The organism is Brevibacillus sp. IT-7CA2 (assembly GCF_949767855.1).
Taxonomy (GTDB): Bacteria; Bacillota; Bacilli; order Brevibacillales; family Brevibacillaceae; genus Brevibacillus.
Window position 1 is genome coordinate 345,152 of record NZ_CATKQT010000044.1, and the last position, 57,671, is coordinate 402,822.

General features: G+C 48.8%; 45 protein-coding genes and 4 pseudogenes (2 of these 49 running past the window's edge). 33 read left to right on the top strand and 16 right to left on the bottom strand.

Translation table 11 applies throughout. The annotated features are described in order from the left end of the window. Window positions 1–73, top strand: the end of a protein-coding gene (gene paaD, locus ACM6JA_RS21330; RefSeq protein WP_106656177.1) for a 1,2-phenylacetyl-CoA epoxidase subunit PaaD. It extends 431 nt beyond the left edge of the window; only the last 73 of its 504 coding nucleotides appear in the window; its start codon lies off the left edge, out of view; its stop codon occupies window positions 71–73. A 24-nt stretch (window positions 74–97) separates the two neighbouring features. Then, window positions 98–1,540, top strand: a complete 1,443-nt coding sequence (locus ACM6JA_RS21335; RefSeq protein WP_048034702.1) for an NAD-dependent succinate-semialdehyde dehydrogenase — start codon at window positions 98–100, stop codon at window positions 1,538–1,540. 136 nt (window positions 1,541–1,676) lie between these two features. Here ACM6JA_RS21335 and ACM6JA_RS21340 read toward each other — a convergent pair whose 3' ends face one another. Further along, complete coding sequence (locus ACM6JA_RS21340; protein ID WP_414853944.1) at window positions 1,677–1,928, bottom strand: hypothetical protein; 252 nt, start codon at window positions 1,926–1,928, stop codon at window positions 1,677–1,679. A gap of 169 nt (window positions 1,929–2,097) precedes the next feature. Here ACM6JA_RS21340 and ACM6JA_RS21345 point away from each other — a divergent pair, with 169 nt between their 5' ends. The 4 genes from ACM6JA_RS21345 to ACM6JA_RS21360 all read left to right on the top strand — a co-directional run bounded on the left by ACM6JA_RS21345 (window position 2,098) and on the right by ACM6JA_RS21360 (window position 5,541). Further along, on the top strand, window positions 2,098–2,970 hold the full coding sequence (locus ACM6JA_RS21345) for a cytochrome c oxidase assembly protein (protein WP_414853945.1): 873 nt from the start codon (window positions 2,098–2,100) through the stop codon (window positions 2,968–2,970). A 43-nt stretch (window positions 2,971–3,013) separates the two neighbouring features. Next, window positions 3,014–3,472 (top strand): DUF420 domain-containing protein, encoded by a 459-nt coding sequence (locus ACM6JA_RS21350; protein ID WP_414853946.1) that lies wholly within the window; start codon window positions 3,014–3,016, stop codon window positions 3,470–3,472. Window positions 3,473–3,568: 96 nt separating this feature from the next. Then, entirely contained in the window at window positions 3,569–4,504 is a 936-nt protein-coding gene (gene cyoE / locus ACM6JA_RS21355) for a heme o synthase (protein WP_007728155.1), read from the top strand. A gap of 122 nt (window positions 4,505–4,626) precedes the next feature. After that, window positions 4,627–5,541: a COX15/CtaA family protein gene (locus ACM6JA_RS21360; RefSeq protein ID WP_414853947.1), complete on the top strand. Its 915-nt coding sequence runs from the start codon at window positions 4,627–4,629 to the stop codon at window positions 5,539–5,541. Between the two features lie 356 nt (window positions 5,542–5,897). Here the strand turns inward: ACM6JA_RS21360 and ACM6JA_RS21365 are convergent, their stop codons facing one another. After that, window positions 5,898–6,647 (bottom strand): hypothetical protein, encoded by a 750-nt coding sequence (locus ACM6JA_RS21365; RefSeq protein ID WP_414853948.1) that lies wholly within the window; start codon window positions 6,645–6,647, stop codon window positions 5,898–5,900. A 172-nt stretch (window positions 6,648–6,819) separates the two neighbouring features. On the opposite strand from ACM6JA_RS21365, the gene ACM6JA_RS21370 reads away from it, so the two are divergent. The 8 genes from ACM6JA_RS21370 (at window position 6,820) to pyrH (ending at window position 23,126) form a co-directional block, all read left to right on the top strand. Then, window positions 6,820–8,061, top strand: coding sequence for an exonuclease SbcCD subunit D (locus ACM6JA_RS21370; RefSeq protein WP_414853949.1), 1,242 nt, complete (start codon window positions 6,820–6,822; stop codon window positions 8,059–8,061). Further along, window positions 8,058–11,708: an AAA family ATPase gene (locus tag ACM6JA_RS21375; RefSeq protein ID WP_414853950.1), complete on the top strand. Its 3,651-nt coding sequence runs from the start codon at window positions 8,058–8,060 to the stop codon at window positions 11,706–11,708. The genes ACM6JA_RS21370 and ACM6JA_RS21375 overlap by 4 nt, the downstream gene beginning before the upstream one ends. A 15-nt stretch (window positions 11,709–11,723) precedes the next feature. Then, window positions 11,724–15,221: a helicase-exonuclease AddAB subunit AddB gene (gene addB / locus ACM6JA_RS21380; RefSeq protein ID WP_414853951.1), complete on the top strand. Its 3,498-nt coding sequence runs from the start codon at window positions 11,724–11,726 to the stop codon at window positions 15,219–15,221. After that, window positions 15,190–19,017, top strand: coding sequence for a helicase-exonuclease AddAB subunit AddA (gene addA / locus ACM6JA_RS21385; protein WP_414853952.1), 3,828 nt, complete (start codon window positions 15,190–15,192; stop codon window positions 19,015–19,017). The genes addB and addA overlap by 32 nt, the downstream gene beginning before the upstream one ends. Before the next feature lie 560 nt (window positions 19,018–19,577). Then, a complete protein-coding gene (locus ACM6JA_RS21390) occupies window positions 19,578–20,045 on the top strand; it encodes a DinB family protein (RefSeq protein ID WP_414853953.1) in 468 nt (155 codons plus the stop codon). Window positions 20,046–20,160: 115 nt separating this feature from the next. Continuing rightward, complete coding sequence (locus tag ACM6JA_RS21395; protein ID WP_414854165.1) at window positions 20,161–21,582, top strand: amino acid permease; 1,422 nt, start codon at window positions 20,161–20,163, stop codon at window positions 21,580–21,582. A gap of 118 nt (window positions 21,583–21,700) precedes the next feature. Then, the gene (locus ACM6JA_RS21400) at window positions 21,701–22,219 is read left to right on the top strand and encodes a DUF402 domain-containing protein (protein WP_414853954.1); all 519 of its coding nucleotides are present in this window, start codon (window positions 21,701–21,703) and stop codon (window positions 22,217–22,219) included. A 172-nt stretch (window positions 22,220–22,391) separates the two neighbouring features. After that, on the top strand, window positions 22,392–23,126 hold the full coding sequence (pyrH, locus tag ACM6JA_RS21405; RefSeq protein ID WP_414853955.1) for a UMP kinase: 735 nt from the start codon (window positions 22,392–22,394) through the stop codon (window positions 23,124–23,126). A gap of 87 nt (window positions 23,127–23,213) precedes the next feature. On the opposite strand, the gene ACM6JA_RS21410 is transcribed toward pyrH, so the two are convergent. Genes ACM6JA_RS21410 through ACM6JA_RS21420 form a run of 3 tightly spaced genes read right to left on the bottom strand, consistent with a single transcriptional unit; the run spans window position 23,214 to window position 25,700 of the window. Beyond that, window positions 23,214–24,761, bottom strand: a complete 1,548-nt coding sequence (locus ACM6JA_RS21410; protein WP_414853956.1) for an MFS transporter — start codon at window positions 24,759–24,761, stop codon at window positions 23,214–23,216. Next, window positions 24,758–25,198 (bottom strand): SRPBCC family protein, encoded by a 441-nt coding sequence (locus ACM6JA_RS21415; protein WP_414853957.1) that lies wholly within the window; start codon window positions 25,196–25,198, stop codon window positions 24,758–24,760. Before ACM6JA_RS21415 ends, ACM6JA_RS21410 begins: the two co-directional genes overlap by 4 nt. 13 nt (window positions 25,199–25,211) lie before the next feature. Continuing rightward, window positions 25,212–25,700: a MerR family transcriptional regulator gene (locus tag ACM6JA_RS21420; protein ID WP_414853958.1), complete on the bottom strand. Its 489-nt coding sequence runs from the start codon at window positions 25,698–25,700 to the stop codon at window positions 25,212–25,214. Between the two features lie 272 nt (window positions 25,701–25,972). Between ACM6JA_RS21420 and ACM6JA_RS21425 the strand changes: the two genes are divergently transcribed. Further along, entirely contained in the window at window positions 25,973–28,171 is a 2,199-nt protein-coding gene (locus ACM6JA_RS21425) for a DNA topoisomerase III (protein ID WP_414853959.1), read from the top strand. 53 nt (window positions 28,172–28,224) lie between these two features. Here ACM6JA_RS21425 and ACM6JA_RS21430 read toward each other — a convergent pair whose 3' ends face one another. Continuing rightward, window positions 28,225–28,602 carry a VOC family protein gene (locus tag ACM6JA_RS21430; RefSeq protein ID WP_414854166.1) on the bottom strand — a complete coding sequence of 126 codons (378 nt, stop codon included), beginning with the start codon at window positions 28,600–28,602 and terminating at the stop codon, window positions 28,225–28,227. Between the two features lie 493 nt (window positions 28,603–29,095). Here ACM6JA_RS21430 and ACM6JA_RS21435 point away from each other — a divergent pair, with 493 nt between their 5' ends. The 6 genes and pseudogenes from ACM6JA_RS21435 (at window position 29,096) to ACM6JA_RS21460 (ending at window position 34,125) form a co-directional block, all read left to right on the top strand. Then, window positions 29,096–29,578, top strand: coding sequence for a hypothetical protein (locus ACM6JA_RS21435; RefSeq protein WP_414853960.1), 483 nt, complete (start codon window positions 29,096–29,098; stop codon window positions 29,576–29,578). A 99-nt stretch (window positions 29,579–29,677) separates the two neighbouring features. Then, window positions 29,678–30,334, top strand: coding sequence for a hypothetical protein (locus ACM6JA_RS21440; protein ID WP_414853961.1), 657 nt, complete (start codon window positions 29,678–29,680; stop codon window positions 30,332–30,334). 44 nt (window positions 30,335–30,378) lie between these two features. Beyond that, window positions 30,379–30,567, top strand: coding sequence for a hypothetical protein (locus ACM6JA_RS21445; RefSeq protein WP_414853962.1), 189 nt, complete (start codon window positions 30,379–30,381; stop codon window positions 30,565–30,567). 165 nt (window positions 30,568–30,732) lie between these two features. Beyond that, window positions 30,733–31,203 (top strand): DinB family protein, encoded by a 471-nt coding sequence (locus ACM6JA_RS21450; protein WP_414853963.1) that lies wholly within the window; start codon window positions 30,733–30,735, stop codon window positions 31,201–31,203. Between the two features lie 206 nt (window positions 31,204–31,409). Beyond that, window positions 31,410–32,867, top strand: a pseudogene (locus ACM6JA_RS21455) (IS1182 family transposase); the annotation flags it as partial. Between the two features lie 307 nt (window positions 32,868–33,174). After that, a complete protein-coding gene (locus ACM6JA_RS21460; protein ID WP_414853964.1) occupies window positions 33,175–34,125 on the top strand; it encodes a hypothetical protein in 951 nt (316 codons plus the stop codon). 445 nt (window positions 34,126–34,570) lie between these two features. Here ACM6JA_RS21460 and ACM6JA_RS21465 read toward each other — a convergent pair. From ACM6JA_RS21465 to ACM6JA_RS21475, 3 genes and pseudogenes are all read right to left on the bottom strand, one after another. Next, window positions 34,571–35,678, bottom strand: a pseudogene (locus ACM6JA_RS21465) (transposase); the annotation flags it as partial. Window positions 35,679–35,833: 155 nt separating this feature from the next. Beyond that, window positions 35,834–36,985 (bottom strand): serine hydrolase domain-containing protein, encoded by a 1,152-nt coding sequence (locus ACM6JA_RS21470; protein ID WP_409174219.1) that lies wholly within the window; start codon window positions 36,983–36,985, stop codon window positions 35,834–35,836. A 30-nt stretch (window positions 36,986–37,015) separates the two neighbouring features. Further along, complete coding sequence (locus ACM6JA_RS21475; protein ID WP_088909978.1) at window positions 37,016–38,371, bottom strand: erythromycin esterase family protein; 1,356 nt, start codon at window positions 38,369–38,371, stop codon at window positions 37,016–37,018. A gap of 253 nt (window positions 38,372–38,624) precedes the next feature. On the opposite strand from ACM6JA_RS21475, the pseudogene ACM6JA_RS21480 reads away from it, so the two are divergent. The 4 genes and pseudogenes from ACM6JA_RS21480 to purU form a co-directional block, all read left to right on the top strand. Continuing rightward, a pseudogene (locus tag ACM6JA_RS21480) lies at window positions 38,625–39,098 on the top strand (ABC transporter ATP-binding protein); the annotation flags it as partial. Beyond that, window positions 39,095–40,233: pseudogene (locus ACM6JA_RS21485) on the top strand (ABC transporter permease). The pseudogenes ACM6JA_RS21480 and ACM6JA_RS21485, both read left to right, overlap by 4 nt. 17 nt (window positions 40,234–40,250) lie before the next feature. Then, complete coding sequence (locus ACM6JA_RS21490; RefSeq protein WP_007728114.1) at window positions 40,251–40,931, top strand: TetR/AcrR family transcriptional regulator; 681 nt, start codon at window positions 40,251–40,253, stop codon at window positions 40,929–40,931. Between the two features lie 116 nt (window positions 40,932–41,047). Then, the gene (purU, locus tag ACM6JA_RS21495) at window positions 41,048–41,944 is read left to right on the top strand and encodes a formyltetrahydrofolate deformylase (protein WP_414853965.1); all 897 of its coding nucleotides are present in this window, start codon (window positions 41,048–41,050) and stop codon (window positions 41,942–41,944) included. Window positions 41,945–42,014: 70 nt separating this feature from the next. Here the strand turns inward: purU and ACM6JA_RS21500 are convergent, their stop codons facing one another. Then, the gene (locus tag ACM6JA_RS21500; protein WP_414853966.1) at window positions 42,015–42,908 is read right to left on the bottom strand and encodes a LysR family transcriptional regulator; all 894 of its coding nucleotides are present in this window, start codon (window positions 42,906–42,908) and stop codon (window positions 42,015–42,017) included. Window positions 42,909–43,032: 124 nt separating this feature from the next. Between ACM6JA_RS21500 and ACM6JA_RS21505 the strand changes: the two genes are divergently transcribed. Further along, window positions 43,033–44,247: an MFS transporter gene (locus ACM6JA_RS21505; protein ID WP_414853967.1), complete on the top strand. Its 1,215-nt coding sequence runs from the start codon at window positions 43,033–43,035 to the stop codon at window positions 44,245–44,247. On the opposite strand, the gene ACM6JA_RS21510 is transcribed toward ACM6JA_RS21505, so the two are convergent. From ACM6JA_RS21510 to ACM6JA_RS21520, 3 genes are all read right to left on the bottom strand, one after another. Beyond that, the gene (locus ACM6JA_RS21510) at window positions 44,225–44,989 is read right to left on the bottom strand and encodes an alpha/beta hydrolase (RefSeq protein ID WP_414853968.1); all 765 of its coding nucleotides are present in this window, start codon (window positions 44,987–44,989) and stop codon (window positions 44,225–44,227) included. The two genes, ACM6JA_RS21505 and ACM6JA_RS21510, sit on opposite strands and share 23 nt — an antisense overlap. 100 nt (window positions 44,990–45,089) lie before the next feature. Then, window positions 45,090–45,746, bottom strand: a complete 657-nt coding sequence (locus tag ACM6JA_RS21515) for a CoA transferase subunit B (RefSeq protein WP_007718547.1) — start codon at window positions 45,744–45,746, stop codon at window positions 45,090–45,092. A 46-nt stretch (window positions 45,747–45,792) separates the two neighbouring features. Beyond that, window positions 45,793–46,485: a CoA transferase subunit A gene (locus ACM6JA_RS21520; RefSeq protein WP_414853969.1), complete on the bottom strand. Its 693-nt coding sequence runs from the start codon at window positions 46,483–46,485 to the stop codon at window positions 45,793–45,795. Between the two features lie 265 nt (window positions 46,486–46,750). Here ACM6JA_RS21520 and ACM6JA_RS21525 point away from each other — a divergent pair, with 265 nt between their 5' ends. From ACM6JA_RS21525 to ACM6JA_RS21545, 5 genes are all read left to right on the top strand, one after another. Beyond that, on the top strand, window positions 46,751–47,998 hold the full coding sequence (locus tag ACM6JA_RS21525; RefSeq protein ID WP_414853970.1) for an efflux RND transporter periplasmic adaptor subunit: 1,248 nt from the start codon (window positions 46,751–46,753) through the stop codon (window positions 47,996–47,998). Beyond that, entirely contained in the window at window positions 47,991–51,239 is a 3,249-nt protein-coding gene (locus ACM6JA_RS21530; RefSeq protein ID WP_414853971.1) for an efflux RND transporter permease subunit, read from the top strand. Before ACM6JA_RS21525 ends, ACM6JA_RS21530 begins: the two co-directional genes overlap by 8 nt. 109 nt (window positions 51,240–51,348) lie before the next feature. Then, window positions 51,349–51,852: a VanZ family protein gene (locus ACM6JA_RS21535; RefSeq protein ID WP_414853972.1), complete on the top strand. Its 504-nt coding sequence runs from the start codon at window positions 51,349–51,351 to the stop codon at window positions 51,850–51,852. A 63-nt stretch (window positions 51,853–51,915) separates the two neighbouring features. Beyond that, window positions 51,916–53,034, top strand: coding sequence for an acetate/propionate family kinase (locus ACM6JA_RS21540; RefSeq protein WP_414853973.1), 1,119 nt, complete (start codon window positions 51,916–51,918; stop codon window positions 53,032–53,034). A 127-nt stretch (window positions 53,035–53,161) separates the two neighbouring features. Continuing rightward, a complete protein-coding gene (locus ACM6JA_RS21545) occupies window positions 53,162–53,575 on the top strand; it encodes a S1 RNA-binding domain-containing protein (protein WP_007718541.1) in 414 nt (137 codons plus the stop codon). 51 nt (window positions 53,576–53,626) lie between these two features. Here ACM6JA_RS21545 and ACM6JA_RS21550 read toward each other — a convergent pair whose 3' ends face one another. Continuing rightward, window positions 53,627–54,016, bottom strand: coding sequence for a rhodanese-like domain-containing protein (locus ACM6JA_RS21550; protein ID WP_414853974.1), 390 nt, complete (start codon window positions 54,014–54,016; stop codon window positions 53,627–53,629). Between the two features lie 119 nt (window positions 54,017–54,135). On the opposite strand from ACM6JA_RS21550, the gene ACM6JA_RS21555 reads away from it, so the two are divergent. Both ACM6JA_RS21555 and ACM6JA_RS21560 read left to right on the top strand, forming a co-directional pair. Next, the gene (locus tag ACM6JA_RS21555) at window positions 54,136–55,023 is read left to right on the top strand and encodes a LysR family transcriptional regulator (protein WP_414853975.1); all 888 of its coding nucleotides are present in this window, start codon (window positions 54,136–54,138) and stop codon (window positions 55,021–55,023) included. A 5-nt stretch (window positions 55,024–55,028) separates the two neighbouring features. Then, a complete protein-coding gene (locus ACM6JA_RS21560; RefSeq protein WP_414854167.1) occupies window positions 55,029–55,829 on the top strand; it encodes an alpha/beta hydrolase family protein in 801 nt (266 codons plus the stop codon). Here the strand turns inward: ACM6JA_RS21560 and ACM6JA_RS21565 are convergent. Together ACM6JA_RS21565 and ACM6JA_RS21570 are read right to left on the bottom strand one after the other, a co-directional pair. Further along, entirely contained in the window at window positions 55,826–57,646 is a 1,821-nt protein-coding gene (locus ACM6JA_RS21565; RefSeq protein WP_414853976.1) for an ATP-binding protein, read from the bottom strand. The genes ACM6JA_RS21560 and ACM6JA_RS21565 overlap by 4 nt on opposite strands. A 5-nt stretch (window positions 57,647–57,651) precedes the next feature. Beyond that, on the bottom strand, window positions 57,652–57,671 hold the end of the coding sequence (locus ACM6JA_RS21570) for a BMP family ABC transporter substrate-binding protein (protein WP_007718536.1). 991 nt of this gene lie beyond the right edge of the window; 20 of the gene's 1,011 nt are visible here — the last part of the coding sequence; the start codon falls outside the window, past its right edge; the stop codon is at window positions 57,652–57,654.

Sequence of the window (57,671 nt, forward strand, 5' to 3'; positions counted from 1 at the left end):
TGCTGCTTGTCGAAGTATTTTGTATTGCCGGCACTGTAAAAATCCGTTTGAGGCCCTAAAACCAATTTATTGAGAGAGATTGAGAGGAGCGAATGTCATGGGAGAGTACAAGCAAATGTTTATTAATGGAGAATGGGTGACTGCCGAGAGTGGCGAGTCTATTCAGATTACGAATCCTGCTACAGGTGAAACAGTTGGAACAGTAACCTTCGGCGATGGGCGTGATGCCAACAAGGCCATCGACGCTGCTCATCAGGCATTTGCAAGCTGGTCTCGACTGACTGCTCGCGAGCGCGCCAAATATTTGTACAACTTGTCCGAGCTGGTGAAAAACAATCGGGATGAACTGGCGGGCATCATTTCTGCAGAAATGGGTAAGCCTTTGGGCGAGGCAAAAGGCGAAGTGCTGGGTGCCGCTGATAACTTTGTCTGGTACGCAGAAGAAGCCAAGCGTGTCAACGGAGAAACGATCCCATCCTCGGTTGCGAACAAGCGCATCATGGTGCTGCGTCAGCCTGTAGGAGTGGTAGGGGCGATTACCCCGTGGAACTTCCCAGTGAACATGGTTGCACGTAAGATCGCTCCGGCTTTGGCTGCGGGCTGCACGGTGGTTTTAAAGCCAGCAGAAAGCACGCCGCTGTCTGCGATTCGCATGTTTGAGCTGATTGAGCAGGCTGGCTTTCCAAAAGGTGTCGTAAACCTCGTCATTGGAAATCCTGAGTCAATTGGGAAGGAGTTCATCGACAATCCGAAGCTCTCCAAAATCGGATTTACAGGCTCCACTCGTGTCGGCAAGCTGCTGATGGAGGGCGCGGCAAAGCAAGTGAAGCGCGTCAGCATGGAGCTTGGCGGTCACGCACCGTTCATCGTATTCCCGGATGCCGATCTGGATGCAGCTGTAAAAGGTCTGTTTGAGAGCAAGTTCCGCAACTCCGGTCAAATGTGCATTTGCACGAACCGTCTGTACGTTCATGAGGATGTCGCAGATGCGTTCACAGAAAAGCTGGTAGAGCGTCTGAAGCGTGCGAAGGTAGGCGATGGACGCCAGAAAGAGACGGAGATCGGTCCACTGGTGAACGAGCGTGCCTTGAACAAGGTGCTCGAGCATATCGAGGACGCCAAGGACAAAGGCGGGCAAGTGGTATACGGCGGAAATCGTTTGGTTGAAGGTGATTATGCGAAGGGCTTCTATTGCGAACCGACCTTGCTTGCTGGCGTTACATCGGATATGAAAATCTCTTTTGAGGAAACGTTCGGTCCTGTCGTTCCACTCGTGCGTTTTACAGAGGAAGCGGATGTCGTACAGATGGCAAACGACACACGTTACGGCTTGGCTGCTTATGTGTACACTCGCGATAATCAGCGTTGCTTCCGTATGGCTGAGCTCCTTGAATACGGAATTGTTGGGATCAATGACGGATCGCCAACCCAGACACAAGCGCCGTTTGGCGGTTTCAAGGAAAGTGGTATCGGTCGCGAGGGTGGCCGCTACGGAATGGATGAGTATTTGGAAACCAAGTTCGTTTCCTTTGGACTGTAAAATAAGAAGAGAAGAAGAGTTCAGACAAGATCTGGACTCTTCTTTGTTTTCATATAGGAAAGGTTTTAAAAGGTACTGATGAACCAATAACGCTGGTGAGAAGAAAAAGCACAGGGCTCGAAGACCTTGACAACGCCTACTCAGTCGGAACTTCCAAAAGGGGACCACGCTTGTCGAACACTTCTTCCTTGAGAAACTTCCGCCCGTAGGGTGGCTTTGGCTCGACGGTGCCCTTTTGGAAGTGGAGACGGACAGTCAATCCCCCATGCTGGCGTGTCAGAGTCGAAGAGAACTGTGCTTTTTCTTCTCCTCCACTATGTTGACTCCACTCATAAGGAGCTTGTTTTGTGTAAATTTTGTGAATTGTATTGTTCAACACTTTGTTCATTTTTGTCTACAAAGAAAAAGGGAATCAACGGTATAATGGAGATTGGATCAAGGGCAACATTTAATAGATAAAAATTGGTATTTCATATTGACACAAAACGTACATATGACGACGCCCAGCGAGCGGGGTATCGTCCAAGATTTTACATTTTGGAAGGGAGGATATAAAGATGGGAAATGAACATCAAATGCACGAGATGTCACCGGCTACCGGATCAGCAACCTTTTCGGATTTATGGAGTCCGGATGTGATGCTTTTGTCGTTGCTTGTGACTACTGTCTACTTTCTCGTAACAGGTCCTATGCACAAACGTTTTGAAAACGCTACACCGGCGACTGGCAAGCAAAGATTACTTTTTGTGTTGGCAATCGTGTTGTTTTACGCTGCACAAGGAAGCCCTATCAGTTATTACGGCCATCATTACATGTTTAGTTTGCACATGCTTCAACAATCGATCTTGTACTTTGCCCTGCCACCGCTTATGCTCCTGGCAATGCCTGAATGGCTTTTGGCCAAGATTTTCCGTCCGAAAGCGCTGAGGTTCATCCTAAACTCTTTGACACATCCGTTAGTAGCAGCGCTGTTGTTCAACTCACTGTTTTCGTTTTACCATGTTCCGTTTATTTTTGATGCCGTCGCGATCAACCATGAGTGGATGACGTTTTATCATGTCATTCTCGTGATTGCGGCATTTGCGATGTGGTGGCCAATTGTGAGTCCGTTGTCTGATAACAAGCGACAACTGGCCGGATTGAAAAAGCTGTCGTACGTTTTTGCAAACGGTGTCTTGATTACGCCAGCCTGTGCGCTGATTATTTTTGCCTCGGAACCGCTGTACGCTACGTATATAGCTGCTCCACAGCTATTCGAGAGTCTCGACGCGTTTAACGACCAGCGTCTTGGCGGAATCATTATGAAGCTGGTACAGGAGCTTGTTTACGGCTGTGTGCTGGCCTATGTCTTCTACCATTGGTACAAGGCAGAGAAGCAGGACGACATGCCGATGGATCAATCTTTCGGTGCTGAAAAACCGACTTTTTAAATACGCGCGAACAGCAGAAACGTTTCTAGAATGAGGTGAAAAAATGGGGCTCTTATTGCCTACGGTAAGTACGGCTTTTATCGTCATTAGCGGAATTCTCGTTGCGATTGGTTGGTATGCCATTGCGAAAAAGCAAGTAGAAAAGCATATGAAGATTATGAAATGGGCTGCGATCTGTGCCACGATCTTCTTTATCACGTATGTTTCCAGAACGGCGTTTATCGGAAACACGCATTTTGGCGGACCAGACAGTATCAAGCCAATCTATCAGACATTCTTGTTCTTCCACATCGTTCTGGCAACAGTCGGTGGTGTGATGGGTCTGATTACACTCAGATACGCTTACACGAAAAACTATGCTTCGCATCGTAAAATCGGTCCTTGGACGTCCATTGTGTGGTTTGTCACTTCCATTACAGGAGCTACGGTTTATCTGTTGCTGTACTGGGTTTATCCAGGTGGCGAGACGTCTGGCGTGCTGGATGTAATTTTTGGTAAGTAATCGTTTTAGTAGTTTTTTGGGCATTGGATACAATGTAGTTAGTTTATCCAGTCATGATTCGGATGTTCAGATAGAAGGAAACAGGAGGTACAAAACGTGGACCAGCAAATGACCGTGCAGGAATCGCTTGATGCCGATGCTTCTTTGCAGACACAGCCGGTAGGGCCAGCTACCTTAGGGGATTACGTCCAACTAACGAAGCCTGGCATTACCCTGTCAAACTTGATGACCACTTTTGCTGCTTTATGGTTAGCGTCCTACGGTTATCCGAACTGGAAACTGGCTCTATTTACCATGCTAGGAACCGCTTTGGTCATTATGTCGGGTGCGGCTTTAAATAATTTCTACGACCGTGATCTGGACAAAAAAATGAAGCGGACGCAAAATCGTGCAGTAGCGACCGGAAGAATTTCTGCACGTAACGCGATCCTCTTAGGAATTGGCCTGCTGTTGGCAGGGGTTACTGTGTTGGCTGTATATGCGAATCCCTTGGCGGCGGTTTGGGGATTGATCGGTCACATTTTTTACGTGCTGATTTACACGCCGCTGAAACGAGTGACAACTCTCAATACGGTGATTGGCGGTATTTCAGGTGCAGCTCCTCCGGTGATTGGGTGGGTAGCGGTAACAGGCACCATGGACATGACTGCTTGGCTGTTGTTCCTGGTCTTGTTCTTGTGGCAGCCCCCCCATTTTTTGGCGTTGGCCATGCTCAAAACAGAAGAATACCGTGCAGGTAATCTGCCGATGCTACCGGTAGTAAAAGGCTTTGCCGAGACGAAGCGACAAATGGTGCTGTGGGGTTCGGTGTTGTTCCCAGCTTCTTTGCTGCTGTTTGTCCATGCTAGCCTAGGCTATGTGTATTTGCTCGTCATGGGCGTGATGGGGATTGTGTACATGGTTCTGCTTTTACAAGGGTTCAAAACCAAGGATGATCTTGCTTGGGCACGTAAACTGTTCGGCTTTTCCATCCTTTATTTGACCGTATTTTGTGCAGCGATCGTCATTAGTACCATGGTCAACTATTATTGACACGAAACACTCACTAAATGTTCACGGAACATCCCTTGCTTAGCAGGGGATGTTTCATTATCGTAAGAGAGGACATAGAACGAGGTGTTGTTTGATCCTCACAAGAAACAGGGTGAATTACTATGGAAAAATGGCTAAAGCCGTTAGCTTTTCTTGCTACCTTGATCATGTTTATCGTGATGGTAGCCGGTTCGCTTGTTACAAAGACAGATTCAGCACTCGGCTGTGGAAATGACTGGCCGCTGTGCAACGGTAAATGGGTTCCGGAATATACGTTGGCATCCATTATTGAATATTCTCATCGCCTGATTACAGGTGTTGCCGGTATTGTTGTTGCGATTTTCTCTGTACTTAGCTGGCGCTATTACAAAGGCAACCAAGAAGTTCGCAATCTCGCTATTTTTGGTTTGTTTTTCATCGTAGTGGAGTCCATTCTCGGCGCTTCTGCCGTTATTTGGCCACAGTCCTCATCTGTTTTGGCTCTGCACTTCGGATTCTCCTTGCTTGCTTATTCAGGCGTGTTCTTGTTGAGTGTGTTCGTTTATCAGCGAGAAAAAACGCAAAGCTTGGTGAAAACGACCGTCTCAAAAGGCTTCCGCAACTGGATGTGGTTCGTCGCTATTTATACGTACGCTGTCGTTTATCTCGGAGCGTATGTCAGACATACGGGTTCAAGTATGGCATGCAGTGACTGGCCGCTGTGTCAGGGACAGGTCATCCCAGAGTTGTACGGACAGACCGGTATTCATTTTGCCCACAGAATCGCTGCGTTGGTGTTGGGATTCTTGTTGTTGGGGACAATGATTTACTGCATACGTCATTTCAAGGAAAAACGGCGTGACTTGTACGGTGCAAGTATCCTGAGCTTTATTCTTTGCATCGCACAGGTGTTCAGCGGCGGCTTCGTAATTATCTACAAGCTTCACCTGTACGCTACGCTGACTCACTCCATGATTATCACGATTTTGTTCGGGATCATCTGCTACATGTGCTTGCAGACGTTGAAGTCACCGACAAATGAAAAGCTGCACTCCTGATTCGTGGAGGGCAGCTTTTTTATTATATAGCTGTAGTGGTGGGGAAGAAGCGCATTTCCAGTCTACGCTTCGGCCTACGCCCCGCAAGGGGTAATCACTGTCCACTCCGAAATGAATGCACTTCTTCCTACGTGACCTTTATTAAATATCTTGCGAGTAAATTCAAGAAGCTATCTGTCCCTACTTTCACAATGATGTAAAAGCATCGGATCAGATACACAGCTGTTGGGAAATCCTGTCACATGTTCGGAAGGAGACCGCCCGAACGCAGAGAGGAAAAAGGCGAGTGGAGAACATGTGGCAGGTCTTCGTCCCCACCCCAACCGATAGAGGACAGCGAATTACGAACCGTCAGGCTATTGCCCTGGCGGTTTTCCTGCATTCAAAGGAACAAAAACACCATTTTCCCAACGATACATTTGCAAAGCAGTCTCAGGCTTGCCCGGCAGTAGTTCACCTGTATCCGGGTTTAGCTCCTGCTTCGTTTGCCAGTGGTAGAGCAGTGGTTTTGCTTCGTCATCATGTACGATTTGATAGCTGCCGACAGTCCGAAAAAGTTGACCACCCGGCACGGAAACCGTTTCCCGCAGCAGTCCTTCCCATGCTTTGACCAACCGACCTTTGTCCAAATACCATAGATTCGCCTCGTAGACCGATACGCCTGATCCGCCAGTATGCTGGACTGTTTCAAAAACCCGTTTTCCTGCGAGCAGACGCGGTTCATCTTCCGCGTTCTTATCAATCGCGGGGAAATTCACTTCACGTGTATAGTCCCAATGGTCCAATTGCAGGCGCGGTGGATTCCATTCCTCTTCTGCAATGAGGGCATACGTACGATCTGGCCTTTGATCCAAAATGTAAAAGTTACCGATATGTACGCTGCCGTTATGCTTGGCGACAATTTCAGGTTCCGGGTCATCATCGAGATTGACGAGCTGAAAATCAAAGTTGTCGGTCTCAATTGAATGTTTGGCTTGTTTGTTAATCCATTCCATCACTTGTGATGTGGTAGGCTCCTTGGACGCAAGGGGCGCAGGGGTGGCTTGGACGAGATAAGGGGCGGCAAGTACAGCTGTTAAGCTGATTAGCAGGCGGGAATTACGCAACGGTAACGAGCTCCTTTCCGGGATGAGATCGATCAATCACGACCCTTTCAGTTGGAAGACGAGCAGTCAGGAGCAAAAGTTACGGGGAAGTGGAGTAAATTTCAACCGCGAACAGCGCTGTCTTTTGTTACAATGAAAAGCAAACACATGATCGTGGAGAGTGATAGGAGTTATGCGGATATTACATACAGCCGACTGGCATTTCGGGCGGCAGCTGGAAGGGCGGGACCGCCGGACTGAGCAAGCAGCATTTGTGGACGAGCTCTGTCACATAGCTGATGAGCGGGAAGTAGATTTGGTACTCATTGCTGGGGATGTGTATGATTCGGTCAATCCGCCTGCTTGGGCGGAAGAGCTTTTTTATGATGCATTGGAGCGCTTGTCTTCGGAAGGCAGGCGAGGTGTTGTCGTGATCGCGGGGAACCATGACCAGCCTGAGCGGGTGCGAGCAGCAGCGCCACTTGCTACAAAGCACGGGATCGTTTTGTTGGGCTTGCCGAAGGAAGCACCATTGCTAACACAGGAAGTATCATCTGATCGCGTGCAAATTGTGCAGGGAGGCCCTTCTTGGCTGGAAATGAAGATTCCCGGCTGTGCTGCGAATGCAGTAATTTTGGCCTTGCCTTATCCTTCTGAATCGCGATTAAAGGAGCTGTTGAGCGAAAGCTTTACTCAGGAGCAGATGCAGCTTGCTTTTTCCGAGCGCATTGCGCAATTGCTCGCTGATCTGTCTGTTCATTTTCGCGAGGATACGGTCAACCTGGTCACGAGTCACTTGTTTGTCATGGGCGGTAAGGAAACAGATTCCGAGCGACCGATTCAAATTGGGGGAGCGTTGACTGTACCGCCGCAGGCTTTTCCAAAGGACGCTGATTATGTGGCGCTCGGCCATCTCCATCGACTGCAAAAGCTCAGTGACAAGCCGTTGGTGCGTTACAGCGGCTCACCGATTTCGTACAGCTTTTCCGAAGCAGGTCAGAGCAAGGCAGTCGTACTGGTCGAGGTGGAGCCAGGGCAAGAAGTGCGTGAGGAGATCATTTATTTGACGAGCGCACGGCCATTGGCACGGTGGAAAGCAACGGAGGGAATCGAACAAGTAGAGCGCTGGTTGGCAGAGGGACGCGATGCAGGGGCGTGGATTGACTTGGAGCTGCATGTATCTGGCGTGATCGACCCGGCAGAATTTCAGCGTGTCCGCAAGCTTTCGGATGATTTCTTGAAAATACAGCGTGTTGTCGTGAGGGAAGAGCGTGAGGAGGAAGAGGAACAGCGGGTCGAACTGACAGAGCTTTCGTCCGATCAATTGTTCAAGCGCTTCTATGAACGGAGACGGGGAGCAGAGCCGGATGAGCAGCTGGTGGCCTTGTTCCAGCGTCTATTGGCAGAAACCGGAGGAGAGGGGGAAGAAGAGTGAGACCGATACGATTGAAGCTGGCAGGGATGCACAGCTATCGAGAAATGCAAGAGGTCGATTTCGAAATGCTATGTCAGGCGGGATTGTTTGGGATATTCGGCCCGACTGGAAGCGGGAAATCGACGATCTTGGACGCGATCACGCTAGCGTTGTACGGGCAGGTCGTCCGGTTGGGCGGGGGTAACCACCCGAAAGAAGTGCTGAACCAGCTGGAGCAGCGCATATTCGTTTCTTTTACCTTTGAGCTGGGGACTGGCGATGAGCGCAAGCAATATACGGTGGAACGAGAATTTGGTCTGGATAAAAAGGGGAACAAGCGACAGCCGGAAGTGAGGCTGATTCAGTCGGGAGCCTTGACGGGAGAGCCGGATGTCGTATTGGAGTCCAAAGCCACGTCTGCGACAGCCGCGATTGAGGCATTGATTGGTCTCACTTTGCAGGATTTTACCCGGGCGGTCGTTTTGCCACAGGGTCAATTTTCCCGCTTCTTGACGCTGAAGGGCAGTGAACGCAATGAAATGCTGCAACGGATGTTCCGCCTACATATTTATGGGGAAAAGCTGAGTGAGCGCGTACGGCATGCTCTGGAGCAGGTCAAGGAACAGATGCATCGTTTGCAACTGGCGAGTGCAGCTCTGGGTGACGCAGGTCCGGAAGCCTTGGAGCTGGCGAGACAAACGTGGGAGGAAGCTGCGCAAAAAGAGCAGGAATTCACCCAGCAAAAACAGGAGCTGGCCGGGAAGCTAAAGGAGCTGGAGCAGCTGAACCAGTGGCATCAGGAGCTATTGCATGTCCAGGCGCAACTACAGCAGCAGGAAGCAAATGAAGCGGAAATGGCATCCCTAACGGCGAAGATTCGTGAATGGGAGTCGAGTATTCGACTGTGGCCAATAGTCCAGCAATATGAGCGTTTGGATCAGGAATGGCACGCGACCGGTGCGGCATTGGAACGCAGCCGCGAACAGCAGGAGAGTGCTCGTTTGGCCGTAGATGAGGCAGAGCAAGCGTATCAGAAGGTTCATGCCGAGTTGGCTGTACAGGAGCCGTTACTGATTCAGCAAAAGGGTAGGCTGGTACAGGCGCAGGAGTGGGAAGAGGAGCTAAAGGCGATCCGGGAAGAGTGGACAGGTCTGGAGCGAGAGTGGAATGAAGTGTCAGTCGCCTTGACCAACATAGAACAACAGCTGGAAAAGGATGAAGCCGACTTAAAAAACTGGGAGCTTGCGTGGGCGGATCTGCAAGAACAGATGAAGCAGGTCACGGTCTCTCCTGAATGGCGTGCACAAATAGCAGCAGCCAGAGAAGCGAAGCAGCAGTGGGAGCGGGACCATGCCAAGGTACGTGAGCTGGAAAAAGAACAACTCGCAGCACAGGAGCACATTCAGGCGGCAACCCATACTGCCGATGAGCACAAGCGCAGCTGGGAAGCGTGTGCGAATCGCTTGGTACAAAAAAGAGAAGCGCTGGCAGCACCAGCTGACTCGGCTTTGATGAGCGAAGCAGAATGGGAGAAAGCAAGGAATGTACTGGCAGACATGAAGCAGGTAGGTCGCCAGTGGCGGGAAGTATTACAGGCTTTCTCATCCTGGCAGGAGAAGTCGCAACACATCGTCCAGGAGCGTAAGCAGTTGGATGAGCGCAATCAAGAGCTGACTCGGGCAGTAGAGGCAAGCGAAGCACTTGTGAAGAGTCAGTTGGCCCAACGAGATGAGCTGCGTCAGGAATGGGAACGCTGGCAGCAGGAAAACATGGCGCGATTTTTGCGCGAACGTTTAGAGGAAGGCAAGGAGTGTCCGGTATGTGGTTCCGAACACCACCCACACGGCCACCAGAACGATACAAAAGCGTCTGAAGTGGGGACGGAGGGTGATGCGCTGCGTGCCCGAATCAAAGCGTCAGAAGAGGCTTTGCGTGCGGCTGAACAAGAAGCAGGCAAGACCAAGGAAGCTTGGTTGGCAGCAAAGGGAGCGCTTGCTGCTTTTGATGAGCGCCTAGCAAGCGTAAAGGCTGAACAGGAACAGCTGGAAGCGCGCTTGGAAACGATTAAGGCAGAGTGTCGCGGGTACGGACAGCTTTGGATCGTGGATTCTTTTGAAGAGCTTCTCGCTGTCTATCAGCGCGAGGAAAAAGAACTGATCGCCAAGCAAGCGGAAAGAGAGCAACTAAAAGCAGAGCGTGAGCAATTGCAGCAGCAGCTGGAGACCTTGCGTGAGGAAGAAGCGGAAAAGAAACGCTTGATGGAGCGGAGCACGCTGTTGCTCGAGCAGGCACAGAAGGCAATCGATGAGAATAAAGCGCGTATGGACGCTGCTTTCACGCAAGAAAAGCATTCCAGAGAAGAGCTGGACGCGAAGCGCAATGAGCTTCCCATCGAGGAAATCGAACAGCGGTACGAGGAAATCGGAAAATCAGATCGCCGTTTGGCAGAACTGCAGCAGGTACGATCAGAGAAAGAAACACTGCGTGGAAAGCTGACGATGCAAGTAGAAGCCGCCAAGTCGCGCAAGATAGAGGGCAAATCACGGGAAGCGGCGCTGAAGGAAAAGCTTGAAGATAGAAAGCGTATGTGGGAACAAAAGCATGCCCAATGGCTGGAGCGCACAGGGGGACTTACTGCGCAGGAGTGTTTGATGCGGGTAGAGGATTCTCTCCTCGGTTTGCGTCAAGCAGTCACGCTGGCAGAGACAAAGCGCAAAGAAACAGCCGAAGCGCGGGAAACGGTGCAAAACAATCTGGTCAAGTATTCGGAGACGCTAGCCATCCTCACACGGCAACGCACGGAAGCTCACGAGACATTGTACCAGGGCTTGCAGGAAACAGGTCTCGGTACTGTTGAGTATGTACGGGAGCGGTACGCAGAGCGCGAGCAATTGCCACAGGCACAGGAACAAGTCGAGGCTTACACGCGAATCGCAGGGCAGCTTCGTTACGAGGAAGAAAGGCTACAGCAAGCAGTAGCAGGACGTTCGTTTACACAGGAAGAGCTCACCATCGCAAAAGAGGCGTGGGATCAATGGGAGCAAGCCTTCCAGGAGGCGCAAAAGCAAGTCGCTGTCGCTAAAGAGCACGTGGATCGCATGGAAAAAAATCATGACAAATGGCAAGAGCTTCATAAAGAGATGGTACAGCAGCAGGATGAGCAGAGCCGCTTGGAAGAGTTGAAAAAGTTATTCGAAGCCAAGGCGTTTGTCCAGTTCATTGCGGAGGAAAAACTGGTAACAATCGCAAGAGACGCTTCCTATCACCTAAAGCGGATGACCGCCAACCGTTACGGGCTGGAAATCGGGGACGAGGGCGAATTTGTTTTGCGGGATGAGGGAGCTGGAGGAATGCGCCGTCCAGTAAGCACATTATCTGGAGGGGAAACATTCCTGACCTCCTTATCGCTGGCTCTTGCCCTGTCGATGGAGATTCAAATGCGTGGCGGGCGTCTGGAGTTTTTCTTCTTGGACGAAGGCTTTGGGACACTCGATCCGGAGCTTTTGGAAGTCGTTATGGATGCGCTTGAGCGACTGCGCATGGACGATTTCACCATCGGGGTCATTAGCCACGTCCCGGAAATACGTGTGCGCATGCCGCGTCGTCTAATCGTGACACCTGCAGAACCGATGGGAAAAGGCAGCATGCTGCATCTGGAAATGGAGTAGGGAAGGGGAAAAATCATGGCAGTCCAATTTATACTGGGACGGGCAGGAACGGGGAAGACAGAATCGATTCATCAGCAGATGCAAGCCCGGCTGCGGGAAAAGCCGTTGGGTTCGCCTATGATTCTGCTCGTACCGGAACAGGCCACCTTTCAGGAAGAGTATGCGCTCGCTACACTGCCAGAGCTAGGCGGTGTGATGGGGACACAAGTGCTCAGCTTCGGTCGATTGGCTCACAGGCTCATGCAGGAGCTGGGCGATCTGACTACCGTGCCTGTTGACGATCTGGGTAAGCATATGGTTTTGCGCATGCTTTTGGAGCGGCACAAGGAAGAGCTGAACTTATTCGGGCGCTCGGCGACACAGCCTGGGTTTGCTTCTCAGCTCGGTCGGTTGATTAGCGAGTGCAAATCGTACGGGGTATCCTTCTCCCATTCCGAGAATCTGGAGTGGGGAGGAGCCAATCTCAATCAAAAAATACATGACCTTCGCTTGATTATGAATGCGTACGAGGCTTACTTGTCAGAGGGGTATTGTGATGCGGACGACATCCTGAACCGAGTGGCCACGATGGTGCGTGATTCCATGTACATCAAGCAGGCTGAAATATTTATCGATGGCTTTACCGGGTTTACGAATCAAGAGCTGCGCTTGATCGAGCAGTTGATGCAGCACGCCAAGCAGGTGACGATTGCGCTGACGCTTGACCCGAATGAACGTGACGCCTCTGTTGATGAACTGGGGCTGTTCCACCCTACACTGCGAACGTATCAAGCCTTAACACTGATGGCTCGTGAATCGGGTGTTTCAATCGCCAAGCCGCTTTTATTGACCGAGGCACAGCGATTCAAGAGCAGTCCGTGGCTGCGTCAAGTCGAACAAGTGTATTTCCAATGGGGAGACCCGCCGCTCCCGGATCAACCTGGACGAGCGGACGAAGTGACGATGCTCTCAGCAGTGAACAGACGGGCAGAGGTAGAGGCTGTGGCGCTGAAGCTCCTGACTCTATCGAGAGAAGAAGGGTATCGCTGGAAGGACATGGCGATTTTGCTTCGGGAAATTGGGACTTACGCTGATGAGATTTCCGCTGTGTTTACCGAATACGGCATCCCGCACTTCTTGGACCAGAAGCGCTCCGTCATGCACCATCCCTTGGTGGAGCTGGTGCGATCGGCATTGGAGGTCATTGTTACAAGGTGGCGATACGACGCTGTATTCCGCTGCTTGAAAACAGACCTGCTCCTGCTGGATATCACCGATGAGCATACAGCCCGGAAGGAAATCGACCGACTCGAAAACTACGTGCTGGCTCATGGTGTCTTTGGCTATCAATGGGCAGAAGAATCCGCGTGGCATTTCCGTGGACAGGCAGGCGCTGAGGAAGACGCGAAAATCGATGAGTTGAGACGCAAATACGCAGCGCCGCTCCTGTCATTTGAAAAAGAGATGAAGCAAGCAACGGGCAAAAACGTACAAGAAATGACCCTTGCCCTGTACAACCTTCTGATCGCGCTGGATGTGCCTAACAAGCTGGAGCATTGGCAGCGAAAGGCAGAAAATGACGCTGATCTCGATGCAGCACAGGTGCATGGACAAGTATGGACGGGATTGATCGAGCTGATGGATCAGGTCGTGGAAGTCATGGGCGACGAGAGCATGGACCTGGCAACATTTGCTCGTGTGCTTGACAGCGGTCTGGAGACGATTGAATTGGGACTCGTTCCGCCGGCACTGGATCAGGTGCTGATCGGGGCCATGGAACGCTCCCGTCAACCGGATGTCAAAGCTCTGTTTTTGCTTGGCGTAAACGAGGGCATTATTCCGTTGCGTCCAAAAGAAGAAGGGATTCTGGATGAGACGGAACGTGAGCGACTGGCTGAAATGGGCATGTCTCTGGCACCGAGTGCGAAGCAACGGCTGATGGCAGAGCCTTACCTGCTGTACCAGGCGATGACGAGACCGTCGGAGAGGCTGATCCTGAGCTGTGCGTTGGCGGATGAAGAGGGCAAGGCACTGCTGCCCTCCTCCGTGTTTACCCGCATCCGGGAAGTGCTGCCGGATATCCCGCATCAGGTGTTTTATAACGAACCGACGGGGCAGCATGAGACAGATGCATTCTTGCTTGGACATCCGAGACGTGTGTTCCGCCATCTTTTGACGCTATTGCGATCTATGAAGAAAACGGGTGAGCTGCCAGACTTCTGGTGGGAGGTATACGACTGGTATATTCGCGCTTCTCCCGATGTCAAACGGGAGCAGTGGCTGTTGTCCGGCTTGCGCTACTTTAATCGGCCGCAGGAGCTAGACTTGGAAACAAGCACGACCTTGTACGGCAAACAACTAAAAATGAGCGTGTCTCGTCTGGAGCGGTTCCAGTCATGTCCGTTCTCGCATTTCTCTTCCCACGGCCTCAGATTGGCGGAGAGAACGATGTACAAGCTGGAGCGTTTCGATGTGGGGGAGCTGTTCCACGCTTCACTCAAGCGAGCCGTTGAAAAAATGAACGAAGACAATCTGGAGTGGAGCAAGCTGACGGAAGACAATAGCATGCAGCTTGCAAACGTGGTTGTTGAAGAACTGGTTCCAGCGACTCGCAGCAGCATTTTGACGCGGACAGCCCGGTATCGTTATTTGTCCGGCAAGCTGAAGCGAGCAGTTGGACGCGCGATTTACGTACTCGGGGAGCATGCGAAGCGCAGCCGTTTTGCCCCAGTAGGACTGGAGGTTTCGTTTGGGCCGAATTCAGATTTGCCGGGATTGGCTTTAACGCTTGAAAATGGCGTGGAGCTTCAGTTAATCGGACGGATTGACCGCGTTGACCAATCACTGGATAGTGAGGTCCCGTATTTGCGCGTGATTGACTACAAGTCCAGTCCCAAGCAGTTGTCTCTCTCCGACGTTTGGAATGGCCTGAATTTGCAACTGCTCGTCTATCTTGATGTCGTCGTGGCAAATGCGGAGGAATGGCTGGGGAAAAAAGCCGAAATGGGAGGCGTATTCTACTATCAGGTAGCCGATCCTTTTGTGACGGCAAAACGCTTGCTAACGGCTGACGAAGCAGCAAAGGAGCGGGCAAAGCGCTTGCGCATGAAAGGCTTGATGCTCGCAGACCCAGAGCTGGCACGAATGATGGATGGCTATGTAGAGCAAGGGGCGTCAGAGCTGGTGCCATTTGAAATCAAAAAGGACGGAACGCTTTCGTCGCGATCATCCGTGGCAACAGCCGAGCAGTTCCGAGCCTTGACCTCCTATGTTCGCGATACCGTGAAGCAAATCAGTACGCGCATGACCAACGGGGAAATCCAAATCGAACCGTACACAAACGGAACGATGACCGCCTGCGATTACTGTTCGTACAAGCCAGTATGCAAGTTCGATGGAGATGCAGGCGGGAATGAGCACCGACAGCTTGCCAAGTGGAACAACAAGCAAATATGGAGCATGCTGGCCGAGCAGCAGATGGCAGGAGAAGGAGGAATGACCGATGGCGGATCAACAATTGCAGGCCAAGCCTGAACAATGGACGGACGAGCAATGGCAAGCGATTATCCAGCGCGGGAATAATCTCCTGGTGGCAGCGGCAGCAGGCTCTGGGAAAACCTCAGTCCTGGTTGAGCGGATTATCCGACGCATCATGGACGAGAAGGATCCGGTTGGAGTCGATAAGCTGTTGGTGGTGACCTTTACCAATGCGGCAGCCGCTGAGATGCGTCACCGGATTGGCGATGCCTTGCGAAAGGCATTGAAAGATGACCCGCACTCTTCTCATCTACGTCGACAACTGGCACTGCTCCAGCGGGCAACGATTACGACACTTCACTCGTTTTGCTTGGGGATTTTGCGCCAGTATTACTATCTGATTGAACTCGATCCTGATTTTCGCATTGCCGATCAGATGGAAGGGGAGCTTTTGCGGCAGGATGTCTTGGAAGAACAGCTGGAGAGCTGGTATGAGAATGACGTGGATTTTCATGCATTAGCTGATGTGATGCTGGATGGTCAGGACGATCATGCTCTCACCCTATTGCTGCTCAGGCTGTATGAGTTTTCGCGCAGTCATCCGGCACCAGAACAATGGCTCGGGGAAGCGGCTGGAATGTTTGCAGTTCACGATAAAAACGGTCTGGACGAGCTGGAGTGGACCAGAAGTGTGCTGCGTTCTGTGGAGCTGGCACTTGGTGGAATGATGGCTAAGATGCGCAGGGCCGTTCTGTTGGCAGGCTCTCCGGAAGGGCCTGCTGGCTATTTGCCATTGCTTGAGGCGGAAGCAGCTGCCCTTCAGCGTGCCGGAGCGGCTTGCAGAGATGGCTGGGAAGCGACCGCCGAAGCGGTTCGAGGTGTTGTATTTGCCAAGCTACCTCCAGTGAAAGGCACAGATCCGCTCGTGAAGGAACAGGTGCAAGACCTGCGTAACAGCGTGAAAAAGGAACTGGCCGAGCAAATCGAGCAATACTTTTCTACGACAGCCGAGCAGTACGTCGCGGATTTGCAGCGGATTGCTCCTCACATGCAGACATTGGCAAGGCTGGTGACAGCATTTTCGGATGCTTTTCAATTGGAGAAGCGCTCGCGTGGCTTGGTCGACTTTGGCGACTTGGAGCATCTTGCTCTGCGCGTTCTAACCGAAACGAATGAGTCCGGGGAGACTGTTCCATCTTCTATCTCCACTCAATTGCGCGAACAGTTCGCTGAAGTGCTGGTAGACGAATATCAGGATATCAACCTCGTGCAGGAGACAATTTTGCAAATGGTTTCCCGAGACGGAGCGAATGGTCAGCCAGCGAATCGCTTCATGGTAGGGGATGTGAAGCAGAGTATTTATCGGTTCCGCTTGGCAGAGCCGAAGCTGTTTCTTGAAAAATATGTGACCTATCAAAAAGATGGTGGTGCTAACGAAGCGTGCATCGGTCGGCGTATCGATCTGGCGGCGAACTTTCGCAGTAGAAGGGAAGTCGTAGATGCCGTTAACTTTTTGTTTCGTCAGATCATGTCTCAGGGGGTTGGTGAGATTGGTTATGATCCATCGGCTGAGCTGATCAACCGTGCGTCTTATCCTGAAGCACAGCCGAACCGTTTGCAGGCAGAGATGCATTTGATTGACCGGAATACAGCGATAGCAGAAGAAGGTCAGGTGGTAGTTGCAGAGGCAACAGATGAGGGAGAAGCAGGTATTCCCGAGGGAGAGTCCGCAGAAGAAGCGAGTGTTGCACAGCTGGAAGCACGCCTGATTGCCAGCCGCATTCGCCGCTGGATGGAGCCGGGCGAGGGAGAAGAGCCACTGCTCGTTTTCGATAAAAAGGCTGGAGGAATGCGCCCGCTGGCCTATCGCGATATCGTTATTTTGCTTCGTGCGACCTCAGGCTGGGGGCAGACGATGCAAGAGGAGCTGCACGCGGCAGGAATTCCTGTGTACGCGGAGCAGACTGCGGGTTATTTCGCCGCGACTGAGGTAGAAACGATGCTCTCCTTGCTGCGTGTCATTGACAACCCACTCCAAGACATTCCATTGGCTGCTGTATTGCGGTCTCCCATCGTCGGCTTGCGGGAGGAGCAACTTGCTCAAATCCGCATTCACTACGCAACAGGGCCGTTTCACCAAGCCGTACTCCAATATGCAGAGGAACGCCCGGCCCAAGAGTCGTGGGAGAAAAGGCTGCGACAGTTTTTGGGCCGATTGGATCTATGGCGGACAGAGGCTCGCAGAGGTGCTTTAGCGGAGCTGCTGACGATGCTGTACCGGGAGACGGGCTATCTCGATTATGTGGCGGCTCTGGAAAACGGTCAGCAGCGACAGGCCAACTTGCGTGCGCTCTATGATCGTGCGAGACAATACGAAGCTGGCTCCTATCGTGGTTTGTTCCGCTTTTTGCGCTTTGTCGACCGCCTGCAAGAAGCGGGCAATGATATGGGCGAAGCAAGAACCATCGGGGAAAACGAGGATGTCGTACGTATCATGACGATCCACAAAAGTAAGGGACTGGAGTTCCCCGTTGTATTTGTGGCGGGCATGGGCAAGCAGTTTAATACGATGGATTTGAAAAGCCAGTTTTTGCTGCATAAAGATCTGGGCTTTGGCCCGATGGCTGTTGAGCACTCCATGCAGCTGCGCTATCCGAGTCTGGCTGCGCTAGGCATCCGGCAAAAGCTGCGCCGGGATATGCTGGCAGAGGAAATGCGTGTGCTTTATGTGGCTTTGACGCGTGCCCGCGAGAAGCTCATTCTTGTCGGTTCATCCAAGGATCTCGCAAAAAGTGTGATGGACTGGGGCAGACAGGATGACAGCGAGCGGCTCAGTGACGAAGACTTGATTCAGGCAAAGGGATACCTGGACTGGGTGGGGCGTGCGATGCTGCGCCATCCTGGTGCAGGATTGCTACGGGCATATCCAGAGCAACAAGGCTCGGGAGAAGTCGTGAGAGTCAGAAGTGTGCCGGATGATTCGGTTTGGTCGTTTCACTTCTATCAGGCCGATGAGCTCCGTGCCCAAGGAGAGTCAACCAACGACGAGGCGTCTCTGTGGGAGCGCATGACCAGACGAGAGGCGATCGAGGAACGACCGTCTGATAACACTTTGCGAGAGATTGTCGACAAGAGATTAGGATGGCAGGACCCGCATCCAATTGCGCCACGCGTAGCTGCGAAATGGAGTGTCAGCGAGCTAAAGCGACATGCCAAAGTCAGCAAAGGCGGACAGCCACTCACACTACCGTCGATTACGGAAAAGCCAAAGTTTTTGTCTGAGCAAAAATCCAATCAACTGACAGCAGCAGAAAAAGGGACAATCACGCACTTAGTGTTCCAGCATCTCGATTTGAAGCGTCCGCTGGATGAAGCGGATATTCGGAAGCAGGTGACAGCACTCGCCGCTCACCGCTTTTTGACTGACGAGCAGGTACAAGCAGTAGATGTTCCCCAGATCGCCCGATTCTTCGCTGATCCTTTGGGGCAGCGAATGAAGGCGGCGGCGGTCGTGCATCGTGAACTGCCATTTACCCTCGTGCTTCCTGCTTATGAAGTAGAAGCGGAGTTAAGTGAAGAGAGCGACGAACAGGTTGTCGTCCAAGGGGTCATTGATTGCCTGTTGGAGGAGCAGGATGGAAGCCTCGTCCTGATCGATTTCAAGACAGATTGGATGGCAAAAGAGGCGACTGCCGTAGCCATCGAAGAGATGAAGAGAAGATACGAAGGCCAGATCAAGCTATACGTCCGGGCGATCAAGCAGATCATCAAGCCAAAAGGGAACGTGTCTAGTTATCTTTATTTACTCTCAGGTGGATTCTCTCTTTCGTTTTCGGATGAAAGCATGGATTAGTATGTTGGACCGTCAGGGTTAATAGCTCTGGGGGTCTTTTTGTTTATTAGAGCTGCTGTGGTGTGGGAAGAAGCGCATTTCCAGTCTACGCTTCGGCCTACGCCCCGCAAGGGGAGATTGACTGTCCGCTTCGAAATGAATGGCGGGAGCGCTTCAAACGTAGAAGTTTCGATGGAGTATTCCATAAGTGAAGCTGAAATTCCCCGCCATTCATTTCGAAGCTAGGATGGGCTCCAGAGGCGCTTGGACTGGAAATGAGCTTCTTCCTACGCGGCTTTGGCTAACTGCTTGAAAATAGATTCAAGGAAGCTGCTCTGAACTGTCCCTCATTAATGTTTTAAGAGCCGGAAGAGATAAAAGCCATACGAAAGCACTGTCACATGTTTGGAAGGAGACCGCCCGAACGAAGAGAGGATACAGGCGACTGGAAAACATGTGGCAGGGCTTCTCCACTATTGTTAGAAGACCACCACTAAAAATTTCACATAATAAGAACATATGTGCTATTATTAGCTGGAATTTTCCTAATCATCTACTCAAATAGATAAGGAGTGAACTCGATGAAGATGTTTTTCCAGTATAACTGGCAGGTACGGGACGAGTGGATGGAATGGTGTAAGCAGCTTACACCAGAAGAATTGCTACGCGAGCGTACAGGTGGGGCTGGCACGATTTTGTATACCTTGTTTCACATTGCTGACGTCGAGTATAGCTGGCTTCGGGGCGTACAGGGAAAGCCGGATATTCAGGTGGCATACGAAGCGTACAAGACGCTGGAAAAAGTAAAAGAGCTATCAGATGCCTGGCGCATAGAATTGCGTGATTTCATCGAGAATTGGTCAGACGAGAGGGAGAACGAATCCGTAAAGGTCGCCTGGGATGATGAACTGTACACGAAGGGGGAGCTGCTTCGCCATGTCATCGCCCACGAGATTCATCACATGGGGCAGTTGTCTGTTTGGGCAAGAGAGCTCGGGATTGCGCCAGTTTCTGCCAATGTCATTGGGCGCGGGTTAGTGCGCAGGTAACCCTGAAAATCCGATCCAAGCTGGGCCTGTGCATAATTTTCCTCCAATGAGATCATACTCCAACTGTTTTCAATCACGGTTGGAAGTGAATGACCCGCTTGGGAGGTCGCACATGATGTCATGGAAAAATCAATTGCTGAGGAAAAAGTCAGTTACGCAAATGCTGGAGCAGGTGGATAAAAACGAAAGCTCTCTCAAAAAGTCATTAGGTGCTTTTGACCTGACGATGCTGGGCATCGGCGCGATCATGGGAACAGGGATTTTTGTGTTAACGGGCGTTGCTGCTGCCTTGCACGCTGGACCGGCACTTGTTTTGTCTTTTGTTATTGCGGCACTTGCCTGTGTGTTTGCCGCACTCTGCTATGCAGAATTTGCTTCGACTGTTCCGGTGTCGGGAAGCGCTTATACATACAGCTATGCGGCATTTGGCGAATTTGTCGCGTGGATGATCGGGTGGGACTTGATTCTCGAATATGGAGTGGCTTGTGCTGCGGTGGCAAGCGGATGGTCGGGGTATGCCCAGGGATTGCTAGCCGGGTTTAACATCCACTTGCCGAATGCGCTCACGAGTGCGTTTGATGCATCAAAAGGAACGATCATCGATCTACCTGCGGTCCTCATCATTGTCATCATTACAGCTTTGTTGATGAAGGGAACGAGAGAGTCAGCCAGCTTGAATACCATCATGGTGTTGATTAAAATAGCGGTAGTTGCCCTGTTCCTCGTCGTTGGAGTCATGTATGTCAAACCGGAAAACTGGAGTCCATTCATGCCGTTTGGTTTTGCGGGAGTAGCGACTGGTGCCGCCACGGTGTTTTTTGCTTTTATTGGATTTGATGCGGTGTCTAGTGCGGCCGAAGAAGTCCGCAATCCCCAACGCGACATGCCAATCGGGATCATCTCGTCCTTACTCGTCTGCACGATTTTGTATATTGCAGTCTCACTGACATTGACAGGGATTGTTCCGTACAAATTGTTGAATGTCAAAAATCCGGTCGCGTTTGCGCTCACCTATGTCAATCAGGACTGGGTAGCAGGCTTCATTTCGTTGGGAGCCATTGTCGGGATCACGACAGTGTTGTTAGTCATGATGTATGGACAAGCCCGGATGTTTTTTGCGATGAGTCGAGATGGCTTGCTCCCTGAGCTCTTTTCGCACGTTCATCCCCGCACACAGGTACCACAAAAGAGCACGCTCGTCGTGGCAGTATTAGTAGCAACCTTCGGTGGATTATTGCCCCTCTCTAGCTTGGCCCAGCTCACCAACATCGGAACGCTGTTTGCTTTTATTTTGGTCTCGATTGGGCTAGTAGTATTGCGTCGCACTCATCCGCAATTACCGCGGGCTTTTCGCGTCCCATTTGTTCCGCTTGTTCCCTTGCTCGCGGTTCTCTTTTGTGGATATCTCGTTTTCAACCTGCCTACGCTGACAAAGTTCGGTTTTCTCGGTTGGCTGTCGGTCGGAGCAATCGTCTATTTCCTATATGGGCGCAAACACAGTCGATTGGCAACAAAAGACGACTCCTCCCAAACATAAATGGCAGGTTAATCCGTTTAGGCATGTTCTTCGTGAGCATGTCTTTGTTTGCTATCTGACAAAGCGATCCCATTCATGGTAGAGTAAAAGCAACCAAAACGACGAGGGAGAGCAGGCTATGAAGCGAAAACGAGCAGATCGACCTGGTTGGAGACGCGTAAAGCGATTGGGCTACCAGCAAAAATGGGTAGAATCTTTATCTTTCTCTGGGTACACTGTCCGCCTTTCTCTGGACGAAGTAAGTGAGCCTGCCTACATGCCTGTCGGGGATAAAACACTGTGTGTGGGCGATAGAGGATATGTGTACTTGCAGTATTTTCCTCATGGTCAAGCGTATGCCGTTACAAAAATGATGGATGAGTTAGGGAATACAGTGCAATGGTATATCGATATTTGCCGGGGACATGGCAAGGATGAGAACGGGCATATCTGGTATGACGATTTGTACCTCGACATCGTGGTACTGCCGACAGGAGAAGTATACCTGCTTGATCAGGATGAGCTCGATGAGGCATTGAAAAAAGGCGTTATCACGAGCGAGGATCACCAGTTTGCCACAAAGACGGCTGATAGCATGCTACATGATATTTTAGCGGGAAAACGCGATGCCTTTGACTTTCCCAATTTCTTTGCATAGAATGGTGAGGAGTTTTCCATAGTGAAAAAAAGGAGAGGATGGGAATGAATAACAAGAACAGAAAGTTCCCAATCTACTCTTTTTGCTTCGAAGAACGAAGGCGAGGTTTGCTTTCGTTCTTTTTTTGTTGAACGTCATCTATTCCAAAGAAAAGAACGTAGGGGGAGGCGCCATGCGGTATAAACGAGTCTTGGTCAAGTTAAGCGGTGGAGCGGTAGCCAAGGAAAACGGGTTTGGCTTTAATCCTGTGCAGCTGGAGCATATCGCGGGGGAGATTCTGGCTTTGCTGGATATGGGCGTAGAAGTAGCTATCGTGATCGGCGGGGGCAATATTTTTCGTGGAAACATGGCCGATCAATGGGGAATCGAGCGAGTGGAAGCAGACAACATCGGTACATTGGCCACCGTCATCAACAGCTTGATGTTACGCGGAGTTTTGAAGGCCCGCGTAAACAGGGAAGTCCGAGTCATGACTGCCGTTCCAATTAATGCAGTCGCCGAGCCTTACATTCGTCTGCGGGCCGTTCATCATTTGGAAAAGGGGCATGTGGTCATCTTCGCTGGGGGAAATGGTCAACCGTATGTGACCACTGACTATCCGGCTGTCCAGCGGGCGCTCGAGGTAGGCGCGAACGCCCTTCTGGTCGCGAAGCACGGTGTAGATGGCGTGTACACTGCCGATCCACGCAAGGATTCTACCGCGAAGCAGTATGTGGAGGTTTCTTTTGACGAGGTGGTCAGAAGAGATTTGCGTGTCATGGATCAGGCCGCAATGATTTTGGCCAGAGACCACCAATTGCCTCTGCACGTGTTTAACTTTGACCAGCTGGGAGCCATGGCGCGGATTTGTCGAGGGGAGCAGGTAGGTACGTACATTAGCACAGAGCTTGCGGCACTGTATAAGTAGTCGGCAAAGGTTGGTGTGTTTGCGTTTGTAAAGCGAGACAGCGGTAGCCTAGGACAAGAAAATAAAGTCCTAGACTGCCGCGGATCATTACATCTCACCTGGCGTTTTCTGCCCGATGGGGGGGATATGCCGAAGCTTGATCACGGTGAGTATGGCGATAGCGATCATGAGCCCGCCGCTAACAGCCACAACAGCATGCATGCCGTCGGTAAATGCTATCTGGGCGCCATGGAGAAGTGTTGAACCAATAGGTTCGGGTAAAACTTTAGCTGCCGAGACTGCCCCAGCCAGACTTTCGCGGGAGGCTTCGGATGTTAACGTCGTAACATCTCTCGGTATGAAGCCGGCAATTTGAGTGCGGTACACGTATGTTCCGATGCTGCCTAATACAGCAATACCAAGTGCGAATGCGAATTCACCGCTCGTTTGCAGCAAGGACGCCGCCGAACCCGCTTTCGCAGGCGGGGCCGATCCGATAATTAGATCGCTGGACAAGCTCGCAAACGGGGCTACCCCCACATTAAAGAAGATATAACCGACGATCAGGGTAGAGAGTCCGGATCCCGCTCCTACTTGGGACAGTAGAATACAACCAGTCGCCGAGACGGCAAGGCCTGCCCCGATAAGGAGCGACGGTCGGACCCGCCGAGCGATGAGCGGCGACAACAACATGCCTGCCATCGACGCAACCACTCCTGGAAGCATGCACATCGCTGCCGCAAGCGGCGATAGTCCTTCTACGAATTGAAGGTGCTGTGCGATGAAGAGCATGGAAGCGCCTGTCAAAGTGATGCCGAACAAGCCGCCCAGTGCTGTGCTGAAGGCAGGGTTTGCGAATAGGCGCAAGTCCATTAGCGGACTGTCCAACCGTTGCTGCCGTCTTACGAATAACGTCCCGAAAACAACGCCAGCCGCGATGGCAATGAGTGGCAAGATCTGTAGACCTTGCTTAGCGATTTCCTTTAGGCCGTATATGGCCGGTAGAATGGTGCACATCGACAGCAAGACGCTAGTCATATCCAAATGACCAGGTGCGGGATCCCGATATTCGGGCAGAAGATGGGATGCAGTCAACAACAGCAGCGCCATGACTGGAACGCCGAGTAGAAAAATCGAACCCCATGAAAAATGCTCCAGCATCATCCCGCCGACTACTGGGCCAAGCGCCATGCCTCCCATCGAGCACATGAACCATATGCCTATGGCGAGGGAGCGCTGCTTATGATCGCGGAACATATTGCTGATTAAAGCCAGGGACGAAGGCGATACCGTCGCCCCGGCTATGCCGAGCAGCGCCCGTGCTGTAATTAGCATTCCAGAGGTGCTGGAATAAGCGGCCAACACCGAAGCCGAACCGAATGCCGCTGCGCCGAACATCAGCAGCTTACGGCGACCGAGCCGATCTCCGAGCGAGCCCATCGTGATCAGAAACCCTGAGAGCATGAAGCCGTATATGTCCATGATCCAGAGCTGTTCTGTACTGTCAGCGCCGATAGAGATGCTTATGTGAGGAAGTGCGAGAATCATTACGGACAAGTCTATCGAAACGAGCAGTGCAGGCAATGAAAGCACGGCAAGTCCAATCCATTCGTTCAAACCGGCCTGGTGACTCGATTCAAGCGCAGCATCTTTCATTGGCCGTCCAGAGCCTCACCGAGCCGATCCAACATCACCTTTGTTCCGTGCTCACGTTGTTCAGGCGTATCGAGACCGTCCAGAAAAACGCCCTGCTCGGTATAGATCAAGCGCGTGCCGCCGTCCACGGAATCGAATTCCACCGTCGTCACGGAAACAGACATCCGCTTGTCCTCCATGTCCAGCGTGTATGAGTATACAATTCGCTTATTCTGAACGATTTCCTGATAGCAGGCATCGAATGTGTAAACGGGTCCCCCAGGCAGACCACCGCGATTGAATTCGCGGCCACCTACGCGGAAGTCGAACTCGTCGGCTTTAGGAAACCAACTGGCTTTCGCTGCTTGACCCGCCCATGCAGCGAATACATGGGCAGGGGAATGCTTATAGTTCCTTTCAATGACAAATGTGGAATGCTTAGCTGATTTTTCACTCACAGTCGAAACCTCCTTATCCGGGTTCTTCCGGATGCTCATCTAAATATTCACCAAGTCGGTCGAGGTGGCGATCCATACTCGATTTTCTCTCGGCGAAAAATTTCTCATGCTTCATTCTCATCGTCCGTATGATGTTCATGAAATGCTCAACGGTAAACGGTTCGTTCCTTTGCATCCGACTCGATACATTCTCAAGCTCATGCAAGAGTTTCTGCTGCATGCGGATACTTTCTTTCAGGGTGTCTATTTGAATGGTAACAATGTCTGACAGGCTGAGTTGGTCTCCGGCCATAACGGCTTTAATCTGCTCCAGCGATAGCCCCAGCTCCTTTAAGGACAAAATTTGCTGTAGGCGTGAAATGTCCTTTTCGGTGTAGAGTCTGTATCCGGATGGCGAATAGCCAGATGGCGAAAACAAGCCTATCTGATCGTAAAAACGTAAAGTCCGTATCGTAATTCCCGCCATTTTCGCAAGTTCTCCGACTTTCCAATGTCGTTTCATGATCAGCCCCTTTCTTGATCGCTAGCGTTTCACCGGTAATTTCACTATAAACCGTTACGTTACGTAATGGTCAAGGAGACTTTTGAAGTTTTTTCCAATGCGAAATAACTTACTTCCCAAACAACCAACACATCGCGTGAGCTTGCCCGTTAGCGTTTCATAACCCTAAGATTCTAAAACTTTTTTTCTCGAAATATTTCTAAGCCCCTTCTTCCTGCTTTTTTGTTTACAATGGATACAGATTGTTGAATTGGTTTGAAAGGATGTCGTACATGAGTAAAACAGTTGTACTGGCAGAAAAGCCTTCGGTTGGACGTGACATTGCCAAAGTATTGCAGTGTCACAAAAAAGGAAACGGCTTTTTTGAAGGAGATAAATATATTGTAACGTGGGCACTCGGGCATTTGGTCACTCTCGCTGATCCTGAAGCGTACGGGCAGCAATTCAGCTCGTGGAGAATCGAGGATTTGCCGATTATGCCGTCCCCATTACGCTTGGTCGTGATCAGGGAAAGCAACAGGCAATTTCAGGTCGTCAAACAACAAATGAGACGCAACGATGTCGGGCAGATCGTCATTGCGACGGATGCAGGGCGTGAAGGAGAGCTCGTTGCCCGCTGGATTCTTGAGCTGGTTCACGTGAATAAACCAATCAAGCGTCTGTGGATTTCCTCGGTGACAGATAAGGCGATCCGCGAAGGCTTCCGCAATCTGAAAGACGGCAAAAACTACGAAAACTTGTTTGCCTCCGCCGCTGCTCGTGCAGAAGCAGACTGGCTCGTAGGAATCAATGCCACGCGCGCCTTGACATGCAAGCATAACGCCCAGCTCTCGTGTGGTCGTGTCCAGACGCCAACACTCGCCATTGTGGCATCGCGAGAAGAAGAGATTCGTCGCTTTACACCCAAGCCATTTTACGGGCTGTCTGCGGTGGCCCAAGGTCCGATTCAGCTCCAATGGCAAGATCAGCAAACGAAGGATTTCAAAACATTTTCCAAGGAAAAGGCTGATCAGCTAATAGCCGCTCTCAAACAGGAAAAAAACGCAGAAGTCATCGAGATTACTCGTGCGCACAAAAAGACATATGCACCACAGCTGTATGATTTGACGGAGCTGCAACGGGATGCCAACCGGATGTTTGGCTACTCACCAAAGCAGACGCTGTCCATCATGCAGGGGCTATATGAGCATCACAAGGCAGTGACGTACCCACGAACGGACTCTCGCTATCTCTCTGCTGATATCGTCGAGACGCTAGCGGATCGAATCAAGGCTGTCCAAATGAAGCCATATGCGCCCCTCGCCGCCAGAATCCTGCGTGCGCCGATCAAAGCGAACAAATCGTTCGTGGATGACAGCAAAGTTTCGGACCACCATGCGATTATCCCGACGGAGCAAGCTGTTTTTCTCGGTGATTTGAGCGATAAGGAACGCAAGATTTTTGACCTCATCGTGAAGCGCTTCCTGGCCGTTCTGCTGCCTGCCTTCGAATACGAGCAAACGACCATCCAGGCGAAAATCGGGAATGAAACGTTCCTGGCAAAAGGAAAAACCGTGCTCTCCCAAGGCTGGAGAGAGGCGTATGACCACGATGTAGAAGAAGACGATGCGAAGGATGGCGTAAAGGAACAAATCCTGCCTACTCTTGCAAAAGGAGATCGTTTGCACATCCAGTCAGTATCCCAGACCAAGGGCGAGACGAAGCCGCCAGAGCCATTTACGGAAGCGAGTCTGCTGACAGCGATGGAAAACCCGGCGAAATACATGGCGAACGAGAGCAAGGATTTGATCAAAACGATAGGGGAAACAGGCGGACTAGGTACGGTAGCAACTCGCGCGGATGTGATCGAGAAGCTGTTCAACAGCTTTTTGCTAGAGAAGCGCGGCAAGCATATTTTTGTCACCGCAAAAGCCAAGCAATTGCTAGAGCTCGTTCCAGATGAAATGCAGTCGCCGACCTTGACCGCCCAATGGGAGCAAAAGCTCGGTGCCATCGCTAAGGGAAGCTTGAACAAGCGAGCGTTTATCGAAGAGATGAAATCGTACGCCAAAGAAGTCGTCCAACAGATCAAGAACAGCGATCAGACTTTCCGGCACGACAACTTGACCAGAAGCAGGTGCCCGGAGTGCAATAAGTTTTTGCTGGAGGTAAACGGAAAGCGTGGCAAAATGCAGGTGTGCCAAGATCGGGAATGCGGTTATCGCAAAAGCATTGCCAAGCAGACCAATGCCAGATGTCCAAAATGCCACAAAAGATTGGAGCTGCGGGGGGAAGGGGAAGGACAAACCTTTGTCTGCGCGTGTGGGCACAAGGAAAAACTGAAGACCTTCCAGGAGCGTCGCGACAAGGAAAAGGGCAGCAAGGTTTCGAAGAAAGAAGTATCCAAGTATTTGAAGGGGCAAGACAAGGAGCAGGACGAAGGAATCAACTCAGCGTTGAAAGACGCACTGTCCAAATTAAAGTTCGACTAACGAGGCATGAAACAAAAGGCGGCCGACCATTCCTGTCAGCCGCCTCTTTCTGTTTACTTTTTCTCCAGCACAGCAAAGTAATTTTCTTCATCGTCTGCGAAGTTAAAGACGCAGCCCGAAGGCATCGTAACAATGTCTCCAACCTTCACATTTTTATTGATGAGGTCGTTACGCAATTCCTCGATATTTTCCGAAAAGAGCAGGAGCGAAGGAGTGCCAAGATTCATTCCGGGCGACATTTTCGCAACGAATTCCTTATTGTGGAGAACGATGCTTGTTTCAGCGCCTTGTGCGGGAGCAATTTCAATCCATCTCATTTCACCGTTTTTCTCTTCTGAAACAACACGGAACCCTAGCTTTTCCGTCCAAAAGCTCACTGCTTGATCCTGGTTATTGACATACAGCATGATTTGACCGACTTTGCTAATCATCATAGACATTATCCACTCCCTACATGGTAGTTAAAAACCCGACGCTCCTAATCCTTTCCATCCTGACGGTATCTGATACAAGATGCCAACGGACGTGGTCTAGCTTGTCTTCATCATAGCATGAATAATCAGACAGGATTTCTTTTCGATTGCGTATTTTAGAAAAAGGAATTGCATTTCGTAAAAGAGGAGCATTTTTTGCTTATTTAAATTTAGTGTTGAGAAATTGCATTTCTCATAAGATACCCCGCTTAGGTAGTTTATATATGGAGACTGAGGGATTGGTAAGCTAACAGCATCGTTGCTGACACCACCCCCACAAAGACCAATATTTTTAAAATCTCGCATTGAGAACAGTTAGACTGAGTAAAAAGCCCTATATAAAACATTCGTTTTCCAATTAAGGTATTTTATACCTATTTTGATTTCGGTTTTACTAGAGTATCTTAATTGGTAGTTTGAAAATTTTGAATTCGAAGAGAGAAGTACGAAAATGAAAAAGTTTATCTCGCTAATGTTGGTAACTCTTTTGGTCATGTTATCTAGTAGTTTTGCATTAGCCAAAACTCCAAGTCAGTCAGAAGGAAGCACTATATATACGCCTGAAAATGCATCTCTATCAAGTGAAGTATCGCCTACAGCGACCGCTTTAGGCGTTATTCTATGCGACGATATTGATGGAGATACGGCATATTGCAACTGGAATATTAAAGTATCGGATGATTATATTAGTTATTCAGCTGTTTGGGTTATTTATGAACTATGGAATTCAAGCACGGGAAAATGGACGACTGTAGACACGGATAGATTTGAATACCCAGTGAATCCTGCGGTCCCAATTATTGAAAATCAAAGCGTTTTTATTGCAGATGAACCTGGTTATTACCGAGCTAAATTAGGCGGAACCTTTACCACCGTTAAAAATGGTGTTTATGTAGCAGGAGCGAATAACCCATCGAATTTTACAATAGAATAATCTTTAAAATGTAGCCGGATTAAGCTCCGGCTACATTTTTAGATTTATAATCTATGTAATTTACTTGGAGCATACAAGAAGAAAAGGAGAGGTATTCAATTGAATTGGATTAAAAAAAATGAAAGCACAAATTTATTTACAAGTAAAGAAGAAAATAAGATCCAAAATAGAAAGATAAGAAAGATTGCACCTTTTGAATCCCCTATTCCAATAACAACACTTTCACAATTTTTCTTATCACTTTCTGCGGTGAACGGACCCGACAACGTATTGCATATACCTACTCTGTCTGATGAAAGTCTATTTCAGAAGGCACTAACAGAAATTGGTGGATATTTTGTAGACATTAAAGCTGCTTTTGTAGATGATAAACCCCAGCAGTTAATTTTAAAGGAGATTCAAAAAAAAGCCATAGAGGAATTGCAAAATTTGGAGTTTGAGGGAAAATTAAATCCTATTGTCGCCAACCTGTTTAACACACAATTAAAAGTGCTATATTCACACAGAGAGAAAAAAACAATATTTAGAGTCATCCCTTCAGAAGTGATAGTAGCGGATGTCCCAGATTTTGACGAAACTATGGAATTTCTCTGCAAAAGCTATGATGATTTGTTGATTACGCCATCAAATTGGTACCTGACAAATGAATTGAAAGATAGTATAGCTATCAGATACTTTGCACATCGCTGCAAAAATCTCTATTTATGGGTAGATGATTTAAATTCTGAAATCATATATATCCATTTAGAAACCTGAGATGTGGAATTAGGACAAGTTGGTTTTGGGTCCCGATAATAGGTATGTTAACATCCGTCCGAATGTCCAAATTCGGGCGTTTTCCGTCATTTGCGGGGGATTATTCCTTTTCCGATTGCCTTGAAATGTCTTCCGGAAACTCCAGCCGTAGTAGCAGTATGGACGGATTCAAACCATTCATCATCTTTGGTGCAGCAGCGCTGCATGAATGGCATATGGGCAGTTTTGCTTAATTTCTAAAGTCCCAATAGTGGAATAAACATTTAGGGACTTTCCGAAGAAATCACTTCAAGGTGACTTATTATTGGCTCAAACCAACAAGGCGTTTGTTCTATAACGAAGAATAATATTATCGAATGCTCCCTGCAACACGAATAATGCTAAAGGAGAGGGATCGGATGGAAAAGTTGATCGAGGAGTACAGCCAAGGCTATGCGCTGTTGCGAGAAGCCGTCGAAGGATTGTCTGAGGAAGAGCTGCGTTTCCAACCTGCACCGGACAAATGGAGCATCCATCAGATTGTGATCCATGTGACGGATAGCGAAATCCTGTCGACACATCGGATGAGAAAAGTCTTGGCTGAGGAAGAACCGCTTCTGCTATCATTTGATCAGGAAGCCTGGGCGGATAACCTGGGATATGAACGGTTGGACCGCGAGCAGCATCTGCTCCTGTTCCAAATGCTGCGGGCCAGCATGCAGCCGCATCTGGAAAATCTGACTCCCGAGCAGCTTGATCGGGTCGGGGAATATCCCGATGGAGCGCGGTACACGTTCAAAGAGCTGCTGGAATCGCGCGTCCAGCATGTCCGTGACCACCTTGCCCACATCGAGAGGGTAAGGCAGGCATATCGAAAGGATAGGGTATAGCACTATATGGTAGTTGTTATTAAACTAACGGGTGTCGGCACCAATACAAAAAGAAAGTTAAAAATAAGCCCACAAACTGAGAGCCGTGCAAAACGACTCCTATAATATGTAAAAAGACTGATCCAGTACCGTTAGGTACTGGGTCTCGTTGTATAATAAACATAAAACGAAAGAAGCTGGGACTAGTGCTACAGCCTGCCAAACAATTGACGGCGTCCTTCCATGCCGAATTATACAAACTCATTCCAGAAGATCATCCATTGTGTAAAATAAATGAAGTCGTCGACTTCACGTTCATTCATGATCTGGTTCGTTCTTCGTACTGTGAATATTACGGTAGACCTGCCAACGAGCCAGAGCTTCTGTTTCGTTTGTTATTCTTGCAAGTTCTGTACAATCTTTCGGATGAGCGCATGATTCAAGAAGCTCAGGTGAATCTTGCTTACAAGTGGTTTATTGGCCTTAATCCAGAAGACACGCTACCAGCCCCTTCTCAATTATCCCGATTTCGTAACCATCGATTGGGAGCAGCGGGTGTGGATGAGGTGCTTCGATCAGTTGTGCGCCAGTGCATCGAGAAAGGACTCGTCAAGTCGAAGACGATTATCATGGATTCTACTCATACATTGGCAGCTTCGCAAAAACAAAAGCCACTTGGCGTTTTACGAGATGCGGCAAAACGTCTATTTCGTGTCGTTGTAAAAAAGCATTCCAAACTTGAAAAGAAACTTCCTCGGATGCCAGTGATAAAGAAAGAACAGGAAAATGCGGAAAAAGTCATGCTACATTACTTAGCGGAGCTGGGAGAAGCTGTCGAGACGCTAATACCTGATCATGAGGGTTCTATCTCAGAAAAACTTCAGATCGCCAAGAGGATTGTAGAAGACGAGCGCCTTCTTTCCCAAAAAGGGATTCTGTCGGCTATTGATCCAGACGCACGCTTTGGATGGAAAAGCTATACGAAATCTTTTTTTGGTTACAAAGAACATATCGCCATGACGGAGGAAGAGATCATTACGGCTGTAGAAGTTACTGGGGGAAGTTCGGATGATGGAAAGCAATTCAAAGAGCTTCTAAGTCAAACGTTATCCACAGGAATAGAAGTCCATGAAATCATTGCCGACACTGCATATTCAGGTAAAGATAACTTAGCTGAAATGAAATCTAAAAAGATTCAACCCGTAGTTCCTTTAAACCCTGTCGTCCATAATGGCGGATCAAGGCAAGAGGGTTTTACATACAACAAAGATGCAGATTTTGTTATTTGTCCGGCAGGACAAAACAGTGTCCGTAAAGCTGTGCAAGGCAGCAAAAAAAGTGGCGATAGTCGTTCTCTTGTGTTCTACTTTGATATACACAAATGCACAGCATGTCCGCTAAAAGAAGGCTGTTTAAAACCGGGTGCAAAGAACAAGACCTATTCCTTCAGAATTATAGCGGAACATTACAAGGAGCATATCGAATTTGAGAACGGCGAAGTGTTCCAAGAGCGTATCCGTCGTAGACCGATTATTGAACATAAAAATGCTGAGTTAAAAAGGTATCATGGGTTAACCAGGGCCAAGTACCGTGGTCTCTTTCGTATGCAAATCCAAGCCATACTAACTGCCTTTACAGTAAATGTAAAGCGAATGATAAAACTCCAAACCAAAATGGAGGCCACCTGCCTCACGATTATGACTGCTTACATATTGCAAAGATGTTATTGGAACACGGAGCTGATCCACATCTTGCTACACTGTTAGCCCAAGAACACCCATCCAAGGTGGCTAGTCCGATCGCAGAAGCTTTAACTTATCCAAATGACGCAGCCGGTCCGTAAGTGGCGATGATACTTGATCTTTAAACAGCGGAATATTCCTTATCCACTCTGCTTCCTTGTACATTTTTTCAAGCTCCTGAATCACCTCAGGGCAGTTCGAAGCACCACCGGAACAATTGAGAGAAACGCCGTTCTCTCGTAGTTATTACATGGTTTCTATCAAGACTCCGGATCCAAAAGAAAAACATCATGAAAGTGGGCTGCTCATTTATCCTAGGCTTTCTATCAACTTCTTGTTAGTATCCCTCTGCGTGCTTTATGGCAAACGTTTTGATTATCACGGTCCTGTTGAGATGTACGGTCTTTATCATGTACCTAACTTAGCTTCTAGCGAGCCAGTAATGCATCCGAAAATCGGATTTAATAACCACCAGTCGCGGGCGAACTTCAGTGTAGAATTGGAACTTTCAAAACTAGACATAATGCGTCCACTAATTGATTTAGAAAGTAAAATAGACCAACGCATTCGTGATATTTTCGAAGCTGCAGGCAACTTTTATCTCCAGGCTTTACAAAAATACGGCACGCATCCTGAGTCGGCTTATTTGGACCTAATTACATGTGGAGAAATCCTATCAAACTTCTGTGATTTTACATATGATGAATTATACGATAATAATCTCCTTAAGCAATTTGAAACCATTGAAACACAGATTGAGGGTGGTGCAGCAATTGTAAGAGATTTAAAGAAACGTCTTTATCAAGTATCACGGAAGTTCCGATTGACTCTGAAAAAATTACTTTCAGAGGATTTCTGTTTGAAAAACGAAGTACCAGAGGAATGGGTAAAGTTTGGTGGTTTAGATTGGAAAACGCTTGATAAACAAATTCGCGTAGCTTATCAAGTAAGAAGCAGTTATGTTCACACAGGTCAACGATTTAGTGAAGTAGTACAAGTATGTGAATTTGAAGTGCAGGTAGGCAGATTACAAATAAATGAGGGAGAGAGTAGAGAAGTTAAGGAGTTCTTGAAAGCGCTAAATGATGCTCCAACATTCAAAGGTCTCGAACGGATGATGCGTTATTGCTTAATTCGGTTCCTAGAGACGAATGGTGCTATCATTTTCCCAAGTGAGACAACCGGGCTGGAAACAATGTAGTATCAACAATATTTTGTTTAATATGAATCCTCCTAACGAATCAATAGTCTCGACATCCAGCAGCCGTTTACCTACGCACTTCAGGGGAGCAGCTGCTTTTGTGTCTGATGACATAAACAACGTCCCGTAATTGTTCTCAAAAAATAAAGTAGTAGACTGACAGCGCCTGTTGTAGCGCTGTTTATTTTTTATCGGATGATGTACGTTGAAGCCAAATAGATTGCATTGGACTCCTTGATACAAAAGGATTTTTTTATTATGTAACCACTTTGGCTTCATTTTTTTATTGAAGCAAATGTGGTTGCATAAGGGCTAGTGACAGGTAACTGCTCTAGACCGCAAAGTAGACTACCCCTATAAGGAGAGTCAATTAGGGGTACAGCCGAGATACGTGTAAAAATGGGTCATAGCATGGTAAAAAATACCATTTCTATGACCCCATCAATTAAATAGGTACTGACATTGCTCCTTCAAGTGGCTGCGGAATGTTTTCTAAATCAAGTATATAGTCCCCAAATCGTTTGACATGCTTGGTTAAATAAGGACTCAGAGCTTCAACATCATTCCTAAATAGTGTCTGCCCCTCTTTAATCAAGTCCCGTAAAATCAGGGTGATATCTATAACATTCTGAAAGATGACTGCATTCGCTACAAGATCGTTGTACTTGATGCGTTTTTCCTGTTCTTCTGGATCATTCTCAGCGATCACGCCATCTCCCCCAAAAAAGAGCCACTTGGAAAATCCATTGTATGCTTCCACTTTATTTGTACTGGCCGTTATTTGCTCACGTAACGTAATATCTGAAATGTATTTCAGGAGGAAAACGGTCCGAACAACGCGTCCTAATTCCCTAAATGCTTGATAGAGTCGATTTTTCTTACTCTCGTTACTAAGTTTCCGAAGTAAGGTTGACGGTAGAATTTTACCCTCCTTGATTGACAGAACTACCTGTAAGAGATCTTTCCAATGGGTTTCAAGTAAATCCCAATCCACAGTATCACTGAATAGTGGATCTATGTGTTCGTATACGGTGTCTTCACTTGGCCTGAAAAATATGAGATCCTTCCAATTTCGAATTCTAGGCATTAGGTTGATCCCTAACAGGTACGCTAATGCGAAAACAGGAGTAGATTGTCCTTGGGTATCAGCGTGCAACGTATCAGGTTGGATGTCTGATTTGTTCTTTAGTAGGCCATCTATTATGTAGACAGCTTCCCATACTCCGCAGGGAATGAAGTGACTAAATAAAGCAATGTAGGTATCTGAAATATGATGATAAGCAATTCCGCCATTACCCACCATAACGAATATGATATTCAGATAACAAATTTTCTTCGTACAAATCGAACTTCGTTCCGTCTGCAGCAGCTGTCTTCCCGTCTCCCCATAGTTTAGGCAGGCTTAGTGTATTGTATTGATTCAGAATGTCACGTATGGCTGCATCGATCTTCTGGGCAGTTACATGTCGGCGGTTTACAAATGAGAGCATATGGGGTGTAACTAAACTTCGCATATGTTTGGATGTTTGGGCTGGCCCAAGATTGCACCCGTATCCATCGGTAATCCGATCAGGAAAATGTCCCATGCGTTCGCGCAGGTGTGAGTTATAACGTAAATTGAGACTGTTTATAAGATAGTTTGAGACTGTTTATCTCGGACATTCCGTCGCGGGCAGAGGAAATTTCCGGTGCCAGCTTGCTGGTGTTCTTAATGTGATGAAGAGCCAATGAGTTGCTCGGCAATGCTTTTGGAAAGAGGCAACGTATTAATTTCAGAAGGCATCGCATTGATATTAAGGGTTTGTACATAATCCCCGCCGCGAGTTCCACCTGCGAACGTTGCGAATCCTGGAAAGTTGCCGCCATGCCCCCAAATCGTAATACCATTCGTCAGCTTTGTTCCAACGATCCCCAAGCCGTATTCACCTACTGGAGTTTCAACCCCAGTTAACATCTGATCTAAAGTAGCTGGTTTTAATAGCTTGCCACTAAGTATAGCACTGAAGAATGTATTCATATCATCCGCTGTGGAGATCATAGATCCCGCAGCATCTGCCCAAGAGGGATTCATTTCGGTTCTGTCTATGAATTGACCGTCGAGTACGAAGTATCCTCGTGCATGTTCACCTGGAATAAACGAGTAGTCGTCGGGTACATAAGTGCTCGTTAGCTTAAGGGGAGCTATGAAACGTTTCCTAATATGTTCCCCGTATGTTTCTCCAGTAGCCTTCTTAATAATCATCCCTGCCAGTACCGTATTCGTATTGGAATAAACCCATTTCTCTCCAGGCTTAGAGGTTGCCTTCATGTTCAGTCCAGTACGAACTAATTCGTCAGCAGTAAAGGAATGTAACGGGTTTGGGAGTAATTTATCGAGAATATCCTTGTGTTCTGAATAGTCAGGAATACCGCTTGTTTGGTTTAATAGTTGCCGAATCGTGATATGATCCCCTTCATATTCAGTACCCTTAACAACATCAGGCAGCCATTTTTCTATCGTGTCATCCAGGTTCAGTTTTTGTTCATCAACAAGCTGAAGAACGACCATTGCAGTAAACGTCTTTGTTAGACTACCGATCCGGAAAGTAAAGTTCGTCTTAACCGGGTCAGTACCGTAAATGCTTGCTTCACCGGAAGCATATGCCCATTTTGATCCTTTGTTTGAGGAAGCTACAATTATGCCCGGTATATTTTGATGGTTAGCAGCTTCATCGATAAGTTGCTTGGCTTTGGTCTGCGAATCTTGACTGTAAGTAGTAACGAGGGGATCCGCCTGCTTTGCAAAACCAGTTCCTTGTAATGGCAGTAATAGAGTCGCGGTAATCATTGTCGATACAGTGAGCATAGAAATTTTGTTCATTTCGTTTCTCCTTTTGATTAAGGAATCGTATTATTCATTCATTTGTGATGGAGTGACCTTTTTGATATAGAAAAAGATGTCAAATGTCTTGCCGAATGCAGCGTCTACAAACAAAGGTACTTCAGGTCCCAATTTTGTTATTCCGGCAAATAGAGGACGGGTTTCATCTAACCAAGTTTTCACCGAACCGCTTGCTTTGCGCAAGTCTACAAAAAATTGATCATGTTTGACTTGTCCGACGGTATAGTTAATGCTATTGGGGTCATCGATTCTAACCGTTCCGTAAGGACCGAATTTGCCGCTTTCATTAACAACGTTATATGAACCTGAATGGATTGAAGTCCCGATGGATACGTATTTGTCGCCGTAATGTTTAGCCAAATGTTGTCCTGACATCTCCGGATATACGAATGGAAGAGTATTGGTTTTGGATATATGTCCGTTATGACCCCATACAATGGTTTTCCCCCATTGTTCTTGTGTCCACTTCGCATTTTCATACATTGCAATATCATGTCTTAAGAAGAACTCCGGCTGTTGTTCAGCTGAAAGCATATGAATAAATTGCTCGATAATACGGGCGCTATGCAATGCCCATGCGTAAGCTTCTTTTTGCTTGCCGGCATTAGCTTTATTTTTTTCTAGCAGCTCAATAATAGACCGGGCATTGGAAAGATGCTTTTCTTTCTCATCTTTCGGCAGTTTCTCAAAACTTTCTTCATCTTTTGTTGCGGAAATAAGCTCTTTCATTTTGTCATTTAATTGAGAAATCAAATCCGGATGATATTGTTGGATATAGTCCGAAATTTTGTTAAACACATGTTCATCTAATTTTTTTTGATCCATCCCGATTACACGTACTTTGTTGGGATGTTTAGGATTGGCATTGTAGTCACGAATCCATTCCAACATTTGCGTCATTTCTTTATTGTTAAACACGGGGCTAAGAATTTTGTCTGGATGCCCTTTACCTGTAAGAACATATTGATCAAGCATCAATCCTTTCCCCCAGTTCTCCTCTAAGACAAGGTTTGTAAACCCCAATTCCGTAACCATATACTGTACGATACGGTGTTTCATCGTGAATATTTCATGCATGCCATGAGAAGCTTCGCCTAAACCAACAATAGAAGCAGATCCTATCATCTCTTTAAGTGGTTGTAAATCTTCCAAAGAAGCACGAGGCTCTGTTGTTGTTAATTTGCTTGCATTCTTCTCCAGCCACTGTAATGGAGTCTGGTTGTCCTTCATGGCAGTTTCAAGTTTAGATGCAGGCGTATTGCCCGAACTGGATGGTGTTGATGGGATTTCTTCTGTGGAACAACCGGCCAAACTTATACTACATATTGTAGTAAGTGCCAGCCTCGTTAATAATTTCTTGTTCATTTTTTTCCTCCCCAGGGTTATTGTTTGACATTCGTTGCGAAGCGATTTGTCTCCCCGAGTATTGCAAAGTAATTGTCATACTGCCAAGATGCCATTATGTCACCATGATGCGTTTTTACTGTCATATGACGGCTTATCGCCCGATTAGGACGGGATTATGATTGCAAAGTAATTGTCATACTGCCAAGATGCCATTATGTCACCATGATGCGTTTTTACTGTCATATGACGGCTTATCGCCCGATTAGGACGAGAGAATCTCGATTTTTATGCAGGGGTTTATCAATTAAACAGCGCAGAACGCAAGGAGCGGAAAGCGGAACTGATTGAGATGGCAGGCCTGACAGGCAGGGAAAAGCAGCTTGCGGGATCGCTGTCAGGGGGATGGAAGCAACGCCTCTCGCTCTCCTGCGCTCTTTTGCACAAGCCGGAGCTGTTGATTTTGGACGAACCGACAGCTGGAGTCGATCCTGTTTCCCGCCGCATTTTTTGGGACGTTATTCATGAGCTGGCGAAACAGGGGATCACCGTGCTGGTGACCACACACTACATGGATGAGGCGCAGACATGCGATTGGATCGGCTTTATCTTTTTCGGCAATCTGCTGGCGGAAGGCACTTCACAAGAGTTGATCGATCGTATGGGAGTAGGCAATCTGGAGGATGTCTTCATCGATCTGGTTAGGCAGGAGGAAGCCAGACAGGCGGTGGAGGAGGGAGTCAGATGAGGCATTTTGTCTGGGAGCGTTACTGGTCTGTAGTAAAGAAGGAAGTCATCCAAATCAAGCGGGATCGTCCCAGTCTGGCGATTGCATTGGTCATGCCGCTGATGCTGTTGTTTTTGTTCGGATATGCTGTCAATACAGACGTGAATGACATCCAGATGGCCGTCTGGAATCAAAGCCCTTCTGCTGCCAGCAGAGAACTGGTAGATCAGTTCGTCCATACGCGTGTATTCGAGGTGGCAGCCCATGTAGGTAGCTACAAGGAGATCGAAGCCATGTTAGACGATGGCTCCTTAAATGTAGCACTCATTATCGGGCCTGACTACACCCGCAAGCGTGATCGCAACGAGCCGGTGACGTGCAGATGCTCATTAATGGCTCCGATCCGAATATCGCCCGGACTGCGACCTCTCAAGCTCAGTTGATCGTCCAGCATCAAGCGATCACGTTGCAGGAAATGAAGCTGCAAAAACAAGGCTTGGGGGAGCTAGAACAGCCACTTGGCTTGGATACACGCGTGCTGTTTAACCCCAATATGGAGAGTATCGTCTTCAATATTCCCGGCTTGATCGGCTTGATTATGCAGAACGTCACGATGATTCTGACGGCGTTTTCCCTCGTACGTGAGAAGGAGCGAGGAACGATGGAGCAGTTAATCGTGACTCCGATACGCCCATTGGAGCTGATGCTCGGCAAAATTACCCCCTATGTAGGGGTAGGTCTCTTTTCGTTTTGTTTGGTGCTATTGGTTGGAACGTATTGGTTCGGGGTCCCGGTCAAAGGCAGCATTTCGCTTTTGGTGACTTTGTCTGTCTTGTTTTTGATGACGACGCTTCTCTTGGGCATTTTCATTTCTACGGTGGCAAAGACCCAGCTTCAAGCGATGCAAATGGCATTCGCCTTTATCCTGCCTAGCGTGCTTCTCTCCGGCTTTATGTTCCCGCGCGATTCGATGCCGCTCGTGATACAATGGTTAGGCGGGCTCGTCCCGTTGACCTATTTTCTGGAAATCTTGCGGGGAATTTTTTTAAAGGGCGTGGACATGGATGCGCTCTGGAAGGATGTCGTCGGAATGAGCAGCTTCTGTCTCTTGATCCTGACCGTCGCTATCCTGCGATTCCGCAAGAAGATCGAATAAGAGGAGCGTAATGGGTGATGAACAAGCCGCCAACATTTGTAGAAGGCCTGTTGCAATATGTAGAAGAGTTGAAAGACGAGAGTGAGATGACGGAGAAGCAGCGCAATATTTTGCGTGCATCAGTGAAGCTATTCGCCGAAAAAGGCTTTCATGCCAGCTCAACCTCTGAAATTGCCAAAGAAGCAGGAGTGGCAGAGGGAACGATTTTTCGCCACTACAAATCGAAAAAGGATATTTTACTTGCCGTCGTAGCACCTGTATTGGTCAAATTCGCGGCGCCGTTTATCTTGAAGGATGTCCGTGAGATCTTCAAAGAGCAGAATAAAAAAACATTTTCCCAAATCGTGACAGAGCTGTATCGAAACCGGATCGACCTGGTGCTGGCGAATGAAAAGCATATTCGCATTTTGCTGCAAGAAGCCTTTTTCCATGACGAAATCAGGGAAGCACTGATCGCTACAGTTTTCACGGGTGTGAAGGAGATGGCAAATAAGCTGATCGAGGCAAAGGTAGAGGTAGGCGAATTGCGTCCACTCCCGACACAGGCTGTTTTTCGGGCGATCCTGTCCTCGATGATCGGGCTCGTTTTGTTCCGGCAAGTTTTGGATACCGATGAATTTACGCAGTTCAGCGACGACGAGCAAATCGCCCTGACCGTAGATATTTTACTAAACGGGATTGGAAATCACTCTATCTAAAAATTTTTATCGATAAGTGAACATTTTTCTCTCCATTTGGGTATAGAAATCCCTTCTGGGAATGGTATAATTGCAAACAACTTTTTGCTGTTTTTTATTATGGAGGAGAGTAAACCATGCAATTGTTATCAGAGAGAGAATGGCTCGCGTATCGAGAGAAAAACAAAGATCGTGCGCGCATGCTGATTTCTTGCCCGGACCGCGCGGGTATCGTCGCGGCGGTGTCGAACTTCTTGTTCCAACAAGGAGCCAACATTGTTCAATCTGACCAGTACACGACCGATCCGGAAACAGGCCGGTTCTTCATGCGCATTGAATTCGATCTCATCAATCTGGAGGAGCGCTGCGAAGAGATCAAGGAAGCATTCAGTCCTGTAGCCGAGAGCTTTGGTATGGAATGGTCCTTGGTTGAAGCGAACAAGCGCAAGAAGGTCGCGCTGTTTGTTTCCAAAGAAGATCACTGCCTATTAGAGTTGTTATGGCGTTGGAAGTCCGGGGAGCTGTTCGCGGATATCGCGGTTGTCGTCAGCAACCATCCTGACATGCAGGAGACTGTGGAGTCCTTCGGTATTCCGTATCGTTGCATTCCAGTCACGAAGGATAACAAGCCTCAGGCAGAAGAAGAGCAGATTGCAGCGGCGGAGGGTGTTGATCTGATCGTTCTGGCTCGCTACATGCAGATTTTGTCCCCGCGCTTTTTGGAGGACTATGCGATGCGGATTATCAATATCCATCATTCCTTCCTCCCAGCCTTTGTCGGAGCGAAGCCTTACGAGCAGGCGTATCGTCGCGGGGTGAAGCTGATCGGGGCGACAGCGCATTACGTCACGGAAGAGCTGGACGCAGGTCCAATCATCGAGCAAGACGTTCAACGTGTATCGCATCAGGAAGACGTCGAGGCACTGAAGCAGCTGGGACGTCAGGTAGAGCGTACAGTGCTTGCACGTGCGGTTCGTTGGCATCTGGAGGATCGGGTGCTGGTATACGGCAACAAGACGATTGTGTTTCCATAAGCATTGTGTATAAGAAGAGGCTATTCCTTTTGAGGAAAAGCCTCTTTTTTCGTTTTGATTCGTCATATTTTCAAGTCAGTTTCTCACGCTTTACCAACTCCAGAAACTGAGCAACAACAGGCCGCTGTTCTGTCTCATCATCACGCGTGCAGACATACAAGGGACGCTTGATCTCTACCCCTGACACGGTTACACGACCGATCTCCCCCTGCGCTACCATTTCCCTAACGGCCAGAGCAGGTGCCAACATCGTCCCATATCCCGCGCGAACGGAGTGGATAGATTCGACCAGACCGTGATACTGAATACCGACCTGTGGACGTTTCACACCATGTTCGCGACAGAGGGAAAAAAGCCAATCGCGGGTAGAACTGCCTTGCTCCCGCAACAAAAATGGTTCCTCCACGAGCTGCTCCATACGGATATCTTTTCCTGCAAGCGCATGATGGGCGGGCAAAATAAACCAATAGGGTACATCCATCAAATGATACCGCTTGATAGGCAGCTCATCCCACGATTCCTTGAGAATAACGGCTACATCGACTTCACAGCTAAGAAGCAGTTCAATGGATTGCATGGAATTACGCGTGCGAATTTCCACATCGACTCCTTCATAATCACGCTTGTACTGAGCCAGCCACTGTGGCACGAGATAATGGGAGGGGAGATAGGTAGAAGCAATCTTTAGCCGTCCTTTCTTTCCCAGTTTGATTTCTGTTAGCTGTGATTCGATTTCGCGTTCCCAGTCGTAAATACGGCGTGCTTTTTCAAAAAGAAAACGCCCTTCGTAGGTGAGAGAAATGCCACGACCATCCGGGATGAGCAAGGTCATGCCCAATTCATTTTCGAGCTTGCGGATTTGGGCACTTACGGCAGGTTGGCTGATCGAGAGTGCGATTGCTGCTTCGGTTACACTGCGTTGTGACGCCACTTCTACGAAAATGCGGAGTGCATGTAAGTTCATCTTGTGCCTCGATTCATAACTTTTATTTATGAGTGATAGGTAAAGATGTATTAGATATGATGAGTGATTGCGCGTAAGGTATACCTCAGAAAGACAGAAAACGAGTAGAGAGAAGGATCAGGAGATGAGAGAAGTCAGTGGAAAGACACAAGTCGTGGCAGTCGCACTGATAACAGCATTATGCATGATAGGAGATTCGATGCTGTATGTGGTGCTTCCTCTTTTCTGGAAGGAGGCGGGATTAACATCGCTGTGGGAAGTGGGGGTATTGCTTGCGGTGAACCGTTTCATCCGTGTACCACTAGGCCCCCTTGTTGGAAAATGGTATGAGCGCTCGGGCGGACGCACGGGTTTGATTGTGGCAGTGGTGCTGGCTTTTCTGACGACACTTTCGTACAGCCTGGAAGGCTTTTGGCTGTGGCTTCTGATGCGATGCTTGTGGGGAGTCGCTTGGACATTTTTAAGGCTAGGTGCGTTTTCCTTGATCGTGACCGTTTCCGAAGGGCATAATCGTGGGCAGCTCATGGGCTTGTACAACGGACTGTATCGATTGGGCAGTCTTGGCGGCATGCTGGTCGGAGCGCTGCTGGCCTCTTGGTACGGGCTTTCTGTTGCCTCCATCGCACTTGCGGTACCTACCTTGTTTGCATTCATTCTTGTTTTTCGTTATATACGTCCTTCCTTTACCAGTCAGCATCCGACAGACGTGAAGCAGATGGATACAGGAAAACGCTTGTGGAGTCAGGCGCAGGTGCTGTTGACGCTGACGACGGCATTACTCGTCACGATGGTGTACCAGGGGGTATTTACCTCCACGTTGAGCAGAGTGATCGAAGTACGCGAACCGCTTATCATGATTGGCGGAGTCGTGCTGGGGGCAGCGGTGATTGCAAGTGTGATCCAAGGCATTCGCTGGGGGTGGGAGCCGTGGGCTGCCCCATTGGTAGGCAAATTGTCGGACAGGCATGGCCGGACGAATTTATTCATCGGGACATTGCTAGTCGCCTCCGTTCTGTTTGCTGTGTTGCAGGCAGCGTCTTCGCTTGTTCTATGGTTTGCGATTTTATTCGGCATCCAGCTGACCGCAACGATTATCACGACCGTGATGGATACCCTTGCGGCAGATGAAGCTGCAAGACAGGCCAACAGCCAAGCAGTAATGACACAATACTCAGTTGTAAGTGACCTGGGCGCAGCGCTGGGGCCGCTCCTAGCCTTCTGGCTGGATGAACAGGTTGGTTTGGGTCCAATGTACACCGGAATAGCGATCATCTTGCTCCTGGTCGGACTTGTATGGTTGGGACGACCAAAGCTGATCAAGATGGAAAGCGCTTCTTAATAGTTGTCATGACGTGAGCAATGGCTGCCTCCTTGTCCGGACCGTGCAGCAGCATATGGTTCGAATGCTCGTACCAGGTAATTTGCGGGGAGGCCGATTCGTCTACGCTGGTTGCGAGTATTTGTGCGCTCACGGCGTGAACAGTGTCGTCTCGCCTTGCTTGCAGCAGGAAGTAAGGGGTCGTAATTTGAGGCAAAAGCGGCTTCGTTTCTGCCAACAGCCTGCGAAATTGCAGCATACTGCTAATAGGGATTCTGCCGATGCCATGTATGTAGCGTTTGGAGTGGGTAGAGAAATCCTCACGCAAATAGTGCATCGCCTCTTTGACATCCCAATATTTATAAGGGGTGTTGATGGTAATCAGCAGGGCGACGGGGTATTTCGTCGTCAAGTGAAAGGCGAGCAGTCCCCCCATGGAAAATCCGATAACCACGATGGTGTCAGCGCGCATGGACAGTCGCTTGTAGCCTTCTTCTGCCGAGCGGAGCCAGTCGTGGCGGGTGCTTTTTGCCATGTGTCGACGAGTAGTCCCATGTCCCTCCAAGGTAGGGCATTCCACCTGATAGCCAGCTTCGCGGAGCTTTTTGGCGAGTGGGAGTATGTCGTTGATGTCTCCGGCAAATCCATGGATGAGTAAGCAACCGACTGTTCCTGACATGGAATCTCTTCCTCTCAGATACTGGGAAATTTGATGGATCATCCATATTATATACGAAAAGGTGAGAAGGAGGCGACCGCGCAAGTGTGCGCACACCAAGTAAAAAAAGGAAAGAAAAAGCGACTTCACGCAGCTGCGATGAAGTCGGCTATTCACTAACGGGGTTCTGTACCTGAAAAATAGGTTACAGCCCAATTGTTTTCAGTTCTGGAGAGATAACTAGCGTAGGCTGCGTGCAGGCTTGGATATCTTCCGCTGTATAGCCTTCTGCTACTTCGACGAGGACGAGCCCATCTGGTGTGACGTCCATGACAGCTCTGTCCGTAATGATACGGTTGACAACCTTCTTGCCGGTAAGTGGCAGAGCACATTCATTCAAGATTTTTGTCTCACCATGCTTGTTGACATGATCCATGATGACGACGATTTTTTTCGCGCCGTGGACGAGATCCATGGCACCACCCATGCCCTTGACCATTTTGCCAGGAATCATCCAGTTTGCGAGATCACCCGCAGCAGAAACCTCCATCGCGCCCAAAATAGCGAGGTCGATATGGCCGCCGCGAATCATCGCAAACGATTCAGCACTGGAAAAATAGGCCGCACCTGGAATAGCCGTAACGGTTTCTTTTCCGGCGTTGATTAGATCAGGATCGAGGTTTTCCTCTGTGGGGTAAGGACCAATTCCAAGCAAGCCGTTTTCCGATTGCAGAACAACCGTTTTTCCTTCCGGGATGTAGTTGGCGACGAGCGTGGGCATTCCAATTCCCAAGTTTACGTAAAAGCCATCTTCTATTTCCCCGGCGGCACGAGTGGCGATTTGCTCACGTGTAAGCGACATCTGTGTTTTCCTCCCTTGAATGTAATCCGGTTCTCTCTTTTGCTGCTTACGAGCGGACAGTGCGTCGTTCGATGCGTTTTTCGAACGAAGGTGCCTGTATCACACGTTGCACATAGACACTTGGTGTGTGAATATGCTCAGGGTCCAGTTCACCTGTCTCTACGATTTCTTCTACTTCAACGATGGTGATTTTTCCGGCTGCTGCCATCATCGGATTGAAGTTTTGGGCTGTTTTGCGGAAGACGAGATTGCCCATCTTGTCAGCCTTCCACGCCTTGATCAGTGCGAAATCACCCGTGATGCCATACTCAAGCAGGTACTCTTTCCCTGTGAAATCGCGCGTTTCCCGTCCTTCAGCGATAGGTGTGCCGACTCCAGCTGGGGTATAGAATGCCGGAATACCAGCTCCGCCTGCACGAATTCTCTCCGCCAGCGTCCCTTGTGGCGTCAACTCGACTTCGAGCTCACCCGACAGAAATTGACGTTCGAATTCCTTATTTTCTCCCACATAAGAGGAGACCATTTTTTTGATTTGCTTTTCGCGTAAAAGGAGACCGAGTCCCCAATCATCTACCCCACAGTTATTTGAGACGACTGTCAAGTTTTTCACAGCTTTGTCCCGCAGGGCGATAATCAGATTCTCTGGAATTCCTACCAGTCCGAAGCCGCCCACTAATAAAGTGGCACCATCGTGAATATCTGCCACGATGTCCGTGTAAGAAGTGTAAATTTTGGCCATGACGATCACTCCCACCATGAAAAAATATAGGATTTGTGTAAGCGCTAACAATAGGGTCAGTGCAGATGCCCCGTTTCCCTGCCCTTCTATCATACTAGATACGAGTTACAAACAAGTGACGAGACATTTGGATTATAAAAAATAATGTAAAATGACAGAAAAGTAGTACAACTATACCATTTTTTTCTGTAAAATATATTTTGTCAATATTCGTCGTTTCTTTGTTAGTATAGGAAGATTCAGGGAGAAATGTGGGGTTGCAGGAATGAAAAATACGAATAAATGGATAAGTCTCACGGTTGTGGTCCTGCTGCTCGTAGGGTGCGAAAAACTAAATGAGGATGTTTCAAGTCTGAAACGAACGAAAGAAGAAACAGTCATCAAGGTGAAAACGGTAAGTGCGTATACGGTGGAGAATGGCAAGGATGAGCGACTGATGGAAGTAGCAGGTGTAGTGGCACCGCGTCAGGAGCTGGCTTTATCGTTTGGGGCCTCAGGAAAAATTTCAGGCATTCTCGTTGAAAAAGGTGCCACTGTCAAGGCAGGGCAGACGTTGGCGACATTAGATGGAACGGCCTTGCAGCAAGGAATTCACGCTGCCCAAGGACAAGTAGCAAGTGCTGCGATCAAGCGGGAAAAGGCCGCCAAGGGACCGGAGAGTCATGAAGTGCAGACCAAGAAGCTACAGGTAGAAAAAGCGAGAGAACAGATGCAAAAAGCTCGCGACGAACTCACCAAAGCGGAGATTCTGTATGCGAATGGAGCCATCTCGAAAGATGAAAAAGACAAGCTGACCTCAGCACTGCGACAGGCCGAGCTGAGTCTGGAAGAAGAGCAAGTTGCGTACAACAACCTGCTGAAGGGCGCTGATCCACTAGATATCGAAGAAGCGAATGCAAGTATCCAGCAGGCGAATGTTCAATTGAGCCGCGCGAAGCAGGAAGCGGCTGATGCGGTGATCAAAGCTCCGTTTACAGGTGTGGTTGCAGCGATCTCCAAGACTGCGTCAGAGCAAGCCGGACCTGGGACAGAGGTCATTCGGATGGTCGATACGAGCTCCTGGCTTGTCAAGCTGCAGGTAGAAAGGGAGCAGATCGCTCATTGGCAGGCAGGTAAAGTGGTAAAGGTGAAAGCTCCGGATGGCAGTGAAGCAGAAGGAAAAGTGACGTTTGTCTCACCTGTTATGGATACCAGCTTGGGATCTTATCCAGTAGAGGTGACCGTAGACGGCAAGAATGTAGCGTGGAAGGGTGGCATGACTGTCACTTGTCAGTATCCGCTGTCAGCGTCAAATGTTGCGCTCGTTCCTGTTAGCAGCATCGGTGTCTCTGATGAAGAATATTACGTCATGAAAATCAATGAACATTCAGTGGAAAAGACGTTTGTCAAAGTGGGGGCATTGCAAGGAACCTTCTATGAGGTAGTGGAAGGCCTCGTGCCTGGTGACCAGATTGTTGCTGCAGGCTTGTCGTATGTAGTGGATGGTGAGGCGGTGAAGGTGGCGGATGAATAACAAGACATTTTTATCGATTATCCCCTCCTTTGCCCGCATCTTGGCGGTCATTTGCTGTCTACTTGCGGTAGGAGCTTGGTTCGGTCTGGATATCAAGACGTTTCCGGATCGGTCTGTGCCTGAATATACAATCAGTCTCTCAGCACCCAAGCTCTCCTCTGCGGAAGTAGACGAATCTGTCGCGAGAAAAGTAGAGGAATCGGTACGTTCATTGGGCAGTGTGCTTACGATTGGTTCCGAATCTCGGACGGGGTCGGCGGTTATTACTGTAAAAACATCGGAACAAATCGGTTCGGATTACAAGGAACGTCTGGAAAAGAAGCTGGGAGAAATCACGAAGCAGCTGCCAGTGCAGGAGTGGAGCGTCAGTCAAAGCAATCTGGCAGATAGCAAAATTGGCTTTTATGTCCTGTACGGCACGGACTTGCAGACCTTGTCTGACGTTGCCCAAAATACCGTTTACGACAAACTGATCAATTTGCCAGGAATTGCTCGCATCGAAATGGACAAGCAAGCCTTGAAAGAGCAGATAGATATCATTTTCCGACCGTCCATGCTACTCGCCTACGGGCTCACACCTGCTGATGTTCTGTCACAACTGCCGACAGATGTGGTTGGAGAAGAGGTAGGCTCTGTTGGAGCTGATAAGGATCGAGCGATTATTCAATGGACGAGTAAATCGGAAGGGCTGCAAGATCTGGGTAAGCACTTGATCTTCACCGATAAAGGATACGTGCCACTAAATACGTTGGCTGACATTCGTGATCGACGCGGGAGCAAAGGCGAACAAATCGGGATGTATCGAGGCTCGCCTGCATTAGGAATCAATGTGTACGCAGCAGATGTCGGGCAATTGCCTGTGATCAGCAAGCAAGTAAAAGAAGCGGTTGGCGAGTTGAATCAGGCTTCAGGCGGCAAGTACCGCCTCGATTTGTTTCGTGACGACGCGCAGACAATCACCGCTTCATTGAGACAGCTTGGGGCACTGGCTATTCTAACCGCTGTCATTTGTTCGCTCTTTTTGTACCTGACCCGAAAACAATTGTCAGGGGCTGTACTCGCGCTTTTGGCAAACGTTCTAGCGTTCGGCAGTGTTCTTGGAGGCATGTGGCTTTGGGGCATCCCATTGACGCTCTCCACACTTGGACCACTCGTGTTGTTTTCGCTATTGTTCACAGGAGCAGGCTCTGCGTTGTTTCATCAGTTTTCTCGATTGCCCTCGTACTCGGTTGTTCGTTGTTTACAAGTGGCGTGGGGGTTGATGAAGCCGTTTTTGCTCACGGTTGTCGTAGTGGCAGCCTGTTGGACAGGTGTCGTTTTCACTGATTTCCTCAAGGCAGAAGACAAGGTTGTCTTGTACGATGCTTGGCCAGTTCTTTTGCTGGGGACGTTTGCTCTTATTCTTATCTATGGATTTATCACGCCGGTACTGACAGGAACATGGCTGGAAGCTTCCGAACGAGTAGAGGAGGAAACACCACGGGCTTCCAATAAAGTGACAAGTTATTTTCAAGATCGCTGGGAACGACTGGTGGAACAAGGGTATTTGCCTTATGGAATCACACTGGTTGCCTCGCTTGTCTTTGTCTTTTTGCTCAAGTCATTTATTCTTGTAGATCCGTACGTCAAGCTTGATTATGGCGACAAGTCGCTTTCACTGCCAATGGTGCAGGGAAGCAGCATCGATGAGGCCATGCGGGCAGCACAAATAGCTGAGGAGCGCTTGCTCGCCATTGACGAAGTTCGAGATGTCTACACAATTGCCTCCGAAGAAAATCTGAGCTTTCAACTAAAGCTCGTGGACAAATACGATTGGACGCAATCAGTCTCGGAGCTGGAAAAAGTACTGGACAAAGAGCTGCGAGATATTCCTCAGACAGATCCGTTTGCGCTGGTCATTAATAAAGACAAGGCAACTCGTCTCGTCTTGACAATCATGGGGCCATCCTTGCAAACGACGCAGAACATTGCCAATGAAGTATTGGCATTCATGGAAAAACAGAGTGCGAAGGATAAAGAGGGGCAAGAACTGGTAACAGATGAACGAATCGGTCCAGGTGCAGAGGGGACCTTTATCGACATTCGTCCGAAACAAGAGATGTTGGCACGCTACCGGATTACGCAAGAAGAGATCAAGAGACAACTGGAGAGTTATTTGGGAGAAAAAACAGCTGGTAGTGTCTATTGGAATGAGCGTCAGGTACCTATCCACGTCCGATTCCCTGACGGGTGGATGGACTATCCTGATCAAGTGAAAAATATTTTGATTCGAACCTCACAAGGTACCGTGCGATTATCTGAGCTGGTAGATTGGTCGATCGGCAGCGAACCGCCTATTTATCAACGGGAAGACGGACTGTATGTCTTCAAGGTAAGCAGTGCCGTCTCAGACCCAAGTCGAATTGAGCTGTGGTCGTACATCATTCCTTATTCTATGCAAGAAAAGGTAACGATACCTGAAGGCTACACGGTATATAACGACGATGAGCTGAAGAAATTGGAGGAGAAAAAGCTCAACAAGGTTGATTGGAGCAGCCGCTTCTTGACGATTGGCAGTCTGATTGCCCTCGTACTTATCATGAGCTTGCTTTTGCAACGCAGAACGCGCGATGGATTATTTGCCCTCGTTCTCTTGCCAGTCTTGTCTGGAGGCTTTGCGCTGGGATTGCTGTGGTTGGATCGACCCATGAACGTTATGAGCTTCTACGGTATGGTTGCTGCCATTGCCGTCATCGTTTTGCAGGCACTTCTTGCGATGGATGAGCTGTACAAGGCCCAATCCGAACAGGAGCGAGTTTGGGACGGTATCAAGCTGGGGGCCAAACGCATCATGGTCAATCAAGCGGGGATATATTTGGCGATCGCGTTAGCTAGCCTTCCGCTAGCTGGGGGCTTGGGTAATGGGAATGATTCATTTGCGTCCTTTGCCAGTGTATTGTTGTTTGGCATTCTAATGGGGGCATTTGCCACCATGGCACTTCTTCCTGGTATGCAACAGGCAGCTGTGCAAAGACAGGCTGCCCATTCTGAGATGTCCTTGCCGATTCTCGCTCGTCATTTGCGGATTTGGTGGGAAAACAACCAAGTACGTCGCCGCGATTTCAAAGAAAGAAAACGGGAACAAGCCCGCTCACAAAAAACAGGACAAGCCGAAGACTCGAACCATGATTCCCGGGGGTATGTGCCTGTACAAGAGGACTTCCTGCCTCTTTCTTCTTCTACACATGACGCCAACCGCTAAATAGGTTGGCGTTTCTCTTTTTCAATCGTTCACGTAGCTGTAACCGACTAACCAGGTATGCGTCATGGTAAGATAGGAAAGAGAATCGAAAGCAGGGGGTAGCAAACACGTGCGTCGATATCGAAAAGTATGGGATTACTTGCTTTTGATTGCCATTCTGCTTGGGTTGCTCATTTCTTCTTCACAGCCATACGCCAAGCAAGACATGCGAGGGACGATAGACAAGCTCGTGGATGAACAGAGCTTACAGGACCGTATAGGCGACATATCCATTCCTTACGGAGGCAAGGATGTGAGCCTAGAAGAAAAGGGAGCGGCTGGTTTTATCGAGTTCTTGATACGGAAAGGGACACACTTTACAGTTTTTGCCCTCTTGGCTTATAGCTGGTATCGCGTATTTTCGCATCATCTCTCGTTTGGGCAAGCACTGCCCTGGAGCGCTTTCTGCAGTGTGATGACGGCTGTTTTGGATGAATGGCACCAGACGTTTACACCGGATCGAACCGGAATGGTGCAGGATGTTTTGCTCGATGCATCTGGATCTGTCACGATGTTGTTGATAATTGCTCTCAATTACCTGTATTCACGAAGAGCATATCGTTATAAAATGTAGGGAGCCTATCCATCCTATGAGGAGAGAAGGCTGCGATTGAATGATTGGAGAGTGGAGTAGATCGTGGTAGAAAAAAAGAATGTCCTTGTACTGAACTGCGGAAGTTCTTCGGTGAAGTACAAGCTGTATGAAATGCCTTCCAAAACATTGATTGCGCATGATTATTTGGAGCAAATCCAGCGTGGCCAATATGAAGATGCTATTCGGGGAGTGTTTGAATCCCTCAAACAATATTCGATAGATATCGTTTCCCATCGTGTTGTCCACGGAGGGGAAGCATTTAAGCAGTCCGTTATTATCAATGACCAAGTAAAAGACGAAATTCGTAACCTGTCCCGTTTCGCCCCGCTTCATAACCCCATTAACCTGACCGGGATTGAAGTTGCTCAAAGTCTGTTTCCTGATTTGATTCACGTAGCTGTTTTTGATACAGCGTTCCACCAAACAATGCCACCATCCTCGTATTTATACGCACTGCCTTATGAATACTACGAGCAATACGGTATTCGTAAATACGGTTTCCATGGAACATCTCACCGCTATGTAATGGGCCGTGCAGCAGAAATGATGGGTCGCCCGAAAGAGCAGCTTCGTTTGATCAGCTGCCACATCGGAAGCGGGGTAAGTATCACGGCGATCCGAAATGGTGAATCGTATGATACGTCGATGGGGATGACGCCGTTGGCTGGTTTGTCCATGGGTACGCGTAGCGGAAACATTGACCCAGGTATCATCCCGTATATTGAGGAAATTGAAAAGACCGACACGGCTGGCGCAATTAAGATTCTGAATAACAATAGCGGTCTCATGGGCGTATCGGGTGTATCCAATGATTTGCGCGACGTTATGAAAAAAGCAGAAGAGGGACATCATCGCAGTAAGCTTGCGCTGGAATTGTTTACCACGATTTTGCATAAGCATGTGGGACTGTACCTCGCGCGACTGAACGGAGTCGACGGCATTATCTTTACAGCTGGTGTTGGAGAAAACAGTTCTGCCGTGCGCGAACTGGTTTGCGCTGGTCTGGAATATGCTGGAGTCAACCTTGATCGTGAGGTAAATCGCACAAGCAAAGGCGAGGCATTTATTAGCACGAAGTACTCTCCAGTTAAAGTAATGGTAATCCCGACAAATGAAGAGCTCGTTATGGCGATGGATGCATTCGAACTAGGCCATAAATAGTTTGGAATAAGCGCCTAGAAAGAATAGGCTTTTCAGTATTGGAATTTCTCTGCTATACTAAGAGAATGAGGCTTCTGGTTTGAGGTTCTCACCATTTTTCTGAAAAAATAAAAGGAGTGCAAACTGGATGGCAGTACAAGTGGGAAGCATCATCGAAGGAAAAGTGACAGCGATTAAACCGTTTGGGATGTTCGTAGCAGTCAGCGAAACGGAGCAGGGGCTGGTCCACATTTCCCAAGTAGCAAACGGTTTTGTTAAGGATATCAATGATCACTTTACCGTGGGGGCACAAGTAAAGGTAAAAGTACTCTCCATTGATGATGCAGGTAAAATCTCGCTTTCGGTTCGCGCAGCACTCCCAGCGCCTGAGCGTCCGGAACGTGAAGAACGCCGTGGTGGTGGATATCGTGGAGGCGACCGCGGAGGGAATGCAAAACGAGAAAGCGGAGCTTCTTTCGAAGACAAGATGAAAAAATGGATGAAGCACAGCGAAGAGAACCTTGCGACAATCAACAAAAAGAACGCAAAACGCGGCTACTAAGCCTTGCGATAACGTGAAAAGGACGGGGATGATTCCCGTCCTTTTTTGCGTCTAGTGTTCCAGTGGATTTCCTTCTTTTAGCCAGTATTCAAACCCGCCGAGCATTTCTTTTACTCGAAAGCCAAGAGCGGCCAGTTTCGCGCACGCCTTCGCAGCACCGTTGCAGTTGGGACCCCAGCAGTAGACGACCATGAGCTTGGTCGGGTCCAGAGCTGCCGTCGTTTCAGCGGAAATAAGGGAATGGGGGAGATTCAGAGCCCCGGGAACGTGACCATCCCGATACGCTTTCTCGCTGCGAGCATCCAGGATGTAGAAGCCTTCCACTCGGTTTTGGATTTCATTCCATACATCAGCGACATCTGTCTCGAGAGAAAGCTTGTTGAGAAAATGAGTGCGGGCTACTTCAGATGACGCGGCGGGTGTTTGCAAAACAAGGGACATATCAAATTCCTCCTCGGTACGTGTGATGGTTATGTACAAAGCATAGCATTGAAGCATTCATCACAGTTATCTATACTATTCAATGAGGATCATTACTGATTTCTATGGGAGGAAGCGGGATGGAGCTGGTCTATTTACATACTTTTCGCGAAGTAGCCCGGTATGGGAGCTTTACACGGGCAGCAGAAGAACTGGGCTATGCTCAACCGACGGTAACGGCACAAATGCAAAAGCTGGAGCAGTCGTATGGAGCACCGCTATTTGAAAGATACGGACGCAAGCTGCGACTGACGCAAGCAGGTGAAGCCTTGCTGCCTTATGCACGGGAATTGATTCGTCTGTATGGGGAATCTAAAGAAGTGATTAAGCAACAGATGACAGGTCCGATTGCCATTGGAACGATCGATACATTGGCGGCGTTCTTTTTGCCGCCGTATTTGCAGGCTTTTTGTCAGCAATACCCTCAGGTTGATTTAGTATTGCGGACGGCTGGGGAAGCAGAAATTGTGCAACAGATCAGAGATGGTTATCTCGATTTCGGGATCATTTTCGATCGCCCTTGTACAGACCCTGAGTTGGTCACCCACGTTATTCGTGAGGAAGAATTGGTGATCGTCATACCACCCGCACATCGATTCACAACAGCAACTGCACTCACTGTCCATGATTTGGGCGGCGAGCCACTTGTATTGACAGAAGAAGGCTGTACGTATCGGGGCATGCTGTTGGAGGCCTTTGGAGAGGCTGGGATGAGTCAGCGAATCGCCTGCCAGTTCAGCAATCCGGAAGCGATCAAGCAGTGTGTACGCTGTGGCTTGGGTGTAGCTTTGCTGCCGCTCATGGCGGTCAAGAGAGAGCTCGCAGAAGGGGTGCTCACAGCCATCCCGTTTCAGTCAGATAAGCCGCCTTTTTCCATTCAGCTTGTTTATCATAAAAAGAAATGGCTATCACCTTCGATGGTGACGCTTGTAGAAACGATTACGAGATCACAGAGAGAGGAATCGTGAGCAGGATGCAGCTAGAGACTTCACCGTTTGTCGCATGTACACCCGAGAAGACAGTCCATCCGGGAGTGCGGCTCTATACCGTCAGCTACTACAGTCAAGACTTGCTGGTAAAAGCTGCCTTGGCTATACCAGAGGCCTATTTTCAGGAGGGAGCATGTTTGCCAGCTCTCCTGTATTGCCGAGGCGGGATCAAAGGAGTGGGACGGGTCAGACCCGAGCGAATTAGCCAAATGGCCGCCTTTGGCTACGTGGTCCTCGCTCCTCATTACCGTGGCAACGAAGGCGGAGAGGGCCGGGATGAATTCGGTGGGGCAGACAGGCATGATGTGTTTGCTGCATTTGAATTGCTCCGCAACCTGGAGAAGGTGGATAAGGAGCGAATCAGCGTCTACGGCTTTTCACGCGGTGGCGTTATGGCCTTGTTTGCTGCAATGGAGTGCAAAGGCGTGCTGTCTTGCGTCGTATGGAGTGGCGTCAGCGACATGTTTTTGACCTATGAGGAGCGGGTTGATCTGAGAAGGATGCTGCGCAGAATCATCGGTCACCCGCGCAAGCAGGAGGATGCCTACCGCGATCGGACGCCTTTGTATCGGATGGACGAGATTTCTTGCCCTGTGCTGATCATACATGGAACGGAAGATGAGAATGTGGGAGTGGAGCATGCTCATAAATTGGCAGATGCGCTGACGCGGGCAGGCAAACCTTATGAAAAATGGCTGGCGCAAGGGGCCAGCCATCTGTTTGTCGGAGAAGATATGGAGATGTATACGCGCAAGATGTTCGCTTGGCTGGATGCGCAAGTCTAATCTTCTTTTGGAGTAAGCGGTAGCGTGATGATGATTTCCGTTCCTTTCCCCAGCTTACTGTTCACGTGCAGCTCCCCACCGTGGTTTTCGACCATTCGTCGGGAAATCGGTAGCCCCAGTCCTGTCCCATCCTCTTTTAAGGAGAAGAACGGATCGAATATACGCACCAGATACTCTTGGGAAATGCCTTCTCCCGTGTCTTTGACATGAATATGGACAGCTTGTTCGTCCAGGCGGCTTTCAATGGAGAGAACGCCGCCGTCTTTCATGGCTTCAATGCTGTTTTTCATTAAATTTAACAGGATTTGCTTTAATTGCTCGACATCGACGTGAATGCGAATGCTCGGATCACAGCGGTCTACGATTTCAATCCCATGCAGCATGGCCTCGGCATTCATCAAGGGAAGAATCGAATGAACGACACCTGTTAGCGCAACCTCGCGATAATCGGGCTTGGACGGTTTGGAGAGCATCAACAACTCCGTCACGATGCGGTTGACCCGTTCAATTTCCTGCAAGATCAAGGGCAAGTAGTATAAATCGCGCTCTTGATTCGATAAACGCTGTTCCAATAGCTGAATAAAGCCGTAAATGACCGTTAGCGGATTGCGAATTTCATGAGCGGCTCCCGCTGCCAGCTGACCGACCATGGCCAGCTTCTCGGATTGATTCAGGTACTCTTGAATTTGCTCCTGCTCCGTAATGTCCAAGAAGGCGACCATCCACCCCGTTTCTTGATCGTGGTGATGATTGTGCAAAGGAATGTAGGAGACCAGGGCAATGAATGGCGTGTCGTCTTTTTTATACAAGGTCATTTTGCGATTGACGAACCAGGGAGTCGGCTCATTGCATCTGGGTGCTTCAAAGGAAACTTTGGATACGGGGTAACCGTGATCGTCGAGCTTGACCAAATGCTGTGCCAACTGGTTTACATGAAGACCGACTGTCGCATGGGAATGGGTAATAATCCCAACAGGCAGAGAGTTTAAGATTTGCTCCCGGATGTTTTTTTCTTCGGTTAAAATTTGCCGTTGCCTTTCATCTTGTGCGAATAGGTTGGCGATGCTGCTCGACATTTTATTGAACTCCTGCGCCAACTCAAGGAATTCATCTTGATGGGTATAGACGATTTGTTGGCCGAATGTTCCTTTCGATACTTCACGCGCTTGCTGCATCAGAGACTGGATCGGACGCAGCAGCTCATTTCGGAAGTAAAACGTACAGAATAGCCCAAACAAGATAGAGGCTACGGAAACGGAATACGTCAGAATCAACGAGACTTTGATGCTCTCATTCGAATTCTGAAACTCTTTGTTCGTCTGATACTCCAGCTGATTGAGTGAAAAGGACAGATCTCGTTCCAACCGGTCGAGCAATGGCTGTACGTCATTGGAAAGGACATAGCTGACGGCGGGAACATTCCCTGCTTGCAGCAACGGATTTATTTTGTTCAAAAAAATAAAGTCCAGTTTTGATATCGATTCAATAATGGTAAACAAGCCACTGTTCGCCTCGGTTTTGGGAAGCGAGGAAAAACGAGCGGTATCGATCAGATTTGTATAGTACTGATCCAGGTAAGACTCGTTGCGTGTCAATGTATACATGTTCAACGCATATGTCTTGGTGTAAATCTGGTTTTTGACTTCCAGTAAGGCGCTCGTTTGCGGTAAGAGGTTTTGCGTCAAATACACTTCATCAGAGGTGACCTTGGTCATTTGATAGCTGAACAGGGTCGTTACGCAACCGATGAGAAGCATCATTACGAGATAGCTGAGCATGATTTTTTTCTGAAATCCAAGATTGCTGAAAAGGGGCATGCTGATTAACCTCCATACGAGCCAC

Bases quoted from the DNA above. Each gene is read 5' to 3' on its own strand.
- ACM6JA_RS21335 (WP_048034702.1), top strand. From the start codon at position 98: ATGGGAGAGTACAAGCAAATGTTTATTAATGGAGAATGGGTGACTGCC.
- ACM6JA_RS21340 (WP_414853944.1), bottom strand. From the start codon at position 1,928: ATGAACAAAGTGTTGAACAATACAATTCACAAAATTTACACAAAACAA.
- ACM6JA_RS21345 (WP_414853945.1), top strand. From the start codon at position 2,098: ATGGGAAATGAACATCAAATGCACGAGATGTCACCGGCTACCGGATCA.
- ACM6JA_RS21350 (WP_414853946.1), top strand. From the start codon at position 3,014: ATGGGGCTCTTATTGCCTACGGTAAGTACGGCTTTTATCGTCATTAGC.
- ACM6JA_RS21360 (WP_414853947.1), top strand. From the start codon at position 4,627: ATGGAAAAATGGCTAAAGCCGTTAGCTTTTCTTGCTACCTTGATCATG.
- ACM6JA_RS21370 (WP_414853949.1), top strand. From the start codon at position 6,820: ATGCGGATATTACATACAGCCGACTGGCATTTCGGGCGGCAGCTGGAA.
- addB (WP_414853951.1), top strand. From the start codon at position 11,724: ATGGCAGTCCAATTTATACTGGGACGGGCAGGAACGGGGAAGACAGAA.
- addA (WP_414853952.1), top strand. From the start codon at position 15,190: ATGGCGGATCAACAATTGCAGGCCAAGCCTGAACAATGGACGGACGAG.
- ACM6JA_RS21390 (WP_414853953.1), top strand. From the start codon at position 19,578: ATGAAGATGTTTTTCCAGTATAACTGGCAGGTACGGGACGAGTGGATG.
- ACM6JA_RS21395 (WP_414854165.1), top strand. From the start codon at position 20,161: ATGTCATGGAAAAATCAATTGCTGAGGAAAAAGTCAGTTACGCAAATG.
- ACM6JA_RS21400 (WP_414853954.1), top strand. From the start codon at position 21,701: ATGAAGCGAAAACGAGCAGATCGACCTGGTTGGAGACGCGTAAAGCGA.
- pyrH (WP_414853955.1), top strand. From the start codon at position 22,392: ATGCGGTATAAACGAGTCTTGGTCAAGTTAAGCGGTGGAGCGGTAGCC.
- ACM6JA_RS21410 (WP_414853956.1), bottom strand. From the start codon at position 24,761: ATGAAAGATGCTGCGCTTGAATCGAGTCACCAGGCCGGTTTGAACGAA.
- ACM6JA_RS21420 (WP_414853958.1), bottom strand. From the start codon at position 25,700: ATGAAACGACATTGGAAAGTCGGAGAACTTGCGAAAATGGCGGGAATT.
- ACM6JA_RS21425 (WP_414853959.1), top strand. From the start codon at position 25,973: ATGAGTAAAACAGTTGTACTGGCAGAAAAGCCTTCGGTTGGACGTGAC.
- ACM6JA_RS21430 (WP_414854166.1), bottom strand. From the start codon at position 28,602: ATGATTAGCAAAGTCGGTCAAATCATGCTGTATGTCAATAACCAGGAT.
- ACM6JA_RS21435 (WP_414853960.1), top strand. From the start codon at position 29,096: ATGAAAAAGTTTATCTCGCTAATGTTGGTAACTCTTTTGGTCATGTTA.
- ACM6JA_RS21445 (WP_414853962.1), top strand. From the start codon at position 30,379: ATGTTAACATCCGTCCGAATGTCCAAATTCGGGCGTTTTCCGTCATTT.
- ACM6JA_RS21450 (WP_414853963.1), top strand. From the start codon at position 30,733: ATGGAAAAGTTGATCGAGGAGTACAGCCAAGGCTATGCGCTGTTGCGA.
- ACM6JA_RS21460 (WP_414853964.1), top strand. From the start codon at position 33,175: ATGGTTTCTATCAAGACTCCGGATCCAAAAGAAAAACATCATGAAAGT.
- ACM6JA_RS21470 (WP_409174219.1), bottom strand. From the start codon at position 36,985: ATGAACAAAATTTCTATGCTCACTGTATCGACAATGATTACCGCGACT.
- ACM6JA_RS21475 (WP_088909978.1), bottom strand. From the start codon at position 38,371: ATGAACAAGAAATTATTAACGAGGCTGGCACTTACTACAATATGTAGT.
- ACM6JA_RS21490 (WP_007728114.1), top strand. From the start codon at position 40,251: ATGAACAAGCCGCCAACATTTGTAGAAGGCCTGTTGCAATATGTAGAA.
- purU (WP_414853965.1), top strand. From the start codon at position 41,048: ATGCAATTGTTATCAGAGAGAGAATGGCTCGCGTATCGAGAGAAAAAC.
- ACM6JA_RS21500 (WP_414853966.1), bottom strand. From the start codon at position 42,908: ATGAACTTACATGCACTCCGCATTTTCGTAGAAGTGGCGTCACAACGC.
- ACM6JA_RS21505 (WP_414853967.1), top strand. From the start codon at position 43,033: ATGAGAGAAGTCAGTGGAAAGACACAAGTCGTGGCAGTCGCACTGATA.
- ACM6JA_RS21515 (WP_007718547.1), bottom strand. From the start codon at position 45,746: ATGTCGCTTACACGTGAGCAAATCGCCACTCGTGCCGCCGGGGAAATA.
- ACM6JA_RS21520 (WP_414853969.1), bottom strand. From the start codon at position 46,485: ATGGCCAAAATTTACACTTCTTACACGGACATCGTGGCAGATATTCAC.
- ACM6JA_RS21525 (WP_414853970.1), top strand. From the start codon at position 46,751: ATGAAAAATACGAATAAATGGATAAGTCTCACGGTTGTGGTCCTGCTG.
- ACM6JA_RS21530 (WP_414853971.1), top strand. From the start codon at position 47,991: ATGAATAACAAGACATTTTTATCGATTATCCCCTCCTTTGCCCGCATC.
- ACM6JA_RS21545 (WP_007718541.1), top strand. From the start codon at position 53,162: ATGGCAGTACAAGTGGGAAGCATCATCGAAGGAAAAGTGACAGCGATT.
- ACM6JA_RS21550 (WP_414853974.1), bottom strand. From the start codon at position 54,016: ATGTCCCTTGTTTTGCAAACACCCGCCGCGTCATCTGAAGTAGCCCGC.
- ACM6JA_RS21555 (WP_414853975.1), top strand. From the start codon at position 54,136: ATGGAGCTGGTCTATTTACATACTTTTCGCGAAGTAGCCCGGTATGGG.
- ACM6JA_RS21560 (WP_414854167.1), top strand. From the start codon at position 55,029: ATGCAGCTAGAGACTTCACCGTTTGTCGCATGTACACCCGAGAAGACA.
- ACM6JA_RS21565 (WP_414853976.1), bottom strand. From the start codon at position 57,646: ATGCCCCTTTTCAGCAATCTTGGATTTCAGAAAAAAATCATGCTCAGC.